This is a genomic window from Streptomyces sp. VRA16 Mangrove soil (assembly GCF_017377775.1).
Lineage (GTDB): Bacteria > Actinomycetota > Actinomycetes > Streptomycetales > Streptomycetaceae > Streptomyces.
Genome location: NZ_JAFVLN010000010.1, coordinates 226,816 through 284,486, shown reverse-complemented (window position 1 = coordinate 284,486; position 57,671 = coordinate 226,816). Strand labels below are relative to the sequence as shown.

47 protein-coding genes (2 of these 47 only partly in view) are annotated in these 57,671 nt (G+C 71.2%); 30 read left to right on the top strand and 17 right to left on the bottom strand.

From position 1 onward, the window contains the following. On the bottom strand, positions 1–584 hold the 5' portion of the coding sequence (locus tag J3486_RS26800; RefSeq protein ID WP_374194771.1) for an FAD-dependent oxidoreductase. Its footprint begins 1,033 nt before the window's first position; only the first 584 of its 1,617 coding nucleotides appear in the window; the start codon lies at positions 582–584; its stop codon lies off the left edge, out of view. A 48-nt stretch (positions 585–632) separates the two neighbouring features. On the opposite strand from J3486_RS26800, the gene J3486_RS26795 reads away from it, so the two are divergent. Further along, positions 633–1,241, top strand: a complete 609-nt coding sequence (locus J3486_RS26795; RefSeq protein ID WP_207824628.1) for a TetR/AcrR family transcriptional regulator — start codon at positions 633–635, stop codon at positions 1,239–1,241. Between the two features lie 83 nt (positions 1,242–1,324). Here J3486_RS26795 and J3486_RS26790 read toward each other — a convergent pair whose 3' ends face one another. From J3486_RS26790 to J3486_RS26780, 3 genes are all read right to left on the bottom strand, one after another. Beyond that, entirely contained in the window at positions 1,325–4,126 is a 2,802-nt protein-coding gene (locus tag J3486_RS26790) for an FG-GAP-like repeat-containing protein (protein WP_307804949.1), read from the bottom strand. Between the two features lie 112 nt (positions 4,127–4,238). Beyond that, positions 4,239–6,611, bottom strand: a complete 2,373-nt coding sequence (locus J3486_RS26785) for an FG-GAP-like repeat-containing protein (protein ID WP_207824626.1) — start codon at positions 6,609–6,611, stop codon at positions 4,239–4,241. Continuing rightward, positions 6,608–7,102, bottom strand: a complete 495-nt coding sequence (locus J3486_RS26780; protein ID WP_229378614.1) for a hypothetical protein — start codon at positions 7,100–7,102, stop codon at positions 6,608–6,610. Before J3486_RS26780 ends, J3486_RS26785 begins: the two co-directional genes overlap by 4 nt. Positions 7,103–7,432: 330 nt before the next feature. On the opposite strand from J3486_RS26780, the gene J3486_RS26775 reads away from it, so the two are divergent. From J3486_RS26775 to J3486_RS26755, 5 genes are all read left to right on the top strand, one after another. After that, the gene (locus J3486_RS26775) at positions 7,433–16,069 is read left to right on the top strand and encodes a DNRLRE domain-containing protein (RefSeq protein ID WP_207824624.1); all 8,637 of its coding nucleotides are present in this window, start codon (positions 7,433–7,435) and stop codon (positions 16,067–16,069) included. Beyond that, positions 16,051–16,605 carry an SMI1/KNR4 family protein gene (locus tag J3486_RS44380; RefSeq protein WP_229378613.1) on the top strand — a complete coding sequence of 185 codons (555 nt, stop codon included), beginning with the start codon at positions 16,051–16,053 and terminating at the stop codon, positions 16,603–16,605. The genes J3486_RS26775 and J3486_RS44380 overlap by 19 nt, the downstream gene beginning before the upstream one ends. A gap of 152 nt (positions 16,606–16,757) precedes the next feature. Continuing rightward, positions 16,758–17,237, top strand: a complete 480-nt coding sequence (locus tag J3486_RS26765; RefSeq protein WP_207824614.1) for a hypothetical protein — start codon at positions 16,758–16,760, stop codon at positions 17,235–17,237. A 171-nt stretch (positions 17,238–17,408) separates the two neighbouring features. Then, positions 17,409–19,661: a peptidoglycan recognition protein gene (locus tag J3486_RS26760; RefSeq protein ID WP_207824612.1), complete on the top strand. Its 2,253-nt coding sequence runs from the start codon at positions 17,409–17,411 to the stop codon at positions 19,659–19,661. A 14-nt stretch (positions 19,662–19,675) separates the two neighbouring features. Next, entirely contained in the window at positions 19,676–20,218 is a 543-nt protein-coding gene (locus J3486_RS26755; protein ID WP_229378612.1) for an SMI1/KNR4 family protein, read from the top strand. A gap of 29 nt (positions 20,219–20,247) precedes the next feature. Here the strand turns inward: J3486_RS26755 and J3486_RS26750 are convergent, their stop codons facing one another. The 3 genes from J3486_RS26750 to J3486_RS26740 are packed head-to-tail and all read right to left on the bottom strand — an operon-like array spanning position 20,248 to position 22,080. Then, a complete protein-coding gene (locus tag J3486_RS26750) occupies positions 20,248–21,060 on the bottom strand; it encodes a DUF1963 domain-containing protein (protein ID WP_207824610.1) in 813 nt (270 codons plus the stop codon). Next, positions 21,057–21,269 (bottom strand): DUF397 domain-containing protein, encoded by a 213-nt coding sequence (locus tag J3486_RS26745; protein ID WP_207824608.1) that lies wholly within the window; start codon positions 21,267–21,269, stop codon positions 21,057–21,059. The genes J3486_RS26750 and J3486_RS26745 overlap by 4 nt, the downstream gene beginning before the upstream one ends. Further along, positions 21,250–22,080: a helix-turn-helix transcriptional regulator gene (locus tag J3486_RS26740; RefSeq protein ID WP_207824607.1), complete on the bottom strand. Its 831-nt coding sequence runs from the start codon at positions 22,078–22,080 to the stop codon at positions 21,250–21,252. The genes J3486_RS26745 and J3486_RS26740 overlap by 20 nt, the downstream gene beginning before the upstream one ends. A 109-nt stretch (positions 22,081–22,189) precedes the next feature. Between J3486_RS26740 and J3486_RS26735 the strand changes: the two genes are divergently transcribed. Together J3486_RS26735 and J3486_RS26730 are read left to right on the top strand one after the other, a co-directional pair. Next, positions 22,190–22,414 carry a hypothetical protein gene (locus tag J3486_RS26735; protein ID WP_207824606.1) on the top strand — a complete coding sequence of 75 codons (225 nt, stop codon included), beginning with the start codon at positions 22,190–22,192 and terminating at the stop codon, positions 22,412–22,414. A gap of 130 nt (positions 22,415–22,544) precedes the next feature. After that, a complete protein-coding gene (locus J3486_RS26730) occupies positions 22,545–23,384 on the top strand; it encodes a hypothetical protein (RefSeq protein WP_207824605.1) in 840 nt (279 codons plus the stop codon). A gap of 6 nt (positions 23,385–23,390) precedes the next feature. Here J3486_RS26730 and J3486_RS26725 read toward each other — a convergent pair whose 3' ends face one another. Beyond that, entirely contained in the window at positions 23,391–24,350 is a 960-nt protein-coding gene (locus J3486_RS26725) for a DUF4232 domain-containing protein (RefSeq protein ID WP_207824604.1), read from the bottom strand. Between the two features lie 144 nt (positions 24,351–24,494). Here J3486_RS26725 and J3486_RS26720 point away from each other — a divergent pair, with 144 nt between their 5' ends. Together J3486_RS26720 and J3486_RS26715 are read left to right on the top strand one after the other, a co-directional pair. Next, positions 24,495–24,890 (top strand): hypothetical protein, encoded by a 396-nt coding sequence (locus tag J3486_RS26720; RefSeq protein WP_207824603.1) that lies wholly within the window; start codon positions 24,495–24,497, stop codon positions 24,888–24,890. Between the two features lie 363 nt (positions 24,891–25,253). After that, positions 25,254–26,669 (top strand): glutamate decarboxylase, encoded by a 1,416-nt coding sequence (locus J3486_RS26715; RefSeq protein ID WP_207824602.1) that lies wholly within the window; start codon positions 25,254–25,256, stop codon positions 26,667–26,669. 84 nt (positions 26,670–26,753) lie between these two features. Here J3486_RS26715 and J3486_RS26710 read toward each other — a convergent pair whose 3' ends face one another. Beyond that, complete coding sequence (locus J3486_RS26710) at positions 26,754–28,052, bottom strand: DUF4241 domain-containing protein (protein ID WP_207824601.1); 1,299 nt, start codon at positions 28,050–28,052, stop codon at positions 26,754–26,756. Positions 28,053–28,225: 173 nt separating this feature from the next. On the opposite strand from J3486_RS26710, the gene J3486_RS26705 reads away from it, so the two are divergent. The 7 genes from J3486_RS26705 to J3486_RS26675 all read left to right on the top strand — a co-directional run bounded on the left by J3486_RS26705 (position 28,226) and on the right by J3486_RS26675 (position 34,495). Further along, complete coding sequence (locus J3486_RS26705) at positions 28,226–29,134, top strand: hypothetical protein (RefSeq protein ID WP_207824599.1); 909 nt, start codon at positions 28,226–28,228, stop codon at positions 29,132–29,134. Between the two features lie 138 nt (positions 29,135–29,272). Next, the gene (locus J3486_RS26700) at positions 29,273–29,734 is read left to right on the top strand and encodes a hypothetical protein (RefSeq protein WP_229378611.1); all 462 of its coding nucleotides are present in this window, start codon (positions 29,273–29,275) and stop codon (positions 29,732–29,734) included. Then, a complete protein-coding gene (locus tag J3486_RS26695) occupies positions 29,719–30,639 on the top strand; it encodes a hypothetical protein (protein WP_207824598.1) in 921 nt (306 codons plus the stop codon). The genes J3486_RS26700 and J3486_RS26695 overlap by 16 nt, the downstream gene beginning before the upstream one ends. Before the next feature lie 123 nt (positions 30,640–30,762). Beyond that, positions 30,763–31,380 (top strand): RNA polymerase sigma factor, encoded by a 618-nt coding sequence (locus J3486_RS26690; RefSeq protein ID WP_207824597.1) that lies wholly within the window; start codon positions 30,763–30,765, stop codon positions 31,378–31,380. 34 nt (positions 31,381–31,414) lie between these two features. Continuing rightward, positions 31,415–32,059 (top strand): hypothetical protein, encoded by a 645-nt coding sequence (locus J3486_RS26685; RefSeq protein ID WP_207824596.1) that lies wholly within the window; start codon positions 31,415–31,417, stop codon positions 32,057–32,059. Positions 32,060–32,711: 652 nt separating this feature from the next. Continuing rightward, complete coding sequence (locus tag J3486_RS26680) at positions 32,712–33,434, top strand: RNA polymerase sigma factor (protein WP_207824595.1); 723 nt, start codon at positions 32,712–32,714, stop codon at positions 33,432–33,434. Next, complete coding sequence (locus J3486_RS26675; protein ID WP_207824594.1) at positions 33,434–34,495, top strand: hypothetical protein; 1,062 nt, start codon at positions 33,434–33,436, stop codon at positions 34,493–34,495. Before J3486_RS26680 ends, J3486_RS26675 begins: the two co-directional genes overlap by 1 nt. 281 nt (positions 34,496–34,776) lie before the next feature. Here the strand turns inward: J3486_RS26675 and J3486_RS26670 are convergent, their stop codons facing one another. Continuing rightward, complete coding sequence (locus tag J3486_RS26670) at positions 34,777–35,604, bottom strand: L,D-transpeptidase family protein (protein WP_207824593.1); 828 nt, start codon at positions 35,602–35,604, stop codon at positions 34,777–34,779. Between the two features lie 220 nt (positions 35,605–35,824). Here J3486_RS26670 and J3486_RS26665 point away from each other — a divergent pair, with 220 nt between their 5' ends. From J3486_RS26665 to J3486_RS26655, 3 genes are all read left to right on the top strand, one after another. Next, a complete protein-coding gene (locus tag J3486_RS26665; protein ID WP_207824592.1) occupies positions 35,825–37,414 on the top strand; it encodes a methylmalonyl-CoA mutase in 1,590 nt (529 codons plus the stop codon). Positions 37,415–37,502: 88 nt separating this feature from the next. Next, the gene (gene leuE, locus J3486_RS26660) at positions 37,503–38,159 is read left to right on the top strand and encodes a leucine efflux protein LeuE (RefSeq protein ID WP_207824590.1); all 657 of its coding nucleotides are present in this window, start codon (positions 37,503–37,505) and stop codon (positions 38,157–38,159) included. A gap of 75 nt (positions 38,160–38,234) precedes the next feature. After that, entirely contained in the window at positions 38,235–38,396 is a 162-nt protein-coding gene (locus J3486_RS26655) for a hypothetical protein (RefSeq protein ID WP_229378610.1), read from the top strand. Between the two features lie 25 nt (positions 38,397–38,421). Here the strand turns inward: J3486_RS26655 and J3486_RS26650 are convergent, their stop codons facing one another. Then, positions 38,422–39,879: an FAD-dependent monooxygenase gene (locus tag J3486_RS26650; protein WP_307804948.1), complete on the bottom strand. Its 1,458-nt coding sequence runs from the start codon at positions 39,877–39,879 to the stop codon at positions 38,422–38,424. A 72-nt stretch (positions 39,880–39,951) separates the two neighbouring features. Between J3486_RS26650 and J3486_RS26645 the strand changes: the two genes are divergently transcribed. The 3 genes from J3486_RS26645 to J3486_RS26635 all read left to right on the top strand — a co-directional run bounded on the left by J3486_RS26645 (position 39,952) and on the right by J3486_RS26635 (position 43,787). Beyond that, a complete protein-coding gene (locus J3486_RS26645; protein WP_207824587.1) occupies positions 39,952–40,644 on the top strand; it encodes a TetR/AcrR family transcriptional regulator C-terminal domain-containing protein in 693 nt (230 codons plus the stop codon). Between the two features lie 816 nt (positions 40,645–41,460). After that, positions 41,461–42,447 (top strand): glycosyltransferase family 2 protein, encoded by a 987-nt coding sequence (locus J3486_RS26640; protein WP_207824584.1) that lies wholly within the window; start codon positions 41,461–41,463, stop codon positions 42,445–42,447. Further along, positions 42,444–43,787 (top strand): polysialyltransferase family glycosyltransferase, encoded by a 1,344-nt coding sequence (locus tag J3486_RS26635; RefSeq protein WP_207824583.1) that lies wholly within the window; start codon positions 42,444–42,446, stop codon positions 43,785–43,787. Before J3486_RS26640 ends, J3486_RS26635 begins: the two co-directional genes overlap by 4 nt. Before the next feature lie 27 nt (positions 43,788–43,814). Here the strand turns inward: J3486_RS26635 and J3486_RS26630 are convergent, their stop codons facing one another. The 3 genes from J3486_RS26630 to J3486_RS26620 all read right to left on the bottom strand — a co-directional run bounded on the left by J3486_RS26630 (position 43,815) and on the right by J3486_RS26620 (position 47,377). Continuing rightward, complete coding sequence (locus J3486_RS26630) at positions 43,815–44,957, bottom strand: acyltransferase (protein ID WP_207824581.1); 1,143 nt, start codon at positions 44,955–44,957, stop codon at positions 43,815–43,817. A gap of 87 nt (positions 44,958–45,044) precedes the next feature. After that, entirely contained in the window at positions 45,045–46,397 is a 1,353-nt protein-coding gene (locus J3486_RS26625) for an alpha-2,8-polysialyltransferase family protein (protein WP_207824579.1), read from the bottom strand. Further along, a complete protein-coding gene (locus J3486_RS26620) occupies positions 46,397–47,377 on the bottom strand; it encodes a glycosyltransferase family 2 protein (protein ID WP_207824576.1) in 981 nt (326 codons plus the stop codon). The genes J3486_RS26625 and J3486_RS26620 overlap by 1 nt, the downstream gene beginning before the upstream one ends. Before the next feature lie 198 nt (positions 47,378–47,575). Here J3486_RS26620 and J3486_RS26615 point away from each other — a divergent pair, with 198 nt between their 5' ends. The 5 genes from J3486_RS26615 (at position 47,576) to J3486_RS26595 (ending at position 53,678) form a co-directional block, all read left to right on the top strand. Continuing rightward, on the top strand, positions 47,576–48,898 hold the full coding sequence (locus J3486_RS26615) for a DUF6716 putative glycosyltransferase (RefSeq protein ID WP_207824574.1): 1,323 nt from the start codon (positions 47,576–47,578) through the stop codon (positions 48,896–48,898). Between the two features lie 49 nt (positions 48,899–48,947). Then, positions 48,948–50,252, top strand: a complete 1,305-nt coding sequence (locus J3486_RS26610; protein ID WP_207824572.1) for an N-acylneuraminate cytidylyltransferase — start codon at positions 48,948–48,950, stop codon at positions 50,250–50,252. A gap of 14 nt (positions 50,253–50,266) precedes the next feature. Further along, positions 50,267–51,220 (top strand): N-acetylneuraminate synthase family protein, encoded by a 954-nt coding sequence (locus tag J3486_RS26605; RefSeq protein WP_207824571.1) that lies wholly within the window; start codon positions 50,267–50,269, stop codon positions 51,218–51,220. Positions 51,221–51,310: 90 nt separating this feature from the next. After that, the gene (locus J3486_RS26600; protein WP_207824569.1) at positions 51,311–52,336 is read left to right on the top strand and encodes a hypothetical protein; all 1,026 of its coding nucleotides are present in this window, start codon (positions 51,311–51,313) and stop codon (positions 52,334–52,336) included. A gap of 193 nt (positions 52,337–52,529) precedes the next feature. Then, positions 52,530–53,678: a Cmx/CmrA family chloramphenicol efflux MFS transporter gene (locus J3486_RS26595; RefSeq protein ID WP_207824567.1), complete on the top strand. Its 1,149-nt coding sequence runs from the start codon at positions 52,530–52,532 to the stop codon at positions 53,676–53,678. 62 nt (positions 53,679–53,740) lie between these two features. Here the strand turns inward: J3486_RS26595 and J3486_RS26590 are convergent, their stop codons facing one another. Genes J3486_RS26590 through J3486_RS26580 form a run of 3 tightly spaced genes read right to left on the bottom strand, consistent with a single transcriptional unit; the run spans position 53,741 to position 56,200 of the window. Next, entirely contained in the window at positions 53,741–54,544 is an 804-nt protein-coding gene (locus J3486_RS26590; protein WP_207824565.1) for an ABC transporter permease, read from the bottom strand. Next, positions 54,541–55,494: an ATP-binding cassette domain-containing protein gene (locus J3486_RS26585; RefSeq protein ID WP_207824563.1), complete on the bottom strand. Its 954-nt coding sequence runs from the start codon at positions 55,492–55,494 to the stop codon at positions 54,541–54,543. The genes J3486_RS26590 and J3486_RS26585 overlap by 4 nt, the downstream gene beginning before the upstream one ends. A 34-nt stretch (positions 55,495–55,528) precedes the next feature. Next, on the bottom strand, positions 55,529–56,200 hold the full coding sequence (locus J3486_RS26580; protein ID WP_207824554.1) for a DUF4097 family beta strand repeat-containing protein: 672 nt from the start codon (positions 56,198–56,200) through the stop codon (positions 55,529–55,531). A 261-nt stretch (positions 56,201–56,461) separates the two neighbouring features. Between J3486_RS26580 and J3486_RS26575 the strand changes: the two genes are divergently transcribed. Further along, positions 56,462–57,220, top strand: a complete 759-nt coding sequence (locus J3486_RS26575; RefSeq protein ID WP_207824551.1) for a helix-turn-helix domain-containing protein — start codon at positions 56,462–56,464, stop codon at positions 57,218–57,220. Positions 57,221–57,357: 137 nt separating this feature from the next. Then, positions 57,358–57,671 carry the 5' end (the start) of an amidohydrolase gene (locus J3486_RS26570; RefSeq protein WP_207824549.1) on the top strand. Its footprint extends 958 nt past the window's final position, so 314 of the gene's 1,272 nt are visible here — the first part of the coding sequence; the start codon lies at positions 57,358–57,360; its stop codon lies off the right edge, out of view.

Sequence of the window (57,671 nt, the reverse complement as noted above, 5' to 3'; positions counted from 1 at the left end):
AGAACGCCCCCGTCGGAGGTGTGGACGGTGACGCCCCCGGCGTCCTCCTGAAACTCCGTCACTTCCCGTCCCCGGTAGGTCACGACGCCCAGCTCGTCGGCCCGCTCGGCGAGCATCTCCTCCAGCTGGGCCTGGGCGATCAGCCCGAGCCCGTCGGCGGGGCCCTTGTCGGCGAAGGCGGGGTCGTCCGCGTCCAGCAGCCCGGCGTCGAGCGGGATCCCGGCGAAGTGCCCGGCGAACTTGGGCGGGATTTTCACGGGGGTGCCGGGGGTACCGGGGGCGCCAGTCCCCCTGAGGGCCTGCACGCGCTCCATCATCTGCTGCTGCGCCGCGCGGATCGCGGGCAGGAAGCCCCGCCGGTAAAGGGCTTGTGCGGAAGGGGAGTTGATGGCCCCTGCCTTGATGGTCGTATCGATCTCGGTGAGCCGCTCCAGTACGGCGACGCTCGCGCCGCCGAGCCTCAGTTCGCAGGCGAGCAGCAGGCCGACCGGCCCGCCGCCGCACACGACTACGTCCACGTCGTGGTCCACGTCCATGTTCACGTCCGTGTCCACGTCCACAGGTGCATCCGTGATGGCGTCCATGCGGTTGACTATAGTCACTAAAACTTTGTATTGGCTATAGTGAGTTGCATGAGCGGCTTGAGAGAGCAGAAGAAGGCGCAGACCCGGCAGCACATCACCGACACGGCGACGCTGCTCTTCCGCGAGCGCGGCTTCGACGCGGTGACCGTGGCGGAGGTGGCCCGGGAGGCCGGCGTCTCGACGATGACGGTCTTCAACCACTTCCCGCGCAAGGAGGACCTGCTCCTGGACCGGGTCCCGGAGACGGTGCACCTGGTGACGGGGGCCGTGGCGGACCGGGCCGACGGCGAGACCCCGCTGGCCGCGCTGCGCCGCCTGCTGCTCGAACTCGTCGATCAGCGCCACCCGTTGGGCGCGATCGGCGACTCCTTCGTCTGGCTGTGGCGGGTCGTCCTCGACTCGCCGTCGCTGCGGGCGCGGGCGCGCGAGGCCCTGGAGGAGGTCGAGGACGCGCTCACCGGGGCGCTGGCGGAGGCGGGCGAACGCCGGCCGCGGCTGACGGCGGCGCTGGTGGTGGCCGGGTGCCGGGTGGTCTATGCGCAGGCGGCGGGGCGGCAGTTGGCGGGGGAGCGGGCGGCGGACGTCGTCGTGGAGCACCGGGCGGCGGTGGCGGAGCTGTTCGACGCGCTGGAGGGCGTACGGGCAGGACTGCGGTAGCGGCACGCGAAAGGGCCGCGGGGCTGGTCGGCCCCGCGGCCCTCTCGTCGGTCACGTCACCCGTGCGGGGGTGAACTACCGCGTCACGGCGCCAGGTTGGTGCCCAGGCGGGCGCCGGCCGGGGTGCCGAGCTGGGTCACGCCGTAGTACGTGGACAGTGCGAGGTTCCACTTGTAGGCACCGGTCGCCGAGTCCGTGGTCGGGACGTGCAGCAGGGTGCCGTTGCCCGCGTCCTCGCCCGCGACGCCGATCACCAGGCTCGCCCGGCCGAAGCCCTGGAGGTCGGTGAGGGCGACCGACGAACCGAGGTTGTCGTTCGTCTCGGTGGAGCCGGGGACGCCCGCCTCGTCCTGCGAGATCGCGAGCGCGCCCGTGCCGGTCAGTCCGGACGAGGAGCCCTTCAGGAGCAGCGACGTACCGGCGTTGGAACGGTTCGTCGTGCGGGTGATGTCCTCGTTCGGGGCGCCCGTGAGGACGTCCGCGTAGCCGTCGCCGTTGTAGTCGCCAACCGCGACCGAGGCGCCCATGGCGTCGCCGGCCTCGGAGGCGCCGGGGACACCGGTGGTGGACTGGTGGATCGTCTTGACGCTGGTCGACAGGCCGGTGCCCGCCACGCCGTAGACCGCGGTGACCTGACCGCCCGAGTGGGCGCCGGACTCGGCGGTGTAGGGCTGGCCGATGACGATGTCGTCGACGCCGTTGCCGTTGATGTCGCCGGCGGCGATCGAACGGCCGCCCTTCGTCGTCAGCGTCGCCGCCTTGCGCAGGCCGCTCGCGCCGCCCTTGTACCAGACGACCTTGCCGATGCCGGAGCCGTCGCGGTAGTTCAGGGCGACGTCCGCGTATCCGTCGTCGTTGAAGTCGCCGGACGCGGCGTCCTCGTAGGACAGGTTGTCCTCGGTCGTGGTGATCATGGAGTCGGTGTCCCAGCCGTCGCCGTACCGGGCCGACCAGGTGCCGCCGGTGCCGGTGGACGCGGCGAAGACGTCGGCCTTGCCGTCGGCGTTGAAGTCGCCGACCGCGACGGCCGAACCGAAGCGGGCGCTGTTCAGCTCGTAGCTGCCGTCGATGTTCACGCCGGTGCCGGTGGTGAAGTCCGGGCCGTAGACGATCGTGTACGCGCCGCGGTCCTTGTGGCCCGAGGTGTCGTCCTCGCCGGGCTGGCCGACGACCACGTCGGCGTACCCGTCACCGTTGATGTCGCCGGTCGCCGTCGAGGCGCCGAACTCGTCGCCGGTCTCGCCCGCACCCGGAATGTCACCGGTGGACTGCGAGATCACCTTCTTCTTCGAGCTGTCGGGGGCCGCGAGACCGCCCGGGACGATCGCGACCTGACCGCCCTTGGAGCCCTTGGGCAGGCCCGTCACGAGGTCGGCGAAACCGTCCTTGTTGGTGTCGGCCGTCGGGATCGCGGCGCTCGCGCCCTTGCTCGCGGCGAAGGTGCGGATCGCGGGGAGCTTGCTCTCCAGCGCCGTGCCGGGGCAGTCGGTCCGGTAGGCGTCCTGGTGTCCGGAGATGGTGTTCAGGGTGACGCTCTGGCCCTCCTGGAACTTGTCCGTGGCCAGGGCGACCAGCGTCACCTTGCCCGTCGGGTCGCCACCGTACTGGCCCAGCTTGTAGGCGGCGACGCGCGCGGCGGACTCCAGCGCGGCCCGCGACGGCTTGCCGCCGTCCTGGAAGTTGCCGAGGATCGCGATGCCCGTCGAGTACGAGTTGAAGCCGTAGGTGTGGGCGCCGAGCACCGGCTCGTCGACACCGCCCTCACGGCCCTCGAAGATCTGGCCGCACTTGTCGACGACGAAGTTGTAGCCGAGGTCCTTCCAGCCGTCGTAGTGCTCGGCGGGGCGGGGCGTGACGTGGTACAGGTAGTCGGCCCTGATCATGGCCGCCGACTGCGAGCAGCTGTAGTTGTTCGTGTCCACGGTGTGGTGGATGAACGCCGCCTGGACCTTGTCGATGTACTCCGGCGGGCTGTAGTTGACCGCCTTCGACGTGTCCGGCTTCCACTCCGAGCGCATGATGATCGGCGGCTTGGTGACCGTGGAGTCGGGGGCGTCGGGCTTCACCGTCGAGGACGACGTCGGCTCGGGGCTGCTCGTCGCGGTCCCGGTCGCCGAGGCGGAGGCGGAGGCGGACGCGGTGTCCGAGGCCGTGGCGGAGGCGCTGCCCGAAGGGTCGGCGGAGACGGAGGCCGTCTCCGTCGGGCTCGCCGTCTCCGTGGCGGACGCGGACGGCGACTCCTCGGAAGTGACGCTGTACGCCGCGTTCTGCAGGGATATGGAGTCCTGCGCGGCGTTCTGCTGCGCGGCCTCCTTCTTCGTCACACCGGGGTCGACCATCGTCAGGCTGAGCCCCTTGGGCAGCGCGGACGACGAACCGTCGGCGGCGACCACACGGGCCTCGACGCCGTCGGAGGAGCCCACCCAGCGCGACTCGGACATGCCGAGGACGCCGCTCTTGGCGTCGGCGGTGCCCGGGTCGGGCAGGTGCGACTCGGTCGCGATCGACTGCCAGCCGGACCACTCACCGGTCTCGGTGCTGCGGACCCGCACCTGCGCCGTGCCGTCCAGCTCGGCGGTCTGCTTGTCCCAGGTGAGCCCGACGAGCGAGAAGGGCTTCGTCGACCGCTGCGACAGCGCGCGCTTGCCGGTGCCGGTCGCGGCCAGGTCGGCCGAGTGCACGGCGGAGGCACGCGGCTGCACGGGCACGTCACCCGTGGGCTCCTCGCCGGCCATGGCGTACGCCGTCACACCGGCCCCGCCGAGCACGACCGCGCCCAGCGTGATCCAGGCCCTGCGCTTGAGACTGAGCGGCTTGTACGCGTGTGCCGCCGATGACGACGGGCGCGCGTTCTGCGCCTTTCCTCGCGAATGTCGCGGGCTCACATGCCCCACCCCTTGAAGAAGTTCACAAAAGCCCCGCGAATGTCGCGGGTAGATGTTCTATTCAGCGAACGACTGCCGAAGAGCGTCACTGGTTGCACTGATGTGCCGTACGTCACTGTGTGATCTCCGTTCCCGCGCCGGTGCCGGTGGTGGTGCCCAGCGCGGCCGGTCCGTAGGAGGTGCCCGCGGCGATCACGCTCTCGTCGCCCGGGGCGCCGAACGAGGCGTCCGCGCGGCCGTCCCCGGTGAGGTCGGAGAGGGCGACGGCGGTGCCGAACCGGTCGCCCGCGGCGGCCGTTCCGGGCAGGGCGCCGGAGCCCTCGGCGTACGTGACCGACGGCGTGCCGGCCAGGCCGTCGGGGCCGCCGGGCAGCAGCTGGACGCGGCCCGCGCCGGTGTCCGTGCCGGGCGCACCGGCCAGCAGGTCGGCGCGGCCGTCGCCGTCCGTGTCCCCGGCCGCGAGCGAGGCGCCCAGCTCGCCGCCGCTGTCCGGCGCCGCGACGACCGTGGCGGCCGCACCGGTGTCGAGGCCGCCCGCGGCGCCCCGGTACACCGCGACCCGGCCGTCCCCGCCCGCGGCGTCCGGGCGCCCGACGGCGAGATCGGCCAGGCCGTCGCCGTCGAAGTCCCCCGCGGCGAGGGCCCGTCCGCCCGCGCCCTCCACCACGACCGGCGCGTCCGTGCGCAGCCCGGTGGCCGAGCCGCGGACCACGACCAGCGGCCGCTCGCCGGACGCCGTACGGAAGCTCAGGGCCGCGTCGGCGAACCCGTCCCCGTCGAAGTCCCCGGTGGCGAGGGCGGGTTGGTCCACGGCGCCGTCCGCGAGCGCGAGCGGTGCGGAGAAGGCGCGATCCGTGCCGTCCACCGTCCAGGCGCGGCCCGCGCCCGGTGCGACGGCGAGGATGTCGTCGCCGCCGTCCCCGTCGAAGTCGCCGGTGGCGAGGGCGGAGCCGAAGCGGGCGCCGCTCGCGCGGACCGCCGTCGGCTCATTGATCATTCCGGCCTGCCCGGTGAGCCCGTTCGGCCCGCCGCGCAGCACGCTCACACCGCCCTCGTCGCTCGCGCCCGCGGTGACCTCCTCGCCGGGCGAGGCGACGACCAGGTCGGTGTAGCCGTCGTGGTCCAGATCCCCGTACGCGCTCGCCGAGCCGAAGCCGTCGCCGTCCTCGGAACCGCCGGGCACGCCCTCGCTCTCCTGCGTGACGACCGCCTTGTTGCCCGCGTACGGGCTGGTGCGCGCACCCGGCACCACGGTGATCTGACCGGCGCCGGGGTGCGCGTTGGCGGTGGCGGCCGGAACGCCGGTGGCCAGGTCGGCGCGCCCGTCACCGTTCGTGTCGCCGTGCACGGAAAGGGAGTTGAGAGCGGCGGCCGCGGTTCTGATCGCGGGCAGGTCGCCGTACAGGTTGGTGCCGGGACACTCGGTCGGATAGCCGTCGCGGTGACCGGAGATCCGGTTCATGGTCACCAACTGGCCCTGCGTGAACTTGCCGTTGTCGGCCCCGGCGGCCATCACGAGCGAGCCGGCCGGGTTGATGCCGTACAACCCGAGCTTCCAGGCGGCGAGTCGGGCGATCGAGTCGCGCACGGCCGCCGTGGAGGTGGCCGTGTTGTAGTCACCGAGGACGGCGACGCCGCTGGTGTCGGTGTTGAAGCCGTAGGTGTGCGCGCCGTAGACGGGCTTGTCGATGCCGCCCGCGCGACCCTCGAAGATCGTGCCGCACTTGTCGACGAGGAAGTTGTAGCCGATGTCGTTCCAGCCGTTCGACTTCACGTGGTACGTGAGGATGCCGCGGATGACGGACGCCGACTCGGCGCAGGTGTAGTCGTTCGTGCCCGCCGTGTGGTGCACGAAGACGGCCTTGGTGTCGGTCGTGTACGTCGGCGGGTCGGCGACGATCGACTCGTCGGCGCCCCATCCGGCGCGGGTCGTGATCGGCGGCTGTCCGGCGACGGACGCCGTCGGCTCCTGCGCACTGCGGACCGTGGTGGCGGCCCCGCCGTCGGGGTCGACCAGGTCGACGCGGAGCCCGGCGGGCAGTCCCCTCCCGGCGGCCCGCATCTGTACGCCGTCGGACGGGCCGACCCACAGCGGCTGGGTGCCGCCGCGGACGCCGGACGCCCGGTGGTCGGGGCCCGACTCCGGTGCGTGGACGTCGAGTTCGAGGGCGCGCCAGCCGGTCCAGGCGCCGGTGGCGCTGGAGCGCGTACGGATCTGGACCGTGCCGTCGAGCACCGCGTCCGGATCGGACCAGGTGACGCCGAGCATCCGGAACGGCCGTGTGGTGCGGGCGCCGAGCGCGCGGTGGTCCCGGTCCGTGCCCGCGGGCACGGGGACGGTGTGCACGACGCCGGTCGGCCGGGCCGACGCGGTGGCGGCGAAGGGGGTCGGCGCGTAGGGCCGGGACAGGGCGACGCAGCTGAGGACGACCGCGGCGGCCAGGGCCGTGCGGACCGCCTGGCGGCGGACGGGGTGCGGGCTCATTCGGCACCCTCCGCGGTGGACTCGGTCGGCTCCGGCGAGGGCAGCTCGCCCTGGCACGTGGCGCGGCCGTACTTCCCGAAGGCCGTCGCGGTCTGAACGTGCCGGCCGCGGATGGCCAGTTGGCAGCTGGCCCGGCCGCCCTCGGCGTCCAGGGCGACGGTCACGACGGGCGGCTTGCCGAGCGGCACGCGCACGGTCTTGCGCCACGGCAGCGCGGCGCCGTGCACCGTGACGGCCTTTCCGGACTCGTCACGCGCCTGGTAGGTCAGGTCGGCCGTGCCCTCGCCCGTCACCTCGTAGGTCACCGACGCGGTGGGCACGTGCCGCTGCGGGGTCTCGTCCGTGTCGAGGACCCCGTACACGACCAGGCCCGCGCAGGCTGCGAGCAGCGCGACGGCCGCGGCGACACCGCGCCGGTCGACACCTTCGGTCTTCGGGGCGGGCGACTCGGCGGCCGGTTCGGCGGCGGTCGGCTCTTCGGGGTCTGGCATGAAAAAGGCCCGGCTTTCGTGAGGCGCGCGAATACGACGGTGGAAAACCGGGGGGTTATACCGCAGAGGGACTCGCCAATTCCACTGAGCGGAGAAAGTCGGGCGAAACGGTCTTGCCCTCTTTGCGGCGCTTCGCGGGGGAATGATTTTCCGGTGTCATCCGGGGTTTCCGGTGCGGTATAACCGGCGTCACTCAAGGGGAGTCGTGCCAGGTGGCTGCTTGTCCCATTTGCGCGATCGATTGACATGTACCTTTCTGCGTGATTAGAAATTCGCCCGCAATTAGTAGGCGTGCAGCCGGCCGGGAGCATCCCGGCCGGTCTCTTCGGCATGCCGAAATCGAAAGGGCAACAGGACGTGAAAGTCCGATACGGGAGAATAATCTCCTGTCTGGTCGTGTCAGCGGTGGTGAGCACGGCCATTCCGCAGCTGGCGTACGCCACCGATTCCGGGGGCGGGGACGACGGCAAGGGTGTCGTCGACACCATCAAGGGATGGTTCGACGACGACGATGACGACGATCCGACTCCGCCCACCGGCGGAGACCTTGAGATCCCGAGCCGCGAGAAGCTGCCGAAGGGCCGGAAGAAGGCGCCGGCCGAGCGGGTCCGCGAGCTGACCTCGCGCCGCACCGAGCACGTGCGCTTCTGGGAGCTGTCCGACGGACGGGTCCAGGCCGAGGTGTCCGCGGTCCCGACGGCGTACGGCGTCGGCAAGGGCAGGAAGAAGACCTGGAAGACCATCGACACCGACGTCGACAAGACGTCGGTGAAGGGCTACGACTTCGCCAACACCACCAACTCCGGCCGGAGTTGGTTCAGTGGCGACGCCGACCGGCTCCTGAAGTTCCAGGCGGGCACGGACGGACCGGCCGTCACCCTCGGTCTCGACGGCGCGGCCACGAAGGACGTCGACCCGCAGGCCAAGGGCTCCACGGTCACGTACAAGGACGTGGCGGCGGGCGGCGCCGACCTGCGGTACGAGGTCGGTCAGGGCCGGGTCAAGGAGAACATCCTCCTGTCCGAGGCCCCCGCGGGCCCGGTCTCGTACACCTTCACGCTGAACACCGGTGGCCTGACGCCGAAGGCGCGCAAGGACGGCTCGATCGCGCTGTACGGCGAACTGCCGAACACGCCGGTCATGACGATCCCGGCCGCGTACATGACGGACACCCGCAAGGACGCCGATTCGCCGTACGGGCTCGCCTACAGCCCGAAGGTGAAGCAGCGCCTGATCCGTGACGGCAAGCAGTGGAAGATCGTCGTCACGCCGGACACCGCGTGGCTGGCCTCGTCGAAGCGCCGGTACCCGGTGACGATCGACCCGACGATCACGATCACGCCGTCCGCGACCGAGTCGCAGGACACGATGGTCCTCTCCGACCAGCCGTCGGCGAACTTCAACAACACCTGGAAGCTGTCGGTCGGCAAGACCGACACGGGTATCGCCCGCTCCCTGATCAAGTTCCCGCTGAACGAGATCCCGTCGGGCACGAAGATCGACACGGCGCGTCTGGAGATGTACTACGACCAGACGCACACCACCAATGCCAACGATGTCACCATGGAGGTCCACCGGGCGACCGGCGCCTGGGACGAGTCGACGGCGACGTGGTCCAACACCTCGGCCCTGTCGGGCGAGTTGTCGGGAACGACGTACCAGATCGACGACGGTGACGCGGGTACGGCCGCGGTCGGCGAGTGGCCCAAGGGCACGACGACCGGCGGCGCCGCCACGAACGACGACTTCGCCTACAACAAGAACACCGCGACGGGCGAGACGTACACCTACCAGCCGACGATCCCGGAGACGGCGTCGTACCGGATCGAGGCCCACTACCCGCCCGCGACCGACGCGGCGACGGCGGCCCCGTACACGATCACGCACCGGGACGGCACCGCGACGGCGACGGTCAACCAGACCGGTTCGGTCGCGGCGTGGAAGGCCCTGAGCAGCACGCAGTACTACTTCAGCCGGGGCAACACCGGCAAGGTGGTCCTGGGTGACACCGGCTCCTCCACCACCCGCAACATCGCCGACTCGATCCGCCTGGTGAACCCGGCGCAGATCGTCAAGAACACCGGCGAGTACAACGCCTGGCACAAGTTCGCGGTGACCGACACCGTCCAGAAGTGGGTCTCCGGCACGGCCACCAACAACGGCTTCGTGCTCCAGGCCAAGGACGACACGGTCGCGGGCACGCTCACCGGCGGCCCCCGCTACGAGGCCGGAGACGGCACCTCGTACGGCGGCGAGGAGTCCAGCTACCCGCGCCTGACGATCACCTACGGCAAGGTCGGCGCGGCCCTCGACTCCCCGACGGTCGTGCACGACACCGGCCCGGAGCTCTCCTGGTCCGCGTACTCGAACAAGACCGGCGACAGCGGACTCGACATCGCCGAGTACCAGCTGCACCGCTCCACGCAGCAGACGTTCACGCCGAGCGCGGCCACCCTCGTGGCCCCCGTCGACAAGGCGACCACCGCCTACACGGACACCACCGCGAAGCCGACGCCGGACTCCTCGTCCGCCGAGATCGGGCGGTCGTACTACTACCAGATCGTGGTGAAGACGAAGGACGGGTCCCTCATCGGATCCCCGACCCGCGTCGTGGGCGTCCCCAAGGCCGGCCGCACCATGAAGCTCGTCCAGGGCACCGCCGGCGGCGTCACCGACACCACGCTCTCCTCCCAGCAGCCCACCACCAACCAGGACGCGATCCAGTCGTTCGGCGTGGGCCAGAAGTGGCTGAGCGTCGGCAACAACTCGACGACGTACGGCAAGACGCGCACGGCGCTCAAGTTCCCGACGTCCTCGATCCCCGCGACGGCCACGGTCCTCGACTCCAAGCTCTACATGTGGGGCGCGGAGACCACGACCGACACCGACGGCGCGATCTACGAACTCCACGGCCTGAACGAGGACTTCACCGAGACGACGGCCACCTGGAACAACTCCGCGGCCTCGACCCCCTGGACGGCGGCGGGCGGTGACTACGGCGCCACCGTCTCCGACACCGTCGCCCAGGTCTCCGAGGTCGGCCGGCACTGGTGGGACGCCACGTCCATGACCCAGGGCTGGATCAAGACCCCGTCGTCCAACCACGGCGCCCTGCTCAAACTCAAGGACGAGACGACGACGGGCCCGCAGGAGCGCACCCTCTTCCTCTCCTCCGAGGGCGAGGACCAGCAGCTCGGCCCGCTGCTGCGCGTCATCTACGTCGACGCGACGACGGAGAACACGTACTACGCGCCGCAGACCCCGGCCCGGATGACCCCCAACTCCACGTACACCGTGGACTTCACGGTCACCAACACCACGAACGCGGCCTGGGCGGCGGGCGAGCGCGTCCTGTCGTACACGTGGAAGCTGCCCGACGGCACGGACATGACGACCGGCGGCAACCAGGTCAAGACGGCGGTCCCGGCCCTGCTGCCGGGCCAGTCGACGACGGTCCAGGCCAAGGTCAACACGCCGATCAACTCCGACTCCGGCAGCCACCGCACCGAGTACGTCCTCGGCTGGGACATCCAGAAGGTCTCCGACGGCAGCTGGCTGTCCGCGGGCACCGGCGGCATCCCGACCCTGAAGCAGAACGTGGCGGTGGAGGACCCGACCTCCAACACGCTCGGCCTGGAGAAGTTCTACTCGTACACGGGCAAGAACACCGGCGCCGGCTCGACCGTCATGACGAACCTGGCGTCCGGCAACGCGGTGTGGTCCTACAACGCGTTCACCAACCCGGGCCGCGGCCTGAGCACCTTCGCCCGCTTCTCCTACAATTCGCTCGACACCTCGGACACGGTCTCCGGTCCCGGCTGGTCGGCGCAGTTGGCCGGTCCCGTCCGGCTCGGCGCCCCGGTGGACTTCCACCCCAACCCGAGCGCGAACACGAGCGAGATCCGGCTGCCCGACGGCGACGGCACCACGCACGTCTTCACCAAGCAGTCGGACGGCACGTGGAAGGCCCCGGCGGGCGTCCACTACAAGGTCACGATGAAGTCGGGCCTGGACTGCACCCCCGACAAGGACCCGGTCCCGGACGCCTGGACGTTCACGCGCCCCGACGGCACGCGCTTCCTCTTCGGCTGCGACGGCTACATGACGTCGGAGATCGACAAGAACGGCAACACGCAGACGTTCACGTACGAGGAGCGCAAGTCCAACAACAAGCCGACCAAGTTCCTCAAGTACATCACCGACCCGGCGGGCCGGCAGTCCCTGACGGTCGACTACTACTCGAAGTCCGACGCCACCAGCGTCAAGAGCGTCGACCACGTCAAGTCGATGACGGACATCTCGGGCCGCACCCTGACCTTCGGGTACTCCACCGAGGGCCTGCTGACCAAGCTGACCGACGGCGCCGGCTCCGGCAAGGAGAAGGTCTTCTCCTTCACCTACGACGCCACGCAGGGCAACAAGAACGTCAAGCTGGTCGACGTCCAGGACCCGCGTCAGCACAGCACGAAGCTGGCCTACAACGAGCCCAAGGCCGGTGACGACCCCAAGTACCACTGGTGGACGAAGACGATCACCGACCGGCTCGGCGGTGACACCGGCTACACGTACGCGGCCGACACGGCGAACACCAAGTTCGTGGACACGGCGGTGACGGACGCGGAGTCGCACACCACGAAGTACACGACGGACGACTACGGGCGCCCGGTCCAGACGGTCAACGCCAAGTCGCAGTCCAGCAGGATGAGTTGGGACGCCGACAACAACGTCACGTACCTGGAGGAGGCGAACGGAGCCAAGACCGCGTACTGCTACGACCAGAAGACGGGCTACCCGCTGTGGTCGCGCGACGCCGAGCACAACAAGTCCGGGGTGCCGGACCAGTCCGCGTGCGCACCGGGCTCGTACCCAGCGGACGCGCAGCAGTACACGTACCAGACGCGACTCGACGGCTTCAGCGCCGACCTGTTCACGAAGACGTCCCCCGAGGGCCGCAAGTGGCAGTTCGGGTACGACTCGTTCGGGAACCTGAAGACGGTCACCGACCCGAAGGGCGTTGCCACGGCGACGGCCGGGGACTACACGACGTCGTACGCGTACGACGGCTACGGTGAGCTGACCAAGGCGACGGACGCCAACGGGAACGCGACGGTGAACAGCGGCTTCGGCCCGGCCGGTTACCCCGGCACCATCACCGACGCGCTGCAGAAGTCGACGTCGTTCGTGTACGACGAGCGCGGCCAGGTCCGCGAAGTGACCGACGCGCTGGGCAAGAAGACGACGCAGACCTACGACGTCTACGGGCGTCCCATGGTCAGGACGGCCCCCAAGGACCAGGACCGCGGCGACTACATCACGTCCCCGGCCCCCGTCTACGACGCCAACGACAACATCACCACCTCCACCGCCCCCAACGGCGCGGAGATGACGGCGGCGTACGACTCCGCGGACCAGATGCTCTCGTCGACGGATCCCAAGGACACCCCGACCGGACCCGAGCGCAGGACCGACTACACGTACGACAAGGTCGGCAACGTGAAGTCGACGACCACGCCCAAGGGCACGGCGACGACGGACACCACCGACTACGTCACCACGCACAACTACGACGAGATCTACCAGCTCACCTCGGTGGTCAACTCCGCCGGGGACAAGATCTCCTACCAGTACGACGACGTCGGCAACCTCGTGACGGTCGTCGACCCGAAGAAGAACGCGACCGCCGACCCCGACGACTACACGACCAGGACGGGCTACGACCTCGACCACCGTGTCGTGTCGGTGACCGACGCGCTCGGCAAGACCAGCTCGCGCACCTACGACAAGGACTCGCTCGTCGTCGTCAACCGTGACGCGGACCAGAACGAGACCCTGATCAGCTACGACGAGAGGGGCAAGCAGACCGAGGTCAAAACCCCGCACGAGGGCACCACGACGCGGTCGACCAAGTACGAGTACGACCAGGTCGGCAACACCACGAAGGTGATCACGCCGCGCGGCACGGAGACGGCCAACGCGGAGGACTTCACCTCCCGCACCGAGTACGACGCGCTGAACCGTCCGGTGAAGCAGTACCAGCCCTACGACCCGGCGGACGGCCGGTACAACGATCCCGACGTCTACACCGAGACGTCCTACGACGCCGTGGGCAGGGTCGCCAAGACCTCGCTGCCGCCGTCCGAGGGCCAGACGGTCCGCAACGACACCACGTTCTCGTACTTCGACAACGGCTGGACCAAGTCGTCGACGGACCCGTGGGACATCGTCACCACGTACGACTACAACGAGCTGGGCCGGCAGACCGCCCGCACGCTCACCTCGGCGGGAGGCTCCGCCAACCGCACGATGAGCTGGTCGTTCTACCCGGACGGCAAGCTCAAGTCGAAGACGGACGACGGTGTGCCGGTCGGCACGGCGGTCCCGCTCGTCGACAACTCCGACACCCAGAACACCAGCTCCACGGGCACCTGGACGCACGCCAGCGCCACCGGCCAGCAGGGCTTCGACCACCAGGTCCACGCCGCCGGCAGCGGAAGCGACGCGTTCACCTGGACGCTGAACATCCCCGAGGACGGCACCTACACCGCCTACGTCAGGTACCCGAAGGTCACCGGCGCCGCCACGGCCGCGAAGTACACGGTGACGAAGTCCGACGGTTCGACCACGGACGTGGTGCGGGACCAGAGCACGAACTCGGGCGCCTGGGTCAGCCTCGGCACGTTCGCCCTCACCCAGGGCAACGCGGCCAAGCTCCAGCTGTCCCAGAACAGCGCGGGCGCGGTCGTCGCCGACGGCGTCAAGCTCGTCCGCGACAACTCGGCCGACACCGACAACGAGCACCACACCTTCGCCTACGGCTACGACGTCAACGCCAACCTGACGTCCATCGACGACACGTCGTCCGATGCGCCGGTCGACAAGTACACCCTTGCCTACTCGGGCCTGGACCAGATCCAGAAGGTGACGGAGTCGCTGGCGGGCGCGGAGAAGAAGGCCACCTCCTACACCTACGACGCCAACGGACAGCCGGAGACGATCACCCACCCCGACCAGTTCTCCAAGTACGTCTACGACGAGCGCGACCAGACCGCGAAGGTCTCGGTCGGTAAGTCCGCCACGGACGCGTCCCCCCAGGTCACGTCCTACACGTACACCGACCGCGGTGAGGTGCTCCGGGAGACCAAGAACAACGGCAACACGGTCGACAACACCTACTTCCTCGACGGTGCGCTCAAGACCGCCGTGGAGAAGAAGTCCAACGGCACGCTGGTGGCCTCCCACACCTACGACTACGACGCCAACGGCAACCAGTCGCAGGACGTGGTGCGGAAGATGAACGCCGACGACCACGCGGCGTACCTCGACTCCACGCTCACGTACACCTACGACCCGCTCGACCGGCTCGCCAAGTCGGTGAAGACGGGCAACGGCGCGTCGACCGACACCTATGTCCACGACGACAACTCCAACGTCATCAGCCAGACGGTCAAGGACACCTCCACGACCTTCAGCTATGACCGCAACCGTCTGCAGAGCGCGTCCGTCGCGGGTACGTCGTTCCAGTACACCTACGACCCGTTCGGCCGCCAGGAGTCGGTGACCAGCAACGGCAAGGTCGTCGGACGCAGTGTGTACGACGGCTTCGACCACGTCGTCGAGTCCCAGAAGATGGACCCGACCGGCTCGATGAAGTCGACGAAGTACACCTTCGACCCGCTCGACCGCACCCTGTCCAAGACCGCAGAGGGCAAGACCACGGACTACGAGTACCTGGGTCTGTCCAGCGAGGTTCTGGACGAGAAGGTCTCGGGCCAGCTCTCCAAGTCCTTCCAGTACAGCCCGTGGGGCGAGCGCCTGTCCCAGATCAAGCACAACACGGACGGTACGAACGAGGACACGTACTACAGCTACAACAGCCACACGGACGTCGAGGCCGTCACCGACAAGGACGGTGACACCAAGGCCACGTACGGCTACACCGCCTACGGCAGCGACGACACCTCCGAGTTCACCGGCATCGACAAGCCCGACGCCCAGGACCCGACCAAGGAGGACTACAACCCCTACCGCTACAACGGCAAGCGCTGGGACGCCCAGTCCGGTACGTACGACATGGGCTTCCGGGACTACAGCCCCGGTCTCAACAGCTTCACCACCCGGGACATGTACACCGGCGCACTGGCCGACATGAACCTCGGGGCCGACCCGTTCACCGGCAACCGCTATGCCTTCGGCGGCGGCAACCCGGTGAGCAACATCGAGCTGGACGGCCACTTCTTCGGCATCGACGACGCGATCGAAGGAGTGGGAGCGCTCGTCGTGGTCGCGGCCGTGGTCACCTACGCCGTCGCGACCGACAAGGACGTGTCGGACTCCCTCGACTCCGCCTTCGACTCGATCGTGTCGGGGATCGGGGACCTCTTCAGTGATGACGAGGACTCCGCCGACCCGGAACCGGAGCCGACCCCCGGGCCGCGCCCCGGCCCCATCCCGGGCGGCGACACCAGCACGAACAACAAGAAGCGCTGCGAGGACGACCCCAAGTCGTCCCGGTTCCAGTACGAGGCGCTGGACGGAGCCGGTCGCGCCCAGGGGGCGACCGCACTGCTCTGCCCGGGCGACCTCAAGCCGCCGCTCGCCAACCGTGACGACGGCGGCTCGGTGAACGTGTACGGCTTCCCCGACCCGGCGCAGAACACGCCCCGGTCGGGCAAGGGGAACATCTTCGACCGCACGCACATCGTCGGTGACAAGGTGAGCGGCGACTGGGTGGACGAGAACCTGTTCACCGGGTTCAAGCGCATGAACCGCAGCGGTATGCGGCGTTGCGAGATCAAGATGGAGAAGCAACTCGCGGCCGGTAAGTGGGTCATGTACACAGGTAAGGTCAACTACAGCCACACCACGGGTTATGCGGACAGCATCACCATGACGGCCTACACCGAGGACGGACCGCTGTTCACCAACGTGGTGGTGGAGAACAGCCCGGATTGGCAGACGACATGTTGAGGCTCGAAGAGCTGGAGGCGGCGCTTCCCGCGATGACGCGGTGGCGGGTGCCCGGTGGGCGCGGACTGGACTGGGGTGCGCTGGAAGCGGGCCTCGGGACGCCGCTGCCCTCCGACTTCCGTTCACTGGCGGAGGCGTATCCGGTGCTGTCCATCGGCGACTTCCTCACGGTGTCCCTTCCGCGCCCCGGCGGCGAGGAGTCCTGGGCGGCCCAGGGCAAGGACGACGAGATCCTCCAGGACCTCTACGAGATGGAGGACATGGAGGACTACGTCCCCTATCCGCAGCCGGGAGGTCTGATCGCCTGGGCGGAGTCCAACAGCGGTGACGTCTTCTACTGGAGGACGAGCCCCGCGGACCCGGACGCCTGGCCGGTGGTCGTCCGCACGGACAACGCGGACTGGATCGAGTTCCCCGTCGGGGCCGTCGAGTTCCTGACCGGCGTGTACGGGCGGACGCTCGACGTGCCGGGCATGCCAGGGAGCTTCCCCGGTGACAACCCGGAGGTCCTGGGTCTGGACGAGCCCGTCGACTGACCGGTGACACTCCCCGCAAGCAGCTGAACAGCGGTCGCCCCCAGAACCCCGGAGGTTCTGGGGGCGACCGTGCGTTGTGCGCGGCACGTCTTGAGCGGCACGTAATCCGGCGGAGAGCGAGGCAACTGATGGGTTTCTGGGGATCTTTGCTCGTGGTGAGGTCCGACGACCGGGTGAGCGCGCACCTGCCCGGCGTCGCGGCGGCGAGCGAGTCCGTCTTTCTGGACGCGGAACGGGGATGGCGGGTGTGGGCCGTCGACCGCGAGGATCCGGTCTCCGACGAGGAGCTCGCGGTGATGGCCGGGCGGACCGGTGCCCCGGTCCTGTCCGCGTACGTCATGGACAGCGACTGTGCGGTCGTCGAGGCGCTCGGAACGCGGACCGGTCCCTGGCGGACGTGTCTGGGGCGGGCGTCGATGGCCGCCTACATGGCGGAGAGCGGCGCGAGCGTCGACGACTGGTTCGCATCGGCCGAGCAGGCGACGCGGGCGGCCGCGCGATGGGCACGGGAGGCGGGGTGCGAGCCGTCCGAGACGGTGCTGGCGGCGGCGTTCGCCGCGTTCCCCGATCCCTTCGTGGAGACGGTCTTCATCGCCCTGCTGGAGGGCCTGGGGGTGCGTACCGACGGCTGACGCCGTGACGGCCCGGAGGAGCGGTGACGTTTGACCGGTGCCGCGCGCTGAGTCAACCGGGGGTACCTGTGTGCCGGATGGGCCCCAAGTGACTTTTTCCTGCGGCCCGTTGGGCCTTTCTTCGAGGTGACTGACGACGTGAGTCCTCGCGTGTCCCACAAGTACAGAACCATGAGCCTGAAACGGAGGGTGTGGCTCACCCTCGGTGCCGTCGTCCTGGGCGGTGGCGGAGTGACGGCCTATGCGTTCGCCAACCCCGCGCACGACACGGGCCGGGCCCTGAGGGACAAGCGCCCTGTGAAGGTCTACGACCTCGCGCTGCAGGGTGCCGCGAGCGGGCGGCGGGAGCTGCCGCGCAAGGACACCGAGGAGTTCTCGCTGCTCGGTGTCTCGTGGACCGGCGCGAGCAAGCGGCTCGACGGTACGGCGCAGGTGCGCACGCACAGCCTGGCGACCGGGGAGTGGAGCGGCTGGCACGACCTGGAGCTCGACACCGATCCGCTGGAGAAGCCGGAGCCGGGCGCGCGCGGCGCGTCCGAGCCGCTGTACGTGGGGCCGTCCGACGGTGTACAGGTGCAGGTCGCGCACGCCGACGGCACGACGGCCGCGCTGCCCAAGGGCCTTCAGGTCAACCTCGTCGACCCCGGAGTGGTGACCGACGCCGAGGCGCGCCGGCCGGCCGTGAACGCCGAGCCCGCGGGGTATGCGGTGGACGCGGCGGATGCGGTGGACAGCAGCCCGTCCGCGTCCGCGTCGGCCTCGGACACGACGAGCCCCGCCCCGTCGGACTCCGTATCGGCGACTCCCACCGCGAGTACGAGTACGAGCACGACTCCGAGTCCGAGTGCGAGTGCGAGTGCGAGCGCGTCCGCCAGCGCCCCGGCCACTCCCACCGCGCCGCCCTCCACCGTCCCCAAGCCCCCGATCACCTCCCGCGCCGGATGGGGCGCCGACGAGTCGAAGGTCGAGGACCCGCCCACGTACAACACGGACGTGAAGGCCGTCTTCGTCCACCACACCGACGGCGCCAACGACTACTCGTGCGCCGACTCGGCCTCCATCGTGCGCGGCATCTACGCGTACCACGTGCAGGTCGAGGGCTGGAACGACATCGGCTACAACTTCCTCGTCGACAAGTGCGGCACCCTCTTCGAGGGCCGTGCGGGCGGCACCGATCTGCCGGTGCTCGGCGCCCACACCTACGGCTGGAACCGGGAGTCCGCCGGGATCGCCGTCCTCGGCAACTACGTCTCCACCAGCGCCTCCAAGTCCGCGCTGACCTCCATCGCCAGGCTCGCCGCGTGGAAGCTCGGCCAGTACAAGGCCGACCCGGCCGGGACCGTCCAGCTCACCGCGGGCGCGACCCAGACCAACGGCCTCGGCAAGAGCTTCACCGCGGGCACGGCGTACACGTTCAACCGGATCTCCGGTCACCGTGACGGCTTCAACACCGCGTGCCCCGGCGGCTCCCTCTACTCCCAGCTCGGCACCATCCGCGCGTGGGCGGCCGGTCCGGTGCAGGGGCTGAAGACGACCACCGTCGACGGCGCGGGCCTGTCCGGGACGACGTACTACACGAAGGGCGCCGTCACCGTGCACTGGTCGGCGACCACGCCCGCGTCGCTGATCTCCAAGTACGAGCTGCTGGTCGACGGCAAGGCGGTCGCCACGACGAACGGCAGCGCCACGTCCGCCGCCGCGACGCTCGCGGTCGGCAGCCACACCGTCGCCGTACGCGCCGTGCACCAGTCCGGGAAGACGACGACCACCGCCGCGCTGAACGTCGTAGCGGACACGACCGTCCCGGCCTTCACCACCACGCCGAAGATCTCCCTGCGTACCGGCACGGTGAACACCACCGCCGTCCCCGTCACGCTGGGCTGGAAGGCCACCGACGACAAGGCCCTGAGCTCGGTGAAGCTGCTCGCGCCGACGACGGCGACGTTCGCCCCGACCACGACGAGCTCGAAGCGCACGGCCGCCTCCGGCACGGCCACCACGTGGTCGATGCGGGCGTACGACTTCGCGGGCAACTACCGCAACGCCTCCGCCGCCTACACGCCGCTGATCCTCCAGGAGACGTCGGCGGTCAAGTCCGGTACCTGGACGTCCCGTTCGAGCTCCAGCTACCTCGGCGGCAAGTCCTACTCCAGCGGCTCCAAGGGCGCGAGCCTGACCTGGACCTTCACCGGGCGCTCCGCGTCCTGGGTGGTCTCGCGGGCGTCGTCGTCGGGCCAGGCGTACGTCTACGTCGACGGGGTCAAGGTCAGCACCGTCGACCTGAAGTCGTCGTCCACGCTGTACCGGCAGGCGATCTGGACGAAGACCTGGTCCAGCAGCGCCACGCACAAGGTGAAGATCGTCGTGGTCGGCACGAGCGGCCGCCCGACGATCACCACCGACGGGCTCGTCTACATCAAGTAGGAAGGCAGATCCGGATGTTGGAGAAGTTGGAGGGCGCGCTGCCGGGGCTGACGCGGTGGCGGGTGCCCGGTGGGCGCGGTGTGGACTGGGGCGCGCTGGAGGCGGGCCTCGGGACGGCGCTGCCCTCCGACTTCCGTTCGCTGGCGGAGGCGTATCCGGTGCTCTCCATCGGCGACTTCCTCATGGTGTCCCTGCCGAGGCCCGGCGGCGAGGCGTCCTGGGCGGCCGAGTCTCGGAACGACGAGATCCTCCAGGACTGGTACGAGATGGAGGACATGGAGGACTACGTCCCCTATCCCCGGCCGGGCGGCCTGATCTCCTGGGCCTCGTCCAACTGCGGTGACGTCTTCTGCTGGAGGACGAGCCCGGCGGACCCGGACGCCTGGCCGGTGGTCGTCCGCACGGACAACGGGGACTGGAACGAGTTCCCCGAGGGCGTCGGCGCCGTCGAGTTCCTGGCCGGGGTGTACGGGCACACGCTCGACGTGCCGGGGATGCCAGAGAACTTCCCCGGGGACCGTCCGGAGGTGCTGGGGCTCGGCGAGCCCGACGACTGATCGCGCGACGGGGCGGCGGCCCGGCGGGCCTAGTGACAGTCGTACCGGGACGCGTACGGCATCGTCGTTCCCGTCGTGCACGGCGGGCACACGAAGAAGTACATCCCTCCGCAGTCGCCCATCATCATGTCCGCCTCGCCGGTCACGCTGAGCAGGTGTTCCATGCGGTGGCCGGCGTCGCAGGAGGGCCAGTCCGGGGGCTGGCACCAGGCCGGGTAGCCGCCGACCTTGGTCTGGAGCGCGCACCACTCCGTGTAGGGGGTGTTGTGGCGGGCCTCCGCCGCCGCAATGCGTGAGCGGGTGGCGTCCGCGAAGCGGTCCGGCAGGTCCTGGTGCGGGTACTCCCGCGTCTTCGTCGGGCGGACGCGTCTCGCGGTCGGCAGGAAGCCGTCGTCGTACTCGCCCTCGGCCGGTGCCGGTACGTCCGTCGCGGGCAGGATGCCCGCCGCTCGGACCTTTTCCGCGGTGCGCCAGTACAGGGTGGGGACGGGGGAGTAGTCCACCGTGTCGTCGTGCAGCAGCGCGCACCAGATGATCTGGAGGACGTCCGTGCCCTCCGGGAAGGGGAGTTCGGGGACGTCGTGCGCGTAGAGCTGCACCGCCGCGACCGTCGGGACCGGGTGGTCCGGCGGTGTCGTGTGCGGCCACGCCGCGTCGTGGTCCGCGCGCTCGCAGTACGGCCACGGCTCGTCGGCGGGCCACAGCAGCGGGCCGCCGATCGAGCTGTCGGCGGGCGTGGGCGGCTCCGGGGCCCCGGGGACGTCGAGGAGCAGGACGCTGGTCCGGGCCAGGCCCACCAACTCCGGTATGTCCTGCTCCAGTTCGGTGGGCGGAGTGGTCATCCCCTGGTGGCCTTGAGCGACCCGATGAACGCCGTCCAGGCGGTGTCGCCGAACGTCACCGTCGCGCCGGTGGGGTTCTTGCTGTCGCGGACGGGGATGTGGGTGGGGCGGGCCGTGTCGTCGACCTCCAGGCACTGCCCGCTGTCGCCGCCGCTGTACGTCGACTTGCGCCACGTCGTCGTGGGCTGGTCACTCGCGTTGTGCTGCATGGTCGTAATCCTCTGCGGTGGAACGGATCAGCGCCAGGGACTTCCGGTGGGACAGGGCGTCGCCCATGGCGTGATCGTAGGCCAACTGGCATCGCCTCACTACGGACGGGACTTCGAGCACCCGGCCCGTGTTCAGGCCTTCCACGTAGGCGACCGGCGGCAGGTCGTCGAACCACATCAGCGAGACGAAGCCCTCCACCAGTGCGTGCAGACCCGCCGAGAAGGGGAGGACGTGGACCCGGACGCGGTGGGCCTCGCCCAACTCCACGATGTGACGCAGCTGTTCGCACATCACGGCCGGCCCGCCGATCGGGCGGCGGAGCACCGCCTCGTCGAGGATCGTCCACACCAGTGGTGTCTTGAAGTCGTCCAGGACGCGGGCGCGGCCGACGCGCGTGACGAGGAGCTTGTCACACTCCTCCTGGGTGCGGGGAGGGAAGCCGGAGGCCAGCACCTCGCGTGCGTACGCCGGGGTCTGGAGCAGGCCCGGCACCAGTTTCGGCCCGTACACGCGGATCGCCGTCGCCTGTTCCTCAAGCCGCAGCGCCTCCTCGAAGTGCTCGGCCACCGCGCCCTCGCCCTGCGTCGGCAGGAAGTTCTCGAAGACCCCGCCCGTGCCCAGCACCTTGTCGAGCCGACGGGCGTCGTCCAACGACGGTCTGCGCCGACCCGCCTCGATGTGCGCGATGTGCGTGCGCGACATCACCGCACGCACGCTGAGCTCTTCCTGTGTCAGCCCTGCGGCCTCGCGCCGCCGCCGCAGTTCCTCGCCGTAGCTGGTACGTGATCCGGGATTGTCCTCGATCGCCATGCCCAACTCCCGTATGTGCCAGAGCAATTGTCAAGCGTGGACCACTGGCGAGCCTAGCTGCGGCGACCTCACTCTGTGACCGTTTCCATTCGGAAAGTAAGGGAGCGGCGTGGTGGTTCTGCATGGCAAGGGGGCGTACGTCGCCCACGCGGAGACCGATGTGTACGGGCCCGGCAAAGTGCTGGGCGTGGACGGGGAGTTGCGGCGGGTGCGGTTCGTGTACTTCGTCGCCACCGTCGGGGTCGGGGTGCTGCGGCCCGCCGACGCGAGCGAGGAGGCGTGGGTGCGGGCCTGGATCGCGGAGCGGCGGCAGCGATATGGCGACGGGTGGTGATTACCGTAAGTGGCTTAGAGGTTACGGAAGTTGCTGTACGGTTGCCGAAACTTAAGCGGCCCCCGCGCTGGCGGCAACCAGTTGCGAGGGCCTTCATCACCAGTGGCCACCCTAGAAAGGCCCACCGGCAATGCTGCGTCATGCTATCTCTCCGACCGGCTCCTTCAGCCAGGTTCCGAACCACCTCATCCGGCATCCCCGGCTGAGCGCCGACGCCCTGCGGCTGCTCCTGTGGCAGCTCTCGCTCCCCGCCGACGCTCGTGACTCCCTCTCCAGGACGGCCGAGAAGGCCGGGCTCGGCAAGTGCGCCTTCCTGCGCGCCAAACGGCAGTTGAAGGCCGAGGGATTGGTGCACGAGTGGCGGATGCAGGGGGAGCGGGGGCGTTGGGAGACCGTTCAGCTCGTGTCCGGTGTGCCGCTGAGCGCCGAGGAGGCGATCGCCGTACGGGACGGGGGTCCGCGAGCCGAACCGGCGGGCGCCGCACCGGCCGCCGGTGAGCCGACCCGCCCGGAGGTCGGTCGTCATCCAGGCGAAGACCCTGGGGGCAACACCTCCAACCCTCCGGCGCCGCCGGAGCCGGGTGGTGGTGACGACGAGGCCGCTCAATTCGTGGCCGGGATCAGCGAGTTGGACTCCCGGCTGCGCATCCCCCGGGCCATGGTCGCCGAGCTCGTCGGCCGCGTACGGGAATGGTTCGCGCACGGGCACACCGCGCACAGCCTGTGGCAGTGCATCCGGCGGCAACTGCCGGGGCGGACCGGGTGGATCGAGCGGCCGGGCGGGCTGCTTCGGTACGTGCTCGCCGAGATCCAGCCCGCGCCGCCGGTCGTGCGGGCGGCCCCCGAAGCGCGGGCGGCGTCGGTGTCGCGCGTCGCGCGGATGCGGGAGTGCGAGGGGGAGCGGCATGTGCAGGCGACGCTGTTCCTGCCGGTCGGGGACGAGGAGTTGTGCGGGAGGTGCCGTGCGTGAGCCTGTCTACGGCCTGCCGTCGTCCGCCTTCTTCCACGGGTCGACCCCGAGCTTTCCGGTCGTTCCCAGATCGAGGTTCGGGGTGACCGTCACCGGGGCGGCGCCGGACTTCGCCCTGACCCGCACGTAGGGGGCGTTCACCGCGGTGCCGAACCCGGTGGTGTTGCGCCACACCAGGGCGGACGTCGCCGATTCGCCGGGCTTGAGCGTGACGGGGCGCGGCGGCTCGGCCGAGCTGAAGGCGGTGCTGATCTCGCCGCCGCCCTTGAGGATGCGGATGCCGTCGATGGGCTTGTGGTCCTCGTCGAGGAGTTCGAGGAGGGGGTAGCCGTTGACGGTGTAGTCGCGGGTGCCGCAGTTCTCCAGGTGCAGGCCGACCACGCGCAGTCCCATCGCCGCGTCGCCCCGGTCCGCGCTGACCCGGATCCCCGACGGCGGGCAGGCGCCCGGTGCGGCCGGGGCCTCGGCGGCGGGGACCTTGGTCACTTCCATCACCTCGGCGCCGGTGATGCGCGGTGCGGAGGACGGCAGCGACTGGGTCCGGACCGTGCCTCGTACCGTCTTGCCGGGGCCGACGTCGCGCACGGTCGTGGTCCGGTTGTCCACGGCGCCGCCGTCGGCGCTCTGGAAGGTGACGATGACCGTGTAGGTCAGGGCCTCGGTGCCGTCGTTGGTGATCTCGAAGATCGCGGAGGCCCCCGAGTCGAGGCTGTCGGCCATGACGGACGCGGTGCGGGACGGCGACGGCGAGGCCGAGGGGAGCGTCACCGAGACGACCCGTACGCCGTCCTTGCCCGGGTCGTCGACCTGCGTACCTGTACCCGTGCCCGCACCCGTCGTCGTAGGAGAGGCCGTGGCTGTGCCGGAGGTTCCGGATGCCGTGTGCTGCGTCCCGCAGGACGTGAGCAGCAGGGCGGTCGCGGCGACGGCCGGCAGGACGGGCAGGAGACGGGCGGGTCTGCGCATTGGGCCATCTGATCAGGGTGGCCGCGCCGGACATGTGGTGGAGGCCACAGTTCCGGTCACAGGGCTGTCACAGGCTCGGGAGGGCGGCCACGGGAGGATCTACGATCCGGACGTCGTCGCACCGGGGAAGGGGGCGGAAAGGTGATGACCGGGGGGCGGGTCACGGGTTCGTGGGTCCGCGGAGCGGGCTCGGCCGGGCTGCTGATGCTGGGGCTGCTGCTGTACCTCCTCGCCTTCGGCGCCGTCCAACAGGCCGCGCGTCCCGGCGACTTCCCCGGGATCCAGGAGAACCGCGCCCCGGTGTCGGCCGTGCTGCTGGTCATGGGGACACTCGCGGTGGGCGGGGCCTGGTGGCTCGTACGGCGACGGCGACGGCGACGGCGGTTCGCGGGGGCCGCGGGCGTGGTCCTCGCCGTCGTCACCGGGCTCGTGCTGGTGGCCGGGGGCATCGCCCTGTACCGCGTCGGGCCGATGCTCCACTGCTGGGGTTCGGCACGGATCGCCCAGGAAGCCGGGGGAGCCTATGCCTGCCATGACTGACTTCCTGCGGGAGTTCGTCACACCGTGGCTCAAGCCGCTCGGGTTTCGGAAGCAGGGGGGGCGGAGTATCAAGTCGCCGCGGAATCAGAACCCGCTCGCGGCGCCGAAGTCGGCGCAGGCGGAGTTGCTGGCACGGGTCGACAGGACGGATCCGGTCGCTCGACCCGGCCTTCGCGCCGGGATCCGGTCCGGGGCCCGATGCCGGGTGATGATCCAGTAAAGCGGCGCCATAAATCCGCAAAATATGGGTTTCGCCTTGGTCTTGCCTCCCTCGCGTGGGTGAATTTCCGCAGGTCAACCGGGCAGTCGGCGATCTAGGTTCGGCAGTGATCGGCCGCGTGCCGCCATCCGCTCTGGAGAGTCATGTCCTACACCTCCGCCCCTGCCACCCCCTCCGCCGCTCCCTCTGCCGCTCCCTCCATCACGCCCTCCGCCGCCCCTGCCGTCCCTGCCGTTTCCTGCCCCGAGACCGCGTTCCCCCACGACGAGTCCGAGCCCCGCGCCGTCTACGACGCCATCCGTGACGAACTGCTCCTCGACGGCCGCAGCCGGCTCAACCTCGCCACGTTCGGCACGACGTGGATGGAGGACGAGGCGCGGCTGCTCATGACGGAGACCGCCGACAAGAACCTCGTCGACACCGACGAGTACCCGCAGGTCGCCGACATGGAGGCGCGGTGCGTGCGGATGCTCGCCGACCTGTGGCACGCCCCGGACCCGGCCCGCGCCACCGGCTGCTCCACCACCGGGTCCAGCGAGGCCGCCATGCTCGCCGGGCTCGCGCTCAAGCGGCGCTGGGAACAGCGGCGCAGGGCCGCCGGACGCGACACCGAGCGGCCCAACATCGTGGCCGGGGCCAACGTCCAGGTCTGCTGGAAGAAGTTCTGCTCCTACTTCGACGTCGAGGCGCGGCTCGTCCCGCTCGCGCCCGGCCGGCTGCACCTGACCCCCGAGGTGCTCGCCGAGTACTGCGACGACCGCACGGTCGGTGTCATCGGCATTCTCGGCTCGACCTTCGACGGATCGTACGAGCCCATCGCCGACCTGTGCCTCGCCCTCGACGGTATCGAGGCGGCGACCGGGAACGACATCCCCGTCCACGTCGACGGCGCCTCGGGGGCGATGGTCGCCCCGTTCCTCGACCCGGATCTGCTCTGGGACTTCCAGCTGCCGCGCGTCGCCTCCATCAACACCTCCGGGCACAAGTACGGGCAGGTCTTCCCCGGGATCGGCTGGGCGCTGTGGCGGGACGCGGACGCGCTGCCCGCCGAACTCGTACACCACGTCGACTACTTGGGCGGCGAGATGAACACCTTCTCGCTCACCTTCACCCGCTCCGCGTCCCACGTCGCCGCGCAGTACTACACCTTCCACCGCTACGGGTACGCGGGCCTGCGCCGGCTGCACCTGGAGTCGCGGCGCACCGCGCGCGGCCTCGCCGCCGGGATCGCCGACCTCAACCTCTTCGAACTCCTCACGGACGGGAGCGAGTTGCCCGCCTTCGCCTTCCGGCTGACCGACCGGGCGCATGCCCTCGGACTGCACGAGCGCGGCATCGCACTGGCGATGCGGGCGCGGGGCTGGCAGGTCCCCGCGTACCCGCTGCCGACCGGACTGAGCGACACCTGGGTGCTGCGCGTCGTCGTCCGCACCGGGTTCACGCCACGCCTGGCCGCCCTCTTCCTGGAGGACCTGCGCAACGCGGCGCGGGTCGTCGCCGGGGCGACCGTCTCCGTACCCGTCGAGGTGGGAGAGGTGCAGGTGCTGACCGTGGGGTGATGCCGGGATGGTGCCCGGGTGACGCCGGTCAGAGCAGCTCGGACGGATGACGCCGGTCAGAGCAGCTCGGACGGATGACGCCGGTCAGAGCAGCTCGGAGTCGTGCAGGACCAGCATGTCCGCCACGAAGCACGTGACCTCGCCCGCCGCGTCCCGGCCGATCCACACCGGATAGGAACCGTCGCCCATGCCGCTCGGGTACGCGATCAGGTTCGCCGGGGCGTCGGCGGCGGGGTCCGTGATCTCCGTGATGCCGTGGTCGCCGCCGTCCCGGGCGGCCGTCAGGGTGCGGCTCCCGTAGAGCGCCGCCAGATGCTGCGCCGCCGAGGCGTCGACGAAGGCGCCGGTGCCGCTATCCACGTCGAAGCCGTAGAAGTGGCCGTCCCTCAGGAGGCGCAGGTCCTGGCCGGGCAGGAGTGCCAACTCCCATTCCTGTGTGCGCTGTTCGGTGATCCGGACCCGGGCCGCCGTGTGGTTCGTCAGGTCCACCGTCGTGCCCTGGAACTCGCTGCTGTTCCCGGCCAGTGCGATCTCCACCGGGTAGCTGCCGGGCGGCACCGTCACCGTGAACCCGGCGTCCCCCTCGCACGTGCGGTACGACGGGTCGCGGGCCACGAGGCGCCCGGTCGGCAGGTGGAGCGTTCCGGCCCGGAGGGGAGGGGCGACTTCGAGCGGGTCCTCGCCGCGCCAGGGGGAGGTGAAGCGGGCGCCAGGGGTGAAGAGTTCGTCCAGGTGACGGGGGCGGAAGGGCGCGGGCGGCTGCCAGTCCGGCTCGGCGGACGCGGGTGCCGCGCCGGGTGCCGGGACGTCCCGGAACTCCACCTGGGCGAGGTCGGCATCGATCCCGAGCAGCCTGAGCGTGCCGCCCCACTGCCCGAACTCCGGTACCCGGAACCAGCGTTGGGACTCCGGCAGGTCCGCCATGGTGTGCGTCGAACCACCCCCCTCGCCCTTCGGCTCGACCACCTTGCGGCCCCTGCCGCCCGGCATCAGATCGAGGGTCACCCGCGGCGCGTAGGGCGCGCACTCCGGTACGTCGTCGTCGGCGTAGTGCCACATGCGCTGGTGCAGCAGGAACAGCCGGTCCTCCTCGATCTGCCGCAGATCCATCTCCAGGAAGCGGCGCCGACGGCTGTCGTACGCCCACATCCCCAAGTGGTGCGCGGCCCGTGCCACATGCAGCACCACCGCCTTGGCCACCGCCCCCGCGTCGCGCAGCACCACGGCGTACGGCTCCCCGGCGGCGTCCCGCGCGGCCGCCCCTTCCCTCGTCATCGGGCCGGTCACTGAGCCGCTCACGGCGTCGTAACCCACTCCGTACGCGACATCGATGCGGCCCCGACCGCCCTGCTCCTGCTGCTCCTGCTGCTCCCTGTGCGACATGGGAGCGGAGGGTAAAGGAGGCGGCGGGCTGCGCGCGCCTCCGCGGACATTCCCGGTGGAACCGGACGTGCACGGCGGCCCGGTGGCGATACGGGTGGAATGTCGCCGCAGTGGATCGCGCGGACCCCCGGAGGTATAACCGGCGCCGCCCCCAGCCACCGAGGAGTGCTCCCGTGATCCGTCGTACCCCCGTCCGCCGCGCCGCCACCGCCCTGCTCCTGGCGTCCGCCCTGGCCGTCACCGGGTGTTCCGGGCACGGCAAGACCACCGGCAAGCGGCACAAGTCAGCTGCGAGGCAGGGGAGTTCGGCCGCGCCCACGCAACGCGAGCAGCAGCAGCGGCGGCAGGCGCTCCCGAAGACCGCCGCGCAGTTCGTCGCCCGGGCCCGGCGGACGATGGGCGACGCGCACGGGTGGACGTTCGCCCTGCACGGCACCCAGGCCCTGGTCATGGACGGCGCGGCCCCGAACCGGGCCACGTACGACGCGACCGCGTACCGCACCATGAGCCCGGTCGCCTACCGGTCGGAGGGCGGCGTGCTCAGGAAGGGGGCGCGCGCGAACGAGCGGGTGTACGCCGTCGGCGGCACGGGCTACGGCAAGCAGGACGGGAAGGCGTGGAAGAAGGGACCGCTCGGCGACCCCGACATCGCCGACATGATCGAGGACCCCGTCGCCGAACTGGACACCCTCGCCCAGTACGCCAAGAGCGCGAAGGTGACGGGCGCAGGCACCCGGACCGGGCGGGTGACGCTGCGCGTGACGGCGAGCGGATGGACGTTCGCCGACGCCCGTGAGCGGCCCGCCTTCACGACACCCGTACGGGAAACGCAGGCCGCACTACGGCAGTTGAGGGCGAACGGCGTCACCGCCACCGACCGCCAGGTCACGGTGCGGAGCTTCGAGGAGACGTGGGTGCTCGACGCGGCGCACGGCTACCGGCTCGTCTCGCACCAGTACGCATTCACGGTCGCCGTCCCCTACCAGGGGCGGACCATCACCCACACCCAGGAGATGCGGCAGGAGACCCGCGGGACCTACGGCGGGCGCGTCACCCTGCCGTCCGACGCCCCCGCGGCCTGACGCCCCGACATCCGAACCACGGCAAAGGTTGTACGGCATCACGCAAATCGTGATGTGAGAAGCGACATGTGAGAAACGTGTGACGGCTGTGTATGACAGTCCGCTGGTGAAGTGCCTAGGAAAAGAGGGGTGCTCACCATGCCTGAGGGCGAGAAGCAGACGATCGCGGCCGACATGCGACGGCACGCCGCCGGGTTCGTCGCTCGGGTCGCCTCGTCGCGGCTGCCGCTGGACTACTCCGTCGCCAGCCTGCGCGTCGTCGACTTCGTCATCGACGGGCTGCGCAAGGGCGGCCCGGCTGCCGAGAAGGCGCGCCCTGACGGTGTCCTGTTCGGGCTCGGCGCGTACGTGGGCGAGGTGCTGGCCCGTCGCGCAGGTGCCGTCTGGATCGACCTGGACGAGACCCAGCGCGCGTACTTCGGCCAGCAGGTGGGCGTACGGATGCCCGACGGACGGGTGTGGAACCCGCTGGGCAAGGTCGTCAACCGGTACGAGGTCGGTGCCGAGGAGTCGCTGCAGACCTTCTATCTGACGCTGCCGGGCCGCACCGCGCGCCCCGGCAGCACCGAGCGGGGGAGTCGCGCATGCGCCGCTCTGTGATCGTCGGTGCCGTGTGCACCGTGGCCGCGCTCGCCGCGGGCGCGCTGGTCCATCCCGTGACGCCCCCGTCCAGCACCGCGCTCGCCACCGGGGAGACGTCGGGCGGCGGCGCCTGGCTGCTGCGCACCGCCGAGCGCGCCACGCAGCCGCCGCGCCCCGCCGCCCAGGTGCGCGGGGAACGCCTGCTGTCGGAGGCGGTCACGCTGCTGCGCGACGCCCGGTCGGTGCGGATCGTCGAGGACGTCACGGTGGGGAAGGGCCGGCCGATCCACTTCGACCTACGCATGGAGAGCAGTGGCAGCTGCGTCGGCAGCCTGGACGCCGGGCCCGGCAAGCGCGGCGACTTCGTCTTCCTGGCCGCCCGCAAGGGACATGAGGCCGAGGGCTATCTGAAGTACACCCCGACCGCGCTCAGCGAACTGCGCGGCATGGCCCTGGACGCAGGACCGGACATCGCACAGCGGGTCGTGCCGCGGCTCGCGATGGTCGAGGGCAAGTACGTGAAGCTCCCTCAGGGACCCAAGGGCACCGGCGCGTTCGAGAAGGTGTGCAGCGTCTCGCAGACCCTGGGCGGCAGCGGGATGGCCGGCGACGTGACCGGCACCCGCGCCCGGCCCGTCGTGCAGCGCGCCGGACGCCGGGTGGTCCCGCTCGTGCCGCCGGCCGACGGCTCCTCCGGCAGTGACAGCGGCAGCGGCAATGACAGCGGCAGCGGTACGGACAGTGGCATCGCGTACGTCGACGCCGACGGCAAGCCGTACCTGCGCTCCCTGGAGGGGGCTTCGGACGGGACCCGGCTGTCGATGCGCTTCTCCGCGTACGGCGACCCCGTGCCCGCGCGCCGCCCCGACCCCTCCCTGATCGTGGAACTCCCGCAGGACGAGGCCTCGATGTTCGCCGTGTAGCCGCGGCACGGGTGAGCCGGCGGCGGCACCTGTGACATTTCTGTGCCCTCGGGCGCTGATCACTAGAGGGAGTTGGACGGCTGACGACCCGCCGTCCCCGGTGACATACGAAGAGGAAAGCGGTTGGGCCACGGAGCAGAGCCTCGTCGTACGAAGTTGTACGACGAGGAGCTGAGCGCGGCCGTCGCGCAGGCTCAGCAGGGCGACGAGACCGCGTTCGCCGTGGCCTACCGGCTGGTGCAGCCCGGTCTCCTCGGCTACCTGCGCGGACTCGTCGGCGACGAGGCGGAGGACGTCGCCTCCGACGCCTGGCTGGAGATAGCCCGCGACCTGGGGCGCTTCCGCGGCGACGGCGCCGGGTTCCGCGGCTGGACCGCGACCATCGCCCGGCACCGCGCGCTCGACCTGCTGCGCCGCCAGAAGGTGCGCCCGCGTGCCTCCGGCACCGAACAGGACGTGCTCGACCTGCCCGCCGCGCACAACACCGCCGAGCAGGCCTTCGAGACCCTCTCCACCCAGCGCGCCCTCGCCCTCATCGCCGACCTGCCCCGCGACCAGGCCGAGGCGGTCCTGCTGCGGGTCGTCGTCGGGCTCGACGGGCCCGCCTCCGCGCGCGTCCTCGGCAAGCGGCCCGGCGCCGTGCGCACGGCCGCGTACCGGGGGCTGAAGAAGCTCGCCCTGCAGATCGGCCCCGAACGCGACGGAGCGGCCGGGGACGCGGACGAAAAGGGCGAGGTGTGACGGATAGCGGTCGGTACACGCTGCTGGAGTCGAGATGACTGACAACCGACCCCTTTCGCCTCCGGCGGGACCGGACGCGCCCGGCGACGCACTCGGCGACGCGCTCGCCGCCGCCGTGCGCACCGGAGTGCCGCACGGCACGGCCGGAGAGCGGCAGGCGCTGGACGCGTTCCGCGCCGCCCGCGACTCCGGCGCGCTCACGGCGGCGCCCCGCCGCAGGGACGACTGGCGGCCCCGCCACCGGCGCGTGCGCCGGCCCGTGCGCGTCGCGGTGGGGGCGGTCCTCGCGAGCCTGACCGTCGGCGGCGTCGCGGTGGCCGCCATCGGCGCGTCGTCCACCGCGACGGACCGGCCGGACGACCGGCCGCGACCCGGCCGCACGGCATCGGCCGGTGTCGACGCGGACCGGGCGGGCGCCGACGCGCCGCACGGCACGGCCACGCCGTCCCACCCGGAACAGGCCAGGGACGACGAGGCGCGGTGCAAGTCGTACGAGGACGGGCACGGCACGCAGCGAGTGGACCGGGCCGCCCAGGGCTGTGAGACGCCGTCGCGGACCCCGGCCCCGGCGGGCCAGGGGCCGGGCGACCACACGCCGCCCGGCGATGCGGCCCCGGCCGCCAGGACTCCGGCCGCGCGGGCGACGCAGGGCGCCGCCGACGAGCACGGGAAGCCGTAGGAACCGGCGCGGGCGACGGTGTTCTCGCGGATCGGCCGGGAGGAGCACGCGTGAGTGGACGAGCGAGCGTGCACACCGGCGCGCGCAGCGCGGCACGCTCCCGTGTGCCGCGCCGGAACCTGAACGGCCTGCGCCGGTACGGGAAGAGCTTGCGGGGGCGGTACGGGAACGGCCTGCGCCGGAGCGGGAACGGCCCGTGCCGGAACGGGAACAGCCTGCGGCAGCACGGGAACAGCTTGCGGGGGCGGTGGCACGGGAGCGGCCCGCGGCGGAACGGGAACAGCTTGCGGGGGCGGTACGGGAGCGGCCTGCGCCGGAGCGGGAACGGCCCGCGCCGGAACGGAAACAGTCTGCGGCGGTGGCACGGGAACAGCCCGCGCTGGCGCGGGGACGGCCCGTGCCGGCACGGCGGCAGCCTGGGGAAAAGCGGGACGGCCGAGGTCGCCACCCCCCACAGGAGAGACCCCGGCCGCCGCGCGTACGGGTCGCGAGCGGCCCGTACTCCCTTCAGCGCCACGCGTGCGTTTTCTGTCACACCCCGCTGTGTGACCCACTGGTTGCCCGTTGTACAAACATGGACGCGGGGGCGTTTCAGGCCGTAGCGTGCGATTCGCGCTGGGGGCGCACGAGACCACATGGGCAGGGACTGGGAGTGCTGGGGGACGACGCGGAGTTGACCGCCGCGGTGCTTGCGGCGCAGGACGGGAACGAGGCCGCGTTCCGGACTGTGTACCGCGCCGTGCACCCGAGGCTGCTCGGATACGTGCGCACACTCGTCGGGGACGCCGACGCCGAGGACGTCACCTCGGAGGCGTGGCTGCAGATCGCCCGGGACCTGGAGCGGTTCGAGGGCGACGCCGACCGGTTCCGCGGCTGGGCCGCCCGGATCGCCCGCAACCGCGCCCTGGACCACATACGCATGCGGGGACGCCGGCCCGCCATAGGCGGCGACGAGACCGAGCTCACCGGCCGACCCGCCCTCTCCGACACCGCCGACGAGGCGATGGAGTCCCTCGCCACCGGCAGCGCCATGGCGCTGATCGCCCAGCTCCCGCAGGACCAGGCCGAGGCCGTCGTGCTGCGGGTGGTCGTCGGGCTCGACGCGAAGAGCGCAGCGCAGACCCTCGGCAAGCGCCCCGGCGCGGTCCGCACGGCAGCCCATCGCGGCCTGAAGAAGCTGGCGGAACTGCTCGGCGCGGACTCCGCGGAGACCTCCGCACAGGCGTCGGCGCAGGCGTCGGCGCAGGCGTCGGCACCGACTTCGAACGACCCCGGTCCGCTCGGCGCGCTGCCGCAGCCGAGGCGGCCCGGACCCCGCACGGTGACGTCCGCCGGTGTGACGCAATCGCGTACGCGGACGCAGAAGGACATGTGATGGCCGACGAGCACTACAGATGGCTGGACCGCGACGCGGCGGAGCGTTTGCTGCGCGGGGAGCCCCTGGAGGCCGTCTCCGGCGAGGACGCGCGACGGGCCGGGGAACTGGCCGCGACGCTCGACGCACTGACCGCCCTCTCGGCCGCCCCCGCTTCCGAACTGCCCGGTGAGGACGCCGCGTTGAAGGCGTTCCGGGAGGCCCGCGCGGTGTCCGCCGTCGACGGTGCCGTGTCCGTGACCGGCCGCCGCGAGCGCTCCGGACGCCCCGGCGCCAGCCCCGGCCGGCACCGCGCGGCCGCGCTCGCGGGCCCCGCCGGCAACCGGCCGCTCTGGGGCCGCCCCGTGCGCTTCGGGCTCGCGGCCGCCGTCGCCGCCTGCATGGTCGGCGGGGTCGCCGTCGCCGCCGGGACCGGGGTACTGCCCTCCCCGTTCGGCGGCCGCGACGAACCGGTGCCCGCCTCCTCCGTCTCCGCCGCGGGCCCCGACGAGTCGCCCTCGGCGTCCCCGCACACCACGGCGGGCGGCGACGAGGCGCTGCCCGACGGCTCCGCGAGCCCCGACGGCGGCGCCTCCGGCTCCCCCGAAGGAGACCGGGGCGGCACGGTCGCGGGCAACAAGGGCGCGTCGAGCTCGCCCGACCCCAAGGCCACCGGTGGCGCGGGCGGCTCCACGGCGCTCCGCCGCGAACTGGCCAAGGTCTGCCTCAAGTACCGCGGCGGCGGGATCACCTCCGACGAGAAGCGGCGGCTGCGGGACTCGGCCGAGGCGGCCGGGCGCACCGGCGCCGACATCGACGCCTTCTGCGACCGGGTGCTCGGCCGGACCTCCGGCTCCGGCACGGTCTCCGGCGGGTCCGCCGAGGGCTCCGACGGCCGTGACGGCGGTCAGGACACCGAGGAGGACGGCGAAGAACTCGGCGGCGACGGGAACGGCAAGGGCGGCGGGAGCGGCGACAACGTCGGCTACCACACCCTCACTCCCGGAGTGACCCCGAGCCAGTCCGCCGACGCGTCGCCCTCGTCGTCGGCCGCCTCCCCCTCGGTCTCCGCCTCCTCCTGAGCGCACCCCGACTGACCTGCGAAAAGACCTGCGAAAACCCCGGTCCTGTCGGTCGCGTAGAAAAATCTACGAAACAGGTGTGACGTTTTTGGAGCGTGCGGCGCAGTACTCAGTGAGCCGACTGGTCATCGGCCGTGCACGAGCCGGGGTTCCCCCCGTACCTTCGGCTCAGTGCCATCGGCGTGGGTGGGACACGTTCCCCCGGTCCCACCCACGCCACTCAAGCCGCCGTCGGCGCCACCGGCAGACTGCTCACCGGCAGACTGCTCACCAGAAGTCGTTCACCAGTAGACGACGACCTTGTCGCCGTTGCGCACCTGCTGGAACAGGCTCGCGATCTTCGCCTCGTCCCTGACGTTCACACAGCCGTGCGAGGCCCCCGCGTAACCGCGCGCCGCGAAGTCCGACGAGTAGTGCACCGCCTGCCCGCCGCTGAAGAACATCGCGTACGGCATGGACGTGTGGTAGATCGTCGAGACGTGGTAGCGGGACTTCACGTACACGTGGAAGACGCCCTCGCGGGTCGGCGTGTACTGCGAGCCGAAGCGCACGTCCGTCGTCATCAGCCGCTTGCCGTCCACCATCCACGACAGCGTCCGGCTGGTCTTGCTGATGCACAGCACCCGCCCCGTCATGCAGCGCGGGTCGGGCTTGGCCGCGGGCTGCCCGCCGGACGCGTACAGCTCGTCCCGGTTCGGCTCGTGCGTCATCTTCAGCAGCCGCTTCCAGGTGACCGTGTCGGTCGTCCCGGTGCGCGGCAGCCCGCGCTTGCCCTGGAACCCCTTGACCGCCTTCGTCGTCGACGCGCCGTACGTCCCCGTCGGGCCGTCGAAGAGCCACGCCACCTGCCGCAGCCGCGCCTGCAGCTCGCGTACGTCCTTGCCCTTGTCACCCTGCTCCCACAGGACGTCGGGCGCCTCGGGGGAGGCGGACGCCGACGCGGAAGCGGAGGGCTTGGCGTCGTCGCCCGGTGCCCGCGTACCGGACGGGGCGGCCGACGCGGACGGGTGCGCCTCGGACCCGCTCTCGATGGCCTGCGCCGTGCAACCGCCGACCAGGGCGAGGACCCCGGCCGCGGCGAGTGTTCTCCGTATGACAGATGTCCGCATGGTGTCCCCCGCTTGTCGCGTCGTTCTCCTCTGTCTCTACTGATGCTGCCCGCGCCCGAAACGTTGCGAACTGCCGCTCGCCGCCGGGTAGGTCTGCTGGTGGGTCTGTGAGCAAGGTCCCAGCGTGGGCCTCTCCACTGACCGAACGGCCGCCGCTACAGTCCGTCGCGAGGGTCGGCAACTACTGGCAAGTAATCGGCATATCGCTGGAGGCACAACCATGGCGCGCGAATCCGAGTCCGGACTGCCCATCGAGCCGGTGTACGGCCCGGCGGCTCTGGAGGGCTGGGACCCGGAGCAGAAGCTGGGCGAGCCCGGCCGGTACCCGTTCACCCGGGGCGTGTACCCGTCGATGTACACGGGCCGCCCGTGGACGATGCGCCAGTACGCGGGCTTCGGCACGGCCACCGAGTCCAACGCCCGCTACAAGCAGCTCATCGCCAACGGCACGATGGGCCTGTCCGTCGCCTTCGACCTGCCGACCCAGATGGGCCACGACTCGGACGCCCCGATCGCCTCCGGCGAGGTCGGCAAGGTGGGCGTCGCCATCGACTCGATCGACGACATGCGCGTCCTGTTCGGCGGGATCCCGCTGGACAAGGTCTCGACGTCGATGACGATCAACGCCCCGGCCGCCCTCCTCCTGCTCATGTACCAACTGGTGGGCGAGGAACAGGGCGTCGCCGCCGAGCAGCTCACCGGCACGATCCAGAACGACGTGCTCAAGGAGTACATCGCCCGCGGCACCTACATCTTCCCGCCCAAGCCCTCCCTCCGGCTGATCGCGGACATCTTCAAGTACTGCAAGGCCGAGATCCCGAAGTGGAACACCATCTCGATCTCCGGCTACCACATGGCCGAGGCCGGGGCCTCTCCCGCGCAGGAGATCGCCTTCACCCTCGCCGACGGCATCGAGTACGTGCGCACCGCCGTCGCCGCCGGCATGGACGTGGACGACTTCGCCCCGCGCCTGTCCTTCTTCTTCGTGGCCCGCACGACGATCCTCGAAGAGGTCGCCAAGTTCCGCGCCGCGCGCCGGATCTGGGCCCGGGTGATGAAGGAGGAGTTCGGCGCGAAGAACCCCAAGTCGCTGATGCTCCGCTTCCACACCCAGACCGCGGGTGTCCAGCTCACCGCCCAGCAGCCGGAGGTGAACCTGGTTCGCGTCGCCGTCCAGGGCCTCGGCGCCGTCCTCGGCGGCACCCAGTCGCTGCACACCAACTCCTTCGACGAGGCCATCGCGCTGCCGACGGACAAGTCCGCCCGGCTCGCCCTGCGCACCCAGCAGGTCCTCGCCTACGAGACGGACGTCACGGCCACCGTCGACCCGTTCGCCGGGTCCTACGTCGTCGAGAAGATGACCGACGACGTGGAGGCCGCCGCCCTCGAACTCATGGACAAGGTCGAGGAGCTGGGCGGCGCGGTCAGCGCGATCGAGCACGGCTTCCAGAAGTCCGAGATCGAGCGCTCCGCCTACCGCATCGCGCAGGAGACCGACTCCGGCGAACGCGTCGTGGTCGGCGTCAACCGCTTCCAGCTCGACGAGGAGGAGCCCTACGAGCCGCTCCGCGTCGACCCCGCCATCGAGGCCCAGCAGGCCGAACGCCTCGCCAAGCTCCGCGCCGAGCGGGACCAGGAGGCCGTCGACGCGGCGCTGGCCGCCCTGAAGAAGGCCGCCGAGGGCGACGCGGACACCGACAACGTCCTCTACCCCATGAAGGACGCCCTGCGCGCCCGCGCCACGGTCGGCGAGGTCTGCAACGCGCTGCGCGAGGTGTGGGGCACGTACGTCCCGTCCGACGCATTCTGACCCGCGGCGACCCCCGTCGTCCGGAGGGTCCGGTTCCGATATCCGGACCCCTGGACGACGCCCCGGGGGCCCGTGCGACACTCCGGACATGCTGGGTGTCATCGATCTTCCGACCTATCTCGCGGGTCTCGTCCTCATCGTCCTCCTCCCGGGGCCGAACTCGCTGTACGTGCTCTCCGTCGCCGCCCGCCGCGGCATACGCACCGGCTACAAGGCCGCCGCCGGTGTCTGGTGCGGGGACACCGTCCTGATGACCCTGTCCGCCGCCGGTGTCGCCTCCCTGCTCAAGGCCAACGACGTGATCTTCGGCATCGTGAAGTACGCGGGCGTCGGCTATCTCACCTGGCTCGCGATCGGCATGATGCGCGCCGCCTGGTCGATGTGGCGCACCCGGCGCGAGCGGACCGCCGCCGAGTCCGGCACGGCCGAGGAACAGCCCGCCCACGAGCGCCCGTTCCGCCGCGCCCTGGTGATCAGCCTCCTCAACCCGAAGGCCATCCTCTTCTTCATCGCTTTCTTCGTGCAGTTCGTCGACCCTTCGTACGCCTACCCCGCCCTCTCCTTCGTGGTCCTCGGCGCCTTCGCGCAGCTCGCGAGCGTCCTGTACCTGTCGGCCCTGATCTTCAGCGGCACCAAGCTGGCTGCCGCCTTCCGCCGCCGCAAGCGCCTCTCGGCGGGCGCCACGTCCGCGGCCGGGGTGCTGTTCCTCGGCTTCGCGGTGAAGTTGTCGCTGGCCAGCGTGTAGGACTTCTCCGTCGTCGACGAGGACTTCCGCGCCGCCCAAGTCCAGAAGGACTGTTACGCACCGAACGTCTTCCGCATGGTGCTCGAAGTGACTGGTGAAGTGCTGCTCCACCAGGACCCGGCGGACGGGCGGTACCCGGCGCCCGAGCGGTACGAGCGAGGCCGGCACGTACCGGTGCCCGAATCCGTCGGTGTCACTCCGGAACTGTCCGTCGACACCCTCCTCGACGGCGACTGACCCTGTCAGCCCCTGTCAGCCCCTGTCAGGCGAGCCCGATCTCCTTCATGTAACCCTCCACCCCCTCCGCGCTCTCCCCGGCCCACGCCACGTATCCGTCGGGCCGGACCAGGAAGACGCCCGTGCCGTAGGCCTCGTACGCCGGGATGCGGGCCGTGCGTATCAAGTCGGCGTCACATAGCGGGAGTTCGGTGTCCGTGCCGACCGCGAGCAGCGTCCAGTGCGGGCCCTGGAAGAGGTCGAAGAGGCGGAGTCCGCCGCGCCTGCCGTCCGGGGCGCGGTCGCCCGCCTGCAGGGCGTCGTCCGGCAGCGCCGTGCGGGTCTCACGCGTCAGCGCTCCGTCGCGGTAGCCGATGCCGAGCTGCTGGACCTCCTCCCCGCGCTGGGTGTTGCGGCCCGCAGCGCCCTCGCGGTGGATGCGGGTGCTGATGCCGAGGATGCCCGCCGCGACCGGCATCCGCTCCTCCTCGTACGTGTCCAGGAGTGAGGCCGGTGCGCCGGACAGGACCGCCGCCAGCTTCCAGCCGAGGTTGTACGCATCCTGCACGCTCGTGTTCAGCCCCTGGCCGCCCGCGGGGGAGTGGACGTGCGCCGCGTCGCCCGCGAGGAAGACGCGGCCCGCGCGGAAGCGGTCCGCCATCGCCGCCCGCGCCCGGAACTCCGAGGCCCAGAGCACCTCGGCGATGTGCTTCTCGGACAGTGCCGTGCGCGTCGCGAGCAGCTGGGTCACCGCCTCCGGTGACGTGTCCGGCACCGCCGTCTCGTCCGTGTACTGCGCGGCCAGTTGGTAGACGCGCCCCGCGTCGGAGACCAGCGGAAGCGGGCAGAACGCCACCCCGCCGTCCGCCGCGTGCGGCCACACGTGCCAGTGCGTGTCCGGTATCGGCGCGCCCGGTGTCACCCGCACGTCCGCCACCATCATCGGCTTGGGGTCGACGGTCTCGCCGGACATGCCGATGCCGAGCACCCGCCGCACCGTGGAACGCCCGCCGTCCGCCGCCACCGCGTACCGCGCCCGGACCCGCGAGCCGTCCTCGAATGTCGCCGTCACGCCGTCCGCGTCCTGCGCGAGGCCGGTCAGGGCGGCGCCGAAGCGGATCTCGCCGCCCAGCTCCCGCAGCCGCGCGTACAGCACCTCCTGCGTGCGGGCCTGCGGTATCAACCAGCCCTCCGCGTACGGGACGTGCTCGCTCGGCTCCGAGCGCTCCATCATGTCCCACTCCACGCCCGGCTCGTCGCCCTCCCAGACCCGCATCTTCGGGTACCGCGAGCCCGCCGCATGGATCGCGTCCAGCACCCCGAGGTCGTGCAGGACCTCCTGGGTGCGCGGCTGGAGCCCCTTGCCGCGCGAGCCCGGGAACAGGCCCTCCGCCCGCTCGACCAGCAGTGCCCGCACCCCGCGCCGCGTCAGGTCGATCGCCGCCACCAGGCCCGTCGGGCCCGCGCCCACCACCAGTACGTCCGTCGTCACCGTCGCCGTCACCGCCACCTTCTCCTTAACGTCGTTAAGTTCGCTTGGATCGAGCGTGACCTTAACGGCGTTAAACTGTCAAGCGTGGCCGACCAGAAGAACCCGAAAGACGTGACGAAGCGGAGCGCGGCGAAGCCGAAGCTCGACAAGGCGCACGTCGCCGACACCGCTCTCGACCTGCTGAACGACGTGGGTCTGGAGGGGCTGACGCTGCGCGCCATCGCCAAGGAGCTGAATGTCCAGGCGCCCGCCCTGTACTGGCACTTCAAGAACAAGCAGGCGCTGCTCGACGAGATGGCGACCGTGATGTTCCGGCGTATGACGGCCGTGGGCCGGGACGTCGGGTACGAGCCCTCGGGCGGCTGGCAGGAGTGGCTGCTCCAGGGCAACCGGCAGCTGCGCGCCACGCTCCTGAGCTACCGCGACGGCGCGAAGGTCTTCAGCGGCTCGCGGTTCACCGGCATCGACCACGGCCCCGAGATGGAGACGAACCTGCGCTACCTCGTCGACGCCGGATTCACCCCCGATCAGGCGGCGTGGGCGAGCTCGACCGCATACCTGTACACCCTCGGCTTCGTCACCGAGGAACAGGGCATGCGCGGGCAGGGCGAGGACGCGGCCCCGAAGGTGGACGTGGCCGAGCGCGCCCGGAGGCTGGCCGACTTCCCGCTCGCCGCGGCCGCGGGGGCGCAGCTCTTCGCGGCGTACGACGAGCGGTTCGAGGAGGGGCTGCGGGTGATCGTGGCGGGGATCGGGGCGCGGTACGGGGTCGGATGACGGGCGGCGCGCGGGCCGCTGCCGGAGGGCGGCCCGCCGGCTGCGCACAGAGATCACCCCGCCGGCTGTACTCAGAGCAGGGCCTGGCCGACGAGTTCGGGGCGGGCCTCCTCTACAGCCTGACGAACCGGGCGCCGGGCCAGGTGGCGGCGATGCGGCGCCGGTGGATGGCGTTCCCCGGGGTTTTCTCGACGGCGAACTCCGGCTCGGAACACCCCAGTTCGTGGTGGAGGGTGCGGTCCCGGAGCAGCCCTCCAGGTCCTGGTGGCCGAGGCCGGGGGCCTCGAAGGACCGCTGCGCAGGACTGCCGGGGAGGCGAAGTGCACCTCCACACCGGTCAGATGCAGCTCGTGGGAGGCGTGCAGCCGGGAGCGCGTGCCCGGCATCATGCGCCGGAACGCAGAGCCGGAACGCAGAGCCGGAGCGCGCACGGGCGCGAGGAGGAGCGCCGGCCGCCGCAGCAGCCGGCCGACGGCCGGATCCACCGGCCGCGGGAGCGGACGCGTCTCCCGCGGCGGGCGTGGTCGCGGCGCCCTGCGGCGCGTGGGCCGGAAACCCTGCGGACCTGAGAACCGGTCGTGCCGGCCGGCGTGGCAGTCAGCCTCCGTAGGAGGCTCATGCGGCGGACGGTAAGCCGCCCGCCTGAGACTCTCCTGAGCCCGGACGACCCGGTCGCGGCACGGCGCGCGACGTCCACGGCAACGTACGACACGCCGTTGCCGTACGTTCATCTGTTCGTCCCGGAAGGGTTGAAGTCCGGCGTCGCGGCGCTCCTAGCATCACCACGGTCCGCCCCGAGAGAGCCCAGGTGTACGCGTGATCAACCGCCCCCCGAAACTGTCCCTGATCGTGCCTTGCTTCAACATCGAGGCGTACGTCCAGGACACGGTCGCCAGTCTCGTCAACAACGCAGACGACGAGTTCGAGTTCATCTTCGTCGAGGACCGGTCGACCAAGGACCGGACGTACGAGGCACTGTGCGAGCTGACGAAACGGCTCAGGAACAGCAAGGTGGTCCGGCACGAGGAGAACGGCGGACTCGCCACGGCACGCAACACCGGCATCGACGCCGCCGAGGGCCGCTACCTCGCCTTCCTGGACGGCGACGACTGGCTGGCGCCGGGCTATCTGAGGCAGCTGGTCGACGCGGTCGAGCGGCTGGACGTCGACTTCGTGCGCACCGACCACGTGCAGGTGACCGGAATCGACCGCGCCGTGCACCGGGCACCGGAGGGCCGGCGGAACGTGCCGCTCGACCCGCGCGGCTCGATCCTCCCGGTCGACGACACCACGATGGTCGACTACCCGTACGCCTGGGCGGGCGTCTACCACCGCCGCCTGCTGGACCGCGGACTGCTGCGCTTCCACGACGGACTGCGCACCGCCGAGGACCGGCCCTGGATCTGGGAGCTGCACCGGCGGGCCGAGTCCTACGCCGTCGTCGGCCTCAAGGGGGTCTTCTACCGGCGGGGCATCTCCAGCTCGCTGACCCAGATCGGCGACGTACGGCAGCTGGACTTCTTCCGCTCATTCGACCTGGTGCTGTCGGAACTCGCCGGCGATCCGGACGCCGAGCGGCTGCGCAAGAAGGCCCTGCGCAACTACTGCGTCGTCATCGCCCACCAACTCCTGGACCGCAAACGGTTCGAGCGGGGCGCGGCCGCCCGCCTCAAGCAACTGAGCGCCGAGGCGCTGGGGCGGATGTCGGAGCCGGAGCTGGAGGAGGCCCTCGTCGGCATGGGCCTGGAGCGCGTACATGTACTGCGTCGCATACGCGGCGGCATGAAGGGAGTCGCCGCATGATCCAGATATTCTTCTCGGCCACGCAGTACGCCGCCGCCACGGTGACGGCCGCGATCCGCGCCGGGCTCTTCGGGCCCCGCGAGGGCCGCCGCAGAATCCTCGTCGTCAGCAACACGGCGACGGTCCCCGAGGTGGGCACGCCCCTGGACCGGATGGCCGGATTCGAGAAGCTGCGGCCCGAGTTCGATGCCGTGCACTCCTGGAACGAGTTCATCTACCCGCACCACCCGGCCGGCTGGTCGCCCCGCGCGCAGGACGCCTCCCTGTGGGAGAAGGCCGTGCGCCTGGCATGGGACCTGGGCGACGAACCCGTCGAGATCGCCTGCGAGTCCATCCAGGCCAACCCCTCCCGGGCGGTCGCCGAGATCTTCGCGGACAGCCCCATCCACGTGTACGCGGACGGCCTGATGAGCTACGGGCCCACGCGCAACCGCATCCCGCACGGCATGAGCAGCCGCATCGCCCGGGTGCTGCACCTCGACCTCGTCCCCGGGCTTCGGCCCCTGCTCCTGTCCGAGTACGGGGTGGAGCCCGAGGCCGTCCCGAACGAGGCGATCGTCGAGGTGCTGGCCGAGATCGGGGCGGACGGCGCCGGGATGCTGGCCGGGCACCTCCCGGACGGGCCGCAGCGGCCCACCGCCGTGCTGCTCGGGCAGTACCTCTCCGCGATCGACCTCATCACGCAGGACGAGGAGGAGCAGCTCCACATCAGGATGCTGCGCGCCGCCGCCGCGGCCGGGCACGAGTCCGTCCTGTTCAAGCCGCACCCCAGCGCGCCCGCCGGGTACACCGACTCCCTGGAGGGCGCGGCCGGCGACCTCGGGGTGCGGCTGACCGTGCTGCGCGCCCCGGTCCTCGCGGAGACCGTCTTCGACCGTCTGCGGCCCCGGCTCGTCATCGGCTGCTTCTCCACGGCGCTGATGACCGCCGCGGCGTTCTACGGCATTCCCGTCGCCCGGGTGGGCACGGGAACGCTGCTCGACCGCATCACACCGTACGAGAACAGCAACCGCATCCCGCTCACCGTCATCGACGCGGCACTGCCCGACGCGGAGCGGGACACCCTCGGCGAGCCGCTCGAACTCGACGTGCTCGCGGCCGAGCTGGGGCCACTCGTGCGGACCGTCGGCTACTGCATGCAGGCCCGCAAGCACCCGGGGCTGCGCGCCGAGGCCGAGGCGTGGCTCACCGCGCACCCGGAGAGCCACGCGCGGTACTTCAAGAAGCGCCGGCTCACCAGCCTCCGGCTGCCCGGCGGCGGGCCCGTGCGCGCCGAGGCGCTGCGCCGCAACCCCACCGTGCGCCGGGTCGCCCGCCGCATCAGGGCCGCGCAGGCCTGACCCCGCGCGCCGGGCCCCGCCGGGTGCTCAGCGGGCCGCCCGTACGGCCATGGCCCGCTTGAGCCGAGGCCCGTACGGGCGCTCCACGAACCGGTGGATCAGCCAGGCCACGCCGAGCAGGGACCCGACCGACAGGACGAGCGTCGCCTGCGGGGGCAGCCCGAGCCCCCGGTGCAGGACACGGATGGCGAACCAGCCGAGGTGTTCGTGGATCAGGTAGAAGGGGTAGGTCAGGGCGCCCGCCGTCGACAGCCAGCGCCAGTTCGCCCAGCGCAGCCAGCCCAGGGCGACGGCGGCGACGGCCAGGAAGGACAGCGCGACGATCAGCTGGATGACGTACGGGTTCCGGTGGAAGTCGCCCTGCGGGCCCGGGTGCCACAGCGCCGTGACCGAGTAGCGCTGGCCGAGCAGGAAACTCACCCCCACGATGCTCCACAGCAGCAGGTCGCTGCCGAAGCGGTGGATGAGGTAGAGGGCGAGGCCCCCGATGAAGAACGGCGCGTGGTCCCGCATCACCAGCTCGTCGGTGAGCGGGGTGTCGGCGACCCGGGCGAAGGCGCCGGCCAGGGTCCACAGGACGCAGAACAGCACGACCCGTCGGTACGTGACTCCGCGCCAGACCACGAACAGCGCGAAGAGGGCGTAGAAGCGGACCTCCACCCACAGCGTCCAGCACACACCGAGGACCCGGGGGACGCCCATCGGCTGCTGGAGCATGGTCAGGTTCACCAGGAAGGCGTCGGACCGGACGTGGTGGACCACGGCCGGCAGCGCGAAGGAGGCCGCGGTGACGAGGACGATGGCGACCCAGTAGGCGGGGTAGAGGCGCGCGACGCGGGAGCGGAAGAAGTCGCCGAGCGTACGCCCCCAACTGCTCATGCAGATCACGAATCCGCTGATGACGAAGAAGAGCTGCACGCCGAGACATCCGTAGACCGCCGCGTCGGACAGGTCGGGGAAGAGACGTCCGGGCGACTGGTGCCAGGACTCGGCGACCGTCCCGTTCTTCCCGGCGAAGTGGTAGAGGCAGACCGTCAGCGCGGCGAGGATGCGCAGCCCGTCCAGGGCGCGCAGCCGGGCGGCGGGGCGGGCCCGGCCGGGCGCCGGGGCGAGCGGGGGCGGCCGGAGCGCAGCGGGTGCCGATGGTGAGGCCGGGCCGGGCAGGTTCATGGCGTATCCCTACGGGTGGGCTCAAGAGGACCGCCCCCGGCCCGAGGTGGGGCGGGGGCGGTGGTGCGGTGGGCGTGTCGCGGTGGGTCAGCGGCCGGCCTTGCGCCGCACCGCACGCGCGCGGCGGGCGATGCGTCGCACCGTCGCGTTGCGCGGCAGGAAGGCGAGCTGGGCGGGGACGGCCCCCGGAAGGGCCAGCGAGGTGAGGCGGCGCCGCCTGAAGTAGCGCCACGTGTGCGCGTTCAGCCGGGTCGAGAGGTACTTCTCCGCGTCCGGCCGCAGCGTGGAGCAGACCTGGGGCTGCATGGCGTAGCCGACCGCCTTCAACAGGTCCGGCAGGCCGCCCGGCTCCGTCTGGTCCGCCGGCATGCTCCACCGCTCGACCGCGGCCGCGTCCTTGAGGTCGGGGAGCAGCGCGTCGGCGATCGTCACCGGCACCCGGTTGCTGTTCTGGTACGGGGTGAGCCGGTCGAGCAGCAGGTCCGTGCCGACACGCGCGACGGGCAGCCCGTAGAGCGAGGCCGCCGTGAACAGGGCGGTGGAGAAGCAGCCGACGACGAGGGCGGGGCGCAGCCGCTGGAAGATCACCTCGGCGAGCACCGGGGTGTCGACGACCGTCACCTCGGCGCCGAGCCGTGCCGCCTCCTCCTCCAGCACGCGCGACCAGCGGGCCGGAGCGGTGGGATGCGGCTTGAACACGAGCCGGGTGTGGCCCAGGGCGACGGCGCCCCGCACCATCTCGACGTGCAGGTCCTCCTCCTGCTGCGGGGTGAGGATGTCGAGTGCGGAGAGGTACTGGCCGAGGAGCAGCGCCGGTTCGCCCGCGACATCGGGCAACTCCGTGTCTGAGTCGGCCAGTTCGCCGAGCACCTTCACGAACGCGTCGTTCGGCACCAGCTCGGACGGCACCCCGAACTCGGTGAGCAGCAGCGGTTCGAGGCCCGGGACGAGGTCGAGCCGGAGCACGCGGCGCACCCGCGTGCCGACCAGCGGATCCAGCTTGTTCCGGGTGGGCCCGTAGCTCATGAGGCCGTCCGCGTAGACATCGACGGGCGCGTCGGTGAACAGCTGGGCCAGCGCGAGAGCCGGGTTCACCTGGATCGACTCCACGGCGAGCTCGACGCGGTCGTCGCCGAGACGCCACAGCGCGCGCAGATGACGCTCCCACAGGGGTACGTCGCCCAGGCGCGGTCCCCAACTCCCCGGATGGAAGGGGGCGATGGTCTCGTTCCACGAGAGAACCTCGTCGAAGCGGGAGCGCACGGCGTCGAAGCCGGGCATCGCGTCGACCGACGGAGTCGTCTCCGGGTTGGCGGCGTTGTTGCTGACCAGCAGCAGCCGCCGGTCGGCGGGACCGAAGAGGTCGGAGTCGATCGCCGCGGCCACCGTCGCGGCACCGTACAGGGTCGAGGCGCAGAAGATCTGCGTGGTGCGCGGCATCAGCGGGCCCCCGCCCCGGCCGGTACGGCACGCCGGCGCAACCGGCGCAGCCGGGAGGCGCGTTCGGAGTCCATCGAATTCAGGGTGTCGTTGAGGGCGTCCTGCGGGAGCCGCTTCAAGGCGGTCGCGCACAGCGTGCGCAACTGCTTCGCCACGTGCGGTTCAAACCTTTCGACGGCGCCCAGGTGGTGCGCCATGATGGCGCAATAGGTGCGTACTGCTTTGGGGAGCAATTGTTCGGAGTCTCTGTCTCTGGCCGTCTCTTCGATTACCTGGTCGAATGCCTTGATGAAATCGAGCTGGCGTACATCGCCGATCTGCGTCAGTGACGACGAGACACCGCGCCGATAGAAGACCCCGAGAAGTCCCACCGCGGCGAAGGACTCCGCCTCGCGGTGCAGCCGCCAGATCCAGGGCCGGTCCTCCGCCGTGCGCAGGCCATGGGTGAAGTGGAGGAGACCGGCGTCGACCAGACGGCGGTGATAGATGCCGGCCCAGGCGTACGCGTAGTCGACCGACGTCGTGCGGTCGGTCGGGAGGATCGCGCCCCTGGGGTCCATGACGACGCCGCGCCGGCCGTGCGGGACCCGGTGCACGACGCGCGCGCGGGCCGTGCACTGGACATGGTCGGTACGGACGAAGTCGCAGCCCAGCTCCTCGATGGGGGCCAGAAGCCTGGGGAAGTAGCCGGGGGCGACCCAGTCGTCCCCGTCCAGGAAGGTGAGGAACTCGCCGTGCGCGGCGTCGATGCCCGTGTTGCGCGCGGTGGCCAGCCCCCCGTTTTGTTCATGTCTGATCAGCCGTGCGCCCGGCAGCTCGGCGGCGGCGCGCGCGAGTATGTCCGACGTCCCGTCCGTGGAACAGTCGTCGACGAGAATGAACTCGACGTCGTCCCGCGTGTTCGCACGCAGACTTCGCAGAGTGTCGGGCGCATATTGCTGCACGTTGTAGAACGGCACGATGACGGAGAGCTTGACCACGCACCGGACGCTAGGCGGCGCCCCGGCATTCGCCCTGACAGGGAACTTGATGTCAGGTGAACGACGTGTGGCGGGACCGTGAACCGCCCCTTCCGGAAGGCTTTTCCGGGGCTGATTCGCCATTCGTCGGCGCGCTGTTAACCGTTTGTTGCACTCCGGTTGGGCCGCGGCTCGAAATGCCTTCCTAACTTTCTCGGCGTGCCAGCAAGGAACGGAAAGACCCCCACAGAGAACCTCAGGGTCGCTGTGCTCGCGGACTCCGACACCCGGTGGAAATGGGGGTCGCTCACAGCCTCCCGCATCGCCCCCGACCGTGCCGCGCTCGACGGATATCTGCTGCGCGGCCGCGCCACCCCCACCCCCCGCCAGCTCACCGAAGTGGGCGTCCGCGCCGACTCGCTGCGCGAGGTGACCGCCGTCGAGTTCCTCGCGACGATGGCACGGGACCCCCGTGCGTACGACGTGGTCGTCCTCGCCCTCGTGGGCGGCGCCGTCCAGGCCGTACTGCACGGACTCGCCTACGCCTGGCGGGAGTCGAAGGACCGGCCCGTCGTCGTCACCGGATACGTCGGTGTCGTCTACGAGAAGCTCGCCGACGGGCTGCTGCTGCGGCACGGCGCCGACGTGGTGCTCGCCAACTCGGCCTACGACGCGGAGCGTTTCCGCGCGGTGTACGAGGGAGTGGGCGCCGACGCGTCGAGCGTCACCGAGTGCGCGCTGCCGTTCCTCGGGGGCGCGCCGTACAAGGAGGCGCACGACCCGTACACCGTCGTCTTCGCCGCGCAGCCGTCCGTGCCGGACACGGCGGCCGACCGGATGTATCTGCTCGACAGGCTGGTCCGGCACGCCGAGTCGCACCCCGAGCGCGAGGTGCTGCTCAAACTGCGCAGCAAGCCCGGTGAGCACACCACGCACATCGAGGAGATCCCGTACCAGAAGCTCGTCCAGCGGATCCCCGAGCCGCCGGCCAACTTCCGTCTCGTGTACGGGAACATGGGCGAGGTTCTCGACCGTACGGACCTGCTGGTCACGGTCAGTTCCACGGCCGCGCTCGAAGCCCTGCACCGGCGCATCCCCACCGCGCTGCTCACCGACCTCGGGGTGCGCGAGGCCCTCGGCAATCACCACTTCACCGGGTCCGGCTGCCTCGTGTCGTGGGACCGGCTGGACGCGGGGGAGCGGCCCGAACCGGACGCCGCCTGGGTGGCCCGGCAGGGCGTCGCCGCCGACGGGGCGTACGAGAGCGCCTTCGACGGGGCGCGCGCCAAGGTTGCCGCCCTCCTCGACGAGGACCGCCGGCCCCTCGCGCCCTACTACAGCCGCACCACCGCTCCCGGCTATCTGCCGCGGGTCCTCGCCCGTCATCACCTCGCGCCGGACGGCTCGCCGCTGCCCGGCGCGCCCGCCGCCGACCGCGACCCGAGCGCCGTGCGGCAGATCGTCCGCCGCGCCGCGCGCGGCGCCTACCGGCACGGCGTGCAGCGCGTCGCCCCCGTGATCCGGCGCATGGGGGAGCTGTGAGCACCCGCCCCGGCACCCCCATCCCGAACTCCCCGAAGGAGAAGCGCACATGACCGACCCGGAAGCGGGACAGGCGACCCCGGTCCGCCGCGTCCTCGCCGTGATCCCCGCCCGTGGCGGCTCCAAGGGCGTGCCGGCCAAGAACCTCGCCCCGGTCGGCGGCGTGCCCCTGGTGGCCCGCGCCGTGCGGGAGTGCCTCGCCACCCGGCACGTCACGGACGTCGTGGTCTCCACCGATGACGCGGCCATCGCGGCCGCGGCGCGGGCGGCGGGCGCCGAGGTCGTGACCCGGCCCACCGCCATCGCCGGCGACAAGGCGACCTCCGAGGCGGCCGTGCTGCACGCCATGGACGCCCACGAGGCGCTCCAGGGCGCGGCCGTGGACGTGGTGCTGCTCGTGCAGTGCACCAGCCCGTTCATCGTCCGCGAGGACATCGACGGCGTGGTCGCCGCCATCGTCGAGGGCGGCGCCGACAGCGCCCTGACCGTCGCGCCCTTCCACGGCTTCGTGTGGCGCGACGGACTGGACGCTGTCGACGAGGCCCGGGCCGTCGCCGGGGAGCGGGCCGCTTCCGTGGGCGGCACCGGCACCCTGCTCACCGAGGCGCCCGCCACCGGCGGCGGCTACGGCGTCAACCACGACAAGTCCTTCCGGCCCCGCCGCCAGGACCGCCCCCAGGACCTCCTGGAGACCGGCGCCGTGTACGCGATGGAGGCCGCCGGCTTCCGCCGCCACGAGCACCGCTTCTTCGGCCGCACCGAACTCGTGTGCACCGACCCGGCCCGGGTCCTGGAGATCGACGACCCGCACGACCTGGCCCGCGCCCGCGCGCTGGCCCCCCTCTTCGACCAGCGCGCCCTTCCCACCCAGGAAGACATCGACGCGGTCGTCCTCGACTTCGACGGCACCCAGACCGACGACAAGGTGCTGATCGACTCCGAAGGACGGGAGTTCGTCACCGTGCACCGCGGTGACGGCCTCGGCATCGCGGCCCTCCGCAGGAGCGGCCTGACGATGCTGATCCTGTCCACGGAAGTGAACCCGGTGGTCGCCGCCCGGGCCCGGAAGCTCAAGATCCCGGTCCTGCACGGCATCGACCGCAAGGACCTCGCACTGAAGCAGTGGTGCGAGGAGCAGGGCATCGCGCCGGAGCGCGTGCTCTACGTCGGCAACGACGTCAACGACCTCCCGTGCTTCGCCGTCGCCGGCTGGCCCGTGGCGGTCGCGAGCGCCCATGACGTCGTGCGGGACGCCGCACGCGCCGTCACCACCGCCCCCGGTGGCGAAGGCGCGATCCGGGAGATCGCCGGCTGGATCCTCGGCCCCTCTCTCGACACCCTCGAAACCAAGTAAGGAACGCATCTGCCATGTCTGCTCTCCCCACCCTCAACTCCCGTCTGCGCACGTTCGGTTCCGAGCGCATCGCCGGTCCCGGCCAGCCCGTGTACATCACCGGCGAGATCGGCATCAACCACAACGGTGACCTGGAGAACGCGTTCAAGCTGATCGACGTCGCCGCCGAGGCCGGCTGCGACGCCGTCAAGTTCCAGAAGCGCACCCCGGAGATCTGCACCCCGCGCGACCAGTGGGACATCGAGCGGGACACCCCCTGGGGCCGCATGACCTACATCGACTACCGCCACCGCGTCGAGTTCGGCGAGGACGAGTACCGCAAGATCGACGAGCACTGCAAGAAGCGCGGCATCGACTGGTTCGCCTCCCCGTGGGACACCGAGGCCGTCGCCTTCCTGGAGAAGTTCGACGTCCCCGCCCACAAGGTGGCCTCCGCCTCCCTCACCGACGACGAGCTCCTTCGCGCCCTGCGCGCCACCGGCCGCACCGTCATCCTCTCCACCGGCATGTCGACGCCGAAGCAGATCCGCCACGCGGTCGAGGTCCTCGGCTCGGACAACATCCTGCTCTGCCACGCCACGTCGACGTACCCGGCGAAGGCCGAGGAACTCAACCTGCGCGTCATCAACACCCTCCAGGCCGAGTACCCGAACGTCCCGATCGGCTACTCCGGCCACGAGACCGGCCTGCAGACCACCCTCGCCGCCGTCGCCCTCGGCGCCACCTTCGTCGAACGGCACATCACCCTCGACCGCGCCATGTGGGGCTCCGACCAGGCCGCCTCCGTCGAGCCGCAGGGCCTGTCCCGCCTGGTGCGCGACATCCGCACCATCGAGCAGTCCCTCGGTGACGGCGTCAAGAAGGTCTACGAGTCCGAGCTCGGCCCGATGAAGAAGCTGCGCCGCGTCGCGGGCGTCGTCGCCGAGTCGGAGATCGCCGTCGCCGCCGGTGAGCCGGTCGGCGTCTGATCCGCCGCTTCGTCAAGTCACGGGCGGTCCGGCAGAGTCGACCCGGTCGACCTGCCGGACCGCCCCGGCGTCCCTCGGGAGGGCCGCAGCATGTCCGGCAGTACGTTGTGCTTCGTCGAGAGCCCGGTACAGCTCCTCAACGTCCTCGAATGGGCGCACCTCGATGGTGGCCGGGCCACGATCGTCGTGCTCTCGCCCACCGACCCGATGACCCGCGGCCAGCTGCGCCGGGTCGCCGAACTCGCCCGCGGGGAGGGGCACACGGTGCGCTGGGAGGAGGCGCGCGGCGGCGCGTCGGCACCCTTCCAGACGATCGGCGGCCTCGCGGGGCCGCTGCGCGCGGCCGACCGGGTCGTGATCGGCGACCCGTTCTCCCGCTACGTACAGCTGCTCCTGACCATCACCCGGGCCCGCGACCTCGTCGTCGTCGACGACGGCACCGCCACCATGGAGTTCGTCAGCCAGCTCGCCGGCGGCCAGCGCCTGGTGCGCTGGCACCGGCGCGGCGGCCGGCCCGGGGCCCGCGACATCGCCTTCGGGCCCGTCGCCGCCGCGGCCCGCCGCAGACTCACCCCGCTGCCCGGCGGCGGCCGCACGGTCTCCCTGTTCACCTCCATGCCCGTCGAGGGGGTGCCGGACGGGGTGACGGTGCTCTCGAACGCGTACGCCTGGACGCGTGAGCGGTTCGGCCCGCCGCGCCTGACCCGCGGCGCCGACCTCGTCGGAACGTCCCTGGTGGAGACGGGGGTCGTCGACCTCGACCGCTATCTCGTCGCCGTCCGCGAACTGGCCGCGGCGCACGGCGCCACCCGCTACTTCGCACACCGCCGCGAGAGCTCCGACAAACTGCACCGCCTGGCCGGCGAGACCGGCCTCGAGGTCGTCCGCCCCGACCTCCCCCTGGAACTGATCGCCCGCCGCGGCCCCATAGGCCGTACGATCCTCAGCTTCCCCTCGACCGTCGTGCACACCCTGCCCATCGCCCTCGCGGGCACCGGCGTGAAGGTCGCGGTCTGCGAGATCGACCCGGCCTGGCTGCGCGACGGCGTCTCCGACCACGCGCAGGGGTTCCTCGCGGGGATCGCGGGCTCCGCGCGCGGCGTGCGCACGGTGTGAAAACCGCTCGCCCCACGGGCCGCGATGTGCTTAACCTGGCGGCGTGAACAGCCCGGAGTCAGACACAGCCCAGCCACCGGCGGCCCCCGCCCGGTGGCTTTCCCGCGTCACGCGCTGAGCCGAAGCGCCCGCCACCGTCGGCACGCCGCCGGACCGCGACCACTCTCCCTTTCGTACGGTCACGGAGTCCGCTGTGCCTTTCACGCTGTACCTCCTCGCCCTCGCCGTCTTCGCGCAGGGCACCTCCGAGTTCATGCTGTCGGGGCTCGTCCCCGACATCGCCCACGACCTGGGCGTCTCCGTCCCCGCCGCGGGGTCGCTCACCTCCGCCTTCGCCGTCGGCATGGTCGTCGGCGCCCCGCTCATGGCGGTCCTGGCGCTGCGCCGCTCGCGCCGCGCGACGCTGTTCGGCTTCCTCGCGGTGTTCCTCGCCGCGCATGTCGTCGGGGCGCTCACCACGCGCTACGACGTGCTGCTCGCCACCCGCGTCGTCGCCGCCCTCGCCAACGCCGGGTTCCTCGCCGTCGCCCTCGCCACCGCCGCGTCCCTGGTCGCCCCGGACGCCAAGGGGCGGGCCACCTCCGTCCTGCTCGGCGGCACCACGCTCGCCTGCGTCGCAGGAGTGCCCGGCGGCGCGCTGCTCGGCCAACTCATGGGCTGGCGCGCCGCGTTCTGGGCCGTGGCCCTGCTCTGCGTGCCCGCGCTTGTGGCGGTGGCACGGTCGGTGCCGCCCGGCCCCGCGGGCGGCGCGACCGGCGACGTACGCGCCGAACTGCGGGCCCTGCGCAGCTCCCGGCTGCTCGTCGTCCTGGTCCTCGGCGCCCTGGTGAACGCCGCGACCTTCTGTACCTTCACCTACCTGGCATCCGTCGCCACCGACGTGACCGGCATCGCCGCCGCGTGGGTCCCGGCGCTGCTCGCGCTCTTCGGGCTCGGCTCGTTCGCGGGCGTCTCGCTGGCGGGCCGCTGGTCGGACGCCCGGCCGCTGCCGGTGCTCGCGGGCGGCGGGGCGGCGCTCTGCGCGGGCTGGGTGCTCTTCGCGTACGCGGCCCAGAGCGTCCCGGTGACGCTCGCGCTCGCCTTCGTGCAGGGCGCCCTGTCCTTCGCCGTCGGCTCGACACTGATCGCGCGGGCCCTGTACGCGGCGTCGGGGGCGCCGACGCTGGCCGGCGGCTGCGCCACGGCGGCTCTCAACGTCGGCGCGGCGCTCGGGCCCTGGGCCGGCGGCCTGGTGATCGACGGCGGGCTCGGCCTGCGCGCGGTGATGGCGGTGAGCGCCGGGCTCGTGGCGCTGGCCCTCGCGCTGGGGGGTGCCCGCGCCCTGACCCTCGTACGCGCATGAAACAGGCGGCGTACTCCGACGCGATGTCGGGGTACGCCGCCTGATGCGGGGCGCCACGGGGCCTACTTCGAGGCGGTGTTGAACTTGGCGGCGGACCAGAAGTAGCCGAGGACCGCGAGGCCGACGCACCAGCCGAGGGCGAGCCAGCCGTTGTGGCCGATCCCGGTGCCGAGGAGGAGTCCGCGGAGGGTCTCGATGGCGGGGGTGAAGGGCTGGTACTCGGCGACGGGCCGGAACCAGCCGGGCATCGAGTGCAGCGGTACGAAGGCGCTGGAGATCAGCGGGAGCAGGATCAGCGGCATCGCGTTGTTGCTCGCCGCCTCGGCGTTCGGGCTGACCAGGCCCATGCCCACCGCGATCCAGGTCAGTGCGAGGGCGAAGCCCGCCAGGAGCCCGAAGGCGGCCAGCCACTCCAGGGGCGTGGCGTCGGTCGAGCGGAACCCGATGGCCACGCCGACCGCGCCGACGAGGACCACGCTGGCGACCGCCTGCAGCACGCTGCCGATCACGTGCCCGATCAGGACCGAGGGCCGGTGGATGGCCATGGTGCGGAAGCGGGCGATGATGCCCTCGCTCATGTCGTTCGAGACGGAGACGGCGGTGCCGATGGTGGTCGAGCCGATGGTCATCAGCAGGATGCCGGGGACGATGTACGCGATGTAGGCGTCCCGTCCGGCGCCGCCGCTCATGGCGTCGCCGAAGATGTAGACGAAGAGCAGGAGCAGCATCACCGGGGTGAGCAGCAGGTTCAGGGTGAGCGACGGGTAGCGGCGGGCGTGCAGCAGGTTGCGGCGCAGCATCGTCGACGAGTCGCGGACGGCGAGGGCGATCCGGGACGGGCGGGCGGGAGCGAGGGAGGTGCTCATCGGACGGTCTCCTTGATCTGGTCGGTGTGCGCGGTGGTGGCGGTGAGGGCGAAGAACACGTCGTCCAGGTCGGGGGTGTGCACGGTCAGTTCGTCGGCCTCGATGCCGGCGGTGTCCAACCGGCCGAGCAGGGAGCGCAGTTCGCGCTGGCTGCCGTCGCTGGGGATCTGGAGGGTGAGGGCGTCGTCGTCGCGGGTGGCCGCCTGGAGGGCGGCGGCGCGGCGGTAGGTCTCGGGGTCGGTGAAGCGGAGGCGGATGTGTCCGCCGGGGACGATCCGCTTGAGTTCGTCGGCGGTGCCCTCGGCGGCGATCTTCCCGTCGTGCAGCACGGCGATGCGGTCGGCGAGTTGGTCGGCTTCTTCGAGGTACTGGGTGGTGAGCAGGACGGTGACGCCGTCGCGGACCAGCTCGCGGATGATGCCCCACATGGTGTGCCGGGAGCGTGGGTCGAGTCCGGTGGTCGGTTCGTCGAGGAAGATGATCCGTGGGCTGCCGACGAGGGTCATGGCGATGTCGAGGCGTCGTTTCATGCCGCCGGAGTAGGTGGAGGCGGGCTTCTTGGCGGCCTCGGTGAGGTCGAAGCGCTCCAGGAGCTCGGCGGCGACCCGGCGCCCCTGCGCCTTCGGCAGGTGGTGCAGGTCGGCCATGAGGAGCATGTTCTCCTCGCCGGTGATCAGCCCGTCCACGGCGGAGAACTGACCGGTCACGCCGATCGCGGCGCGCACCTTCTGCGCGTCGACGGCGAGATCGTGACCGGCGACCTGGATCTGTCCGGCGTCGGCGGAGATGAGCGTGGACAGGATCTGCACGGTGGTGGTCTTGCCGGCGCCGTTCGGGCCGAGCAGGGAGAAGATCGTTCCCTGCTCGACGTCCAGGTCGATGCCGTCGAGCACGGTCTTGTCGCCGTAGGACTTGCGCAGCCCGTGGGCGGAGATGGCCTTGCTGGTCATGTCGCGTTCTCCCTTGAGGACCTGGGGCGGAGGGTCAGAGGCTGCGGGCGGCGATGTCGCCGTACCCGGTGGTGGCGTGGACGGTCAGCTCGGCGTCGGCGCCCGCCGCGTTGCGCAGGGCGTTGTCGATCCGGCCGTAGGTGGTGCCGGCGTCGAGGACGGCGGAGGCCTCGCGGGCCGCGCCGACGCTCACGTCGCCGGACTCGGTGTGCAGGGTGAGCGTGCCGCGCCGGGCCTCGGCGACGGTCAGATCACCCTTCATGGTGCGCAGTTCGGCGTTCCCGGCCAGGCGGCCGACGCTGATGTCGCCGCCCTGGAGGGCGATCCGGGCACCGGCGGCCTCGTCGAGCTTGACGGGACCCTGCGCGCTCTCGAAGGAGACGTCGCCGAGCCGTCCGACACCGCGCAGTTCGGCGGCGGCGGCCTTCGCCTCGACGTGCGAGCCGGCCGGCAGCTGGACGGTGATCTCGACGGCGCCGGAGTGACCGAAGAGCTGGTTCTTCGGTGCCGGGGCCGCGATCCGCAGCACGCCGTCGGCGTAGCCGACCTCGATCTGCTCGGCGGCCTGCACGTCGCGGTTCTTGGCGGGGTCGGCGGGCAGGACCTCGACCGTGGTGTCGGACCGGTCGGCGGCGATGAGGCGGATCCGTCCGGCGGGGATGTCGAACTGGGCGGAGATGGTGTTCGGGGTGGCGAACTTCTGCATCGCTGGCTCCTTGGCCTGTCGTGTGCGGTGGCGTTTGCGATGACAGAAACGCTACGTTGCGTTCATGAAGTCGGCAACAGGTTCGTTGCGAAGAACTCCAGTAATTGCAGGTCAGTTGGGCAATTTTGTTGCAACGGGCTGGCGTCTAACGCAACGCACCGACGTCGAACCGTTGCAATAGGCTGCGAGTGAACGCTATAGTCGCGACGCGGACAGGACCTGGACGCGACCCCGAGGACCACGAGGACGAAGGAGGCGGCGATGCCGGGAGGCAGGCTCACCCAGCAGGAACGTCAGCAGATCGCGGCCGGGCTGGCCGACGGGCTCGCTTACGCCGAGATCGCCCGGCGCCTGGAGCGCCCCACCTCGACCATCACCCGCGAGGTGATGCGCAACGGCGGCCCCACGTCCTACCGCTCCGACCTCGCCCACCGCGCCACCGAGCAGCGCGCCCACCGGCGCAGGCAGCCCGCGCCGCGCGGCACGCAGGCGCCCGCGCGGGTCCGCGGCCGGGACGACGAGGCGCTGCGCGCGTTCGAGGAGTCGTTCACCACCGTCATGATGGCGTCGGGCATGCCCAAGATGATGTCCCGCGTGATGTCCTGCATCTGCCTCAGCGAGACGGGCGGCCTCACCGCGGCCGAGCTCGTCCAACGCCTTGAGGTCAGCCCCGCGTCCGTCTCCAAGGCCATCGCGTTCATCGAGAACCTCGGGATGGTGCGCCGCGAGCGCGACGAGCGGCGCCGCGAGCGCTATGTCGTCGACGACGACATCTGGTACCAGTCGATGGTCGCCAGCGCCCGAGCCACGGCCCGGATCGTCGACATGGCCCGCGAGGGCGCCGGGCTGCACGGCACGAACACCCCGGTCGGCATCCGCCTGGAGAACATCGCCCGCTTCCTCGACTTCGTCTCGGAAAACACCGCGCGCGCCGCGGAACAGGCGCGTGACATCCTGCACACCAGGCCCGCGGACCCCACGGGTGACGACGCCGGGCCCACGGCGGAAGAGCCCAGGTGAACCGCAGGTCGAAAGAGACTTCCTACCCTTCCTGCGCGATCCACATGCGTACGGCGGCCAAGTTTCTTACGTCAATCTGGCTGAACTTTTGTTGATCGCGGGTTAGTTGGCCCCTGCATCGCCCTACCCTTCAGAGGGTGAACCAGACGAAGTCCCGAGATTCCGAGCGAGAGTCCGAGGTCGAGAGCCCGGGAGAAGGCGCTGCAGCGCTCCCCGGCAGGCTTCCCGACGCCCTGCGCCGCGAACTCATCGCCTTCCGGCGCGACTTGCACATGCACCCCGAGCTCGGCAACCAAGAGTTCCGCACCACCGCGGCGCTCAAGGCCCGCCTGGAGCGGGCGGGGCTCAGGCCGCGAGTGCTGGGCATGGGGACCGGGCTCATCTGCGACATCGGGACCGAGACCGGGGAGTGGTCCGGCGGGCGCCCCATGTTCGCGCTGCGGGCCGACAT

What these genes read in the sequence shown, in the direction of transcription:
- J3486_RS26580 (WP_207824554.1), bottom strand. Translation starts at nt 56,200, where the DNA reads ATGCAGAAGTTCGCCACCCCGAACACCATCTCCGCCCAGTTCGACATC.
- J3486_RS26785 (WP_207824626.1), bottom strand. Translation starts at nt 6,611, where the DNA reads ATGAGCCCGCACCCCGTCCGCCGCCAGGCGGTCCGCACGGCCCTGGCC.
- J3486_RS26700 (WP_229378611.1), top strand. Translation starts at nt 29,273, where the DNA reads ATGCCTGAGGGCGAGAAGCAGACGATCGCGGCCGACATGCGACGGCAC.
- J3486_RS26695 (WP_207824598.1), top strand. Translation starts at nt 29,719, where the DNA reads ATGCGCCGCTCTGTGATCGTCGGTGCCGTGTGCACCGTGGCCGCGCTC.
- J3486_RS26715 (WP_207824602.1), top strand. Translation starts at nt 25,254, where the DNA reads ATGTCCTACACCTCCGCCCCTGCCACCCCCTCCGCCGCTCCCTCTGCC.
- J3486_RS26630 (WP_207824581.1), bottom strand. Translation starts at nt 44,957, where the DNA reads ATGAACCTGCCCGGCCCGGCCTCACCATCGGCACCCGCTGCGCTCCGG.
- J3486_RS26655 (WP_229378610.1), top strand. Translation starts at nt 38,235, where the DNA reads ATGGTGCTCGAAGTGACTGGTGAAGTGCTGCTCCACCAGGACCCGGCG.
- J3486_RS26740 (WP_207824607.1), bottom strand. Translation starts at nt 22,080, where the DNA reads ATGGCGATCGAGGACAATCCCGGATCACGTACCAGCTACGGCGAGGAA.
- J3486_RS26725 (WP_207824604.1), bottom strand. Translation starts at nt 24,350, where the DNA reads ATGCGCAGACCCGCCCGTCTCCTGCCCGTCCTGCCGGCCGTCGCCGCG.
- J3486_RS26665 (WP_207824592.1), top strand. Translation starts at nt 35,825, where the DNA reads ATGGCGCGCGAATCCGAGTCCGGACTGCCCATCGAGCCGGTGTACGGC.
- J3486_RS26605 (WP_207824571.1), top strand. Translation starts at nt 50,267, where the DNA reads ATGTCTGCTCTCCCCACCCTCAACTCCCGTCTGCGCACGTTCGGTTCC.
- J3486_RS26635 (WP_207824583.1), top strand. Translation starts at nt 42,444, where the DNA reads ATGATCCAGATATTCTTCTCGGCCACGCAGTACGCCGCCGCCACGGTG.
- J3486_RS26760 (WP_207824612.1), top strand. Translation starts at nt 17,409, where the DNA reads ATGAGCCTGAAACGGAGGGTGTGGCTCACCCTCGGTGCCGTCGTCCTG.
- J3486_RS26610 (WP_207824572.1), top strand. Translation starts at nt 48,948, where the DNA reads ATGACCGACCCGGAAGCGGGACAGGCGACCCCGGTCCGCCGCGTCCTC.
- J3486_RS26780 (WP_229378614.1), bottom strand. Translation starts at nt 7,102, where the DNA reads ATGCCAGACCCCGAAGAGCCGACCGCCGCCGAACCGGCCGCCGAGTCG.
- J3486_RS26590 (WP_207824565.1), bottom strand. Translation starts at nt 54,544, where the DNA reads ATGAGCACCTCCCTCGCTCCCGCCCGCCCGTCCCGGATCGCCCTCGCC.
- J3486_RS26710 (WP_207824601.1), bottom strand. Translation starts at nt 28,052, where the DNA reads ATGTCGCACAGGGAGCAGCAGGAGCAGCAGGAGCAGGGCGGTCGGGGC.
- J3486_RS26775 (WP_207824624.1), top strand. Translation starts at nt 7,433, where the DNA reads ATGCCGAAATCGAAAGGGCAACAGGACGTGAAAGTCCGATACGGGAGA.
- J3486_RS26585 (WP_207824563.1), bottom strand. Translation starts at nt 55,494, where the DNA reads ATGACCAGCAAGGCCATCTCCGCCCACGGGCTGCGCAAGTCCTACGGC.
- J3486_RS26670 (WP_207824593.1), bottom strand. Translation starts at nt 35,604, where the DNA reads ATGCGGACATCTGTCATACGGAGAACACTCGCCGCGGCCGGGGTCCTC.
- J3486_RS26745 (WP_207824608.1), bottom strand. Translation starts at nt 21,269, where the DNA reads ATGCAGCACAACGCGAGTGACCAGCCCACGACGACGTGGCGCAAGTCG.
- J3486_RS26720 (WP_207824603.1), top strand. Translation starts at nt 24,495, where the DNA reads ATGACCGGGGGGCGGGTCACGGGTTCGTGGGTCCGCGGAGCGGGCTCG.
- leuE (WP_207824590.1), top strand. Translation starts at nt 37,503, where the DNA reads ATGCTGGGTGTCATCGATCTTCCGACCTATCTCGCGGGTCTCGTCCTC.
- J3486_RS26795 (WP_207824628.1), top strand. Translation starts at nt 633, where the DNA reads ATGAGCGGCTTGAGAGAGCAGAAGAAGGCGCAGACCCGGCAGCACATC.
- J3486_RS26750 (WP_207824610.1), bottom strand. Translation starts at nt 21,060, where the DNA reads ATGACCACTCCGCCCACCGAACTGGAGCAGGACATACCGGAGTTGGTG.
- J3486_RS26600 (WP_207824569.1), top strand. Translation starts at nt 51,311, where the DNA reads ATGTCCGGCAGTACGTTGTGCTTCGTCGAGAGCCCGGTACAGCTCCTC.
- J3486_RS26730 (WP_207824605.1), top strand. Translation starts at nt 22,545, where the DNA reads ATGCTGCGTCATGCTATCTCTCCGACCGGCTCCTTCAGCCAGGTTCCG.
- J3486_RS26685 (WP_207824596.1), top strand. Translation starts at nt 31,415, where the DNA reads ATGACTGACAACCGACCCCTTTCGCCTCCGGCGGGACCGGACGCGCCC.
- J3486_RS26675 (WP_207824594.1), top strand. Translation starts at nt 33,434, where the DNA reads ATGGCCGACGAGCACTACAGATGGCTGGACCGCGACGCGGCGGAGCGT.
- J3486_RS26575 (WP_207824551.1), top strand. Translation starts at nt 56,462, where the DNA reads ATGCCGGGAGGCAGGCTCACCCAGCAGGAACGTCAGCAGATCGCGGCC.
- J3486_RS26625 (WP_207824579.1), bottom strand. Translation starts at nt 46,397, where the DNA reads ATGCCGCGCACCACGCAGATCTTCTGCGCCTCGACCCTGTACGGTGCC.
- J3486_RS26755 (WP_229378612.1), top strand. Translation starts at nt 19,676, where the DNA reads ATGTTGGAGAAGTTGGAGGGCGCGCTGCCGGGGCTGACGCGGTGGCGG.